The 54,551-nt window shown below is 63.8% G+C and carries 59 protein-coding genes (2 of these 59 cut by a window edge); 23 read left to right on the top strand and 36 right to left on the bottom strand.

What is annotated here, in order from left to right; translation table 11 throughout:
- From ACFVSJ_RS07050 to ACFVSJ_RS07030, 5 genes are all read right to left on the bottom strand, one after another.
- On the bottom strand, positions 1-721 hold the 5' portion of the coding sequence (locus tag ACFVSJ_RS07050) for an ABC transporter family substrate-binding protein (protein WP_387435434.1). Its footprint begins 1,010 nt before the window's first position; the window shows 721 of its 1,731 coding nt (coding positions 1-721); its start codon is at positions 719-721; its stop codon lies off the left edge, out of view.
- Between the two features lie 70 nt (positions 722-791).
- Positions 792-2,939, bottom strand: a complete 2,148-nt coding sequence (locus ACFVSJ_RS07045) for a dipeptide ABC transporter ATP-binding protein (RefSeq protein ID WP_387435432.1) — start codon at positions 2,937-2,939, stop codon at positions 792-794.
- Positions 2,936-3,907, bottom strand: coding sequence for an ABC transporter permease (locus ACFVSJ_RS07040; RefSeq protein WP_387435430.1), 972 nt, complete (start codon positions 3,905-3,907; stop codon positions 2,936-2,938). Before ACFVSJ_RS07040 ends, ACFVSJ_RS07045 begins: the two co-directional genes overlap by 4 nt.
- Positions 3,907-4,890 (bottom strand): ABC transporter permease, encoded by a 984-nt coding sequence (locus tag ACFVSJ_RS07035; RefSeq protein WP_387435429.1) that lies wholly within the window; start codon positions 4,888-4,890, stop codon positions 3,907-3,909. The genes ACFVSJ_RS07040 and ACFVSJ_RS07035 overlap by 1 nt, the downstream gene beginning before the upstream one ends.
- A 260-nt stretch (positions 4,891-5,150) precedes the next feature.
- On the bottom strand, positions 5,151-5,750 hold the full coding sequence (locus ACFVSJ_RS07030) for a TetR/AcrR family transcriptional regulator (protein ID WP_387435428.1): 600 nt from the start codon (positions 5,748-5,750) through the stop codon (positions 5,151-5,153).
- Positions 5,751-5,837: 87 nt separating this feature from the next.
- Here ACFVSJ_RS07030 and ACFVSJ_RS07025 point away from each other — a divergent pair, with 87 nt between their 5' ends.
- Together ACFVSJ_RS07025 and ACFVSJ_RS07020 are read left to right on the top strand one after the other, a co-directional pair.
- A complete protein-coding gene (locus ACFVSJ_RS07025; protein WP_387435426.1) occupies positions 5,838-6,404 on the top strand; it encodes an NAD(P)H-dependent oxidoreductase in 567 nt (188 codons plus the stop codon).
- Between the two features lie 176 nt (positions 6,405-6,580).
- Complete coding sequence (locus tag ACFVSJ_RS07020; RefSeq protein WP_387435425.1) at positions 6,581-7,432, top strand: hypothetical protein; 852 nt, start codon at positions 6,581-6,583, stop codon at positions 7,430-7,432.
- A gap of 21 nt (positions 7,433-7,453) precedes the next feature.
- On the opposite strand, the gene ACFVSJ_RS07015 is transcribed toward ACFVSJ_RS07020, so the two are convergent.
- The 3 genes from ACFVSJ_RS07015 to ACFVSJ_RS07005 form a co-directional block, all read right to left on the bottom strand.
- Positions 7,454-7,993 carry a hypothetical protein gene (locus ACFVSJ_RS07015; RefSeq protein ID WP_387435423.1) on the bottom strand — a complete coding sequence of 180 codons (540 nt, stop codon included), beginning with the start codon at positions 7,991-7,993 and terminating at the stop codon, positions 7,454-7,456.
- Entirely contained in the window at positions 7,974-9,020 is a 1,047-nt protein-coding gene (locus ACFVSJ_RS07010; RefSeq protein WP_387435421.1) for a hypothetical protein, read from the bottom strand. Before ACFVSJ_RS07010 ends, ACFVSJ_RS07015 begins: the two co-directional genes overlap by 20 nt.
- 101 nt (positions 9,021-9,121) lie before the next feature.
- Positions 9,122-9,970 carry an isocitrate lyase/phosphoenolpyruvate mutase family protein gene (locus tag ACFVSJ_RS07005; protein ID WP_387435420.1) on the bottom strand — a complete coding sequence of 283 codons (849 nt, stop codon included), beginning with the start codon at positions 9,968-9,970 and terminating at the stop codon, positions 9,122-9,124.
- Positions 9,971-10,080: 110 nt separating this feature from the next.
- Here ACFVSJ_RS07005 and ACFVSJ_RS07000 point away from each other — a divergent pair, with 110 nt between their 5' ends.
- From ACFVSJ_RS07000 to ACFVSJ_RS06990, 3 genes are all read left to right on the top strand, one after another.
- A complete protein-coding gene (locus tag ACFVSJ_RS07000; RefSeq protein ID WP_387435419.1) occupies positions 10,081-11,388 on the top strand; it encodes a PLP-dependent aminotransferase family protein in 1,308 nt (435 codons plus the stop codon).
- Entirely contained in the window at positions 11,385-11,813 is a 429-nt protein-coding gene (locus tag ACFVSJ_RS06995; RefSeq protein WP_387435417.1) for a universal stress protein, read from the top strand. The genes ACFVSJ_RS07000 and ACFVSJ_RS06995 overlap by 4 nt, the downstream gene beginning before the upstream one ends.
- Positions 11,814-11,957: 144 nt before the next feature.
- Complete coding sequence (locus ACFVSJ_RS06990) at positions 11,958-12,296, top strand: hypothetical protein (RefSeq protein WP_387435416.1); 339 nt, start codon at positions 11,958-11,960, stop codon at positions 12,294-12,296.
- Positions 12,297-12,368: 72 nt separating this feature from the next.
- Here ACFVSJ_RS06990 and ACFVSJ_RS06985 read toward each other — a convergent pair whose 3' ends face one another.
- From ACFVSJ_RS06985 to ACFVSJ_RS06965, 5 genes are all read right to left on the bottom strand, one after another.
- Positions 12,369-12,986: a phosphatase PAP2 family protein gene (locus ACFVSJ_RS06985; protein WP_387435686.1), complete on the bottom strand. Its 618-nt coding sequence runs from the start codon at positions 12,984-12,986 to the stop codon at positions 12,369-12,371.
- A gap of 22 nt (positions 12,987-13,008) precedes the next feature.
- Positions 13,009-14,625, bottom strand: coding sequence for a dihydrolipoamide acetyltransferase family protein (locus tag ACFVSJ_RS06980; RefSeq protein WP_387435415.1), 1,617 nt, complete (start codon positions 14,623-14,625; stop codon positions 13,009-13,011).
- 54 nt (positions 14,626-14,679) lie between these two features.
- A complete protein-coding gene (locus ACFVSJ_RS06975) occupies positions 14,680-15,660 on the bottom strand; it encodes an alpha-ketoacid dehydrogenase subunit beta (RefSeq protein WP_387435414.1) in 981 nt (326 codons plus the stop codon).
- Positions 15,660-16,844 carry a pyruvate dehydrogenase (acetyl-transferring) E1 component subunit alpha gene (gene pdhA, locus ACFVSJ_RS06970; RefSeq protein ID WP_387435413.1) on the bottom strand — a complete coding sequence of 395 codons (1,185 nt, stop codon included), beginning with the start codon at positions 16,842-16,844 and terminating at the stop codon, positions 15,660-15,662. The genes ACFVSJ_RS06975 and pdhA overlap by 1 nt, the downstream gene beginning before the upstream one ends.
- 151 nt (positions 16,845-16,995) lie before the next feature.
- Complete coding sequence (locus ACFVSJ_RS06965; RefSeq protein ID WP_387435411.1) at positions 16,996-18,114, bottom strand: histidinol-phosphate transaminase; 1,119 nt, start codon at positions 18,112-18,114, stop codon at positions 16,996-16,998.
- Between the two features lie 139 nt (positions 18,115-18,253).
- On the opposite strand from ACFVSJ_RS06965, the gene ACFVSJ_RS06960 reads away from it, so the two are divergent.
- Entirely contained in the window at positions 18,254-18,682 is a 429-nt protein-coding gene (locus tag ACFVSJ_RS06960; RefSeq protein WP_387435410.1) for a phage holin family protein, read from the top strand.
- Between the two features lie 64 nt (positions 18,683-18,746).
- On the opposite strand, the gene ACFVSJ_RS06955 is transcribed toward ACFVSJ_RS06960, so the two are convergent.
- The 3 genes from ACFVSJ_RS06955 to ACFVSJ_RS06945 are packed head-to-tail and all read right to left on the bottom strand — an operon-like array spanning position 18,747 to position 20,417.
- Positions 18,747-19,496 carry a hypothetical protein gene (locus tag ACFVSJ_RS06955; protein ID WP_387435409.1) on the bottom strand — a complete coding sequence of 250 codons (750 nt, stop codon included), beginning with the start codon at positions 19,494-19,496 and terminating at the stop codon, positions 18,747-18,749.
- Positions 19,450-20,106 (bottom strand): hypothetical protein, encoded by a 657-nt coding sequence (locus ACFVSJ_RS06950; RefSeq protein WP_387435407.1) that lies wholly within the window; start codon positions 20,104-20,106, stop codon positions 19,450-19,452. The genes ACFVSJ_RS06955 and ACFVSJ_RS06950 overlap by 47 nt, the downstream gene beginning before the upstream one ends.
- Positions 20,106-20,417: a hypothetical protein gene (locus ACFVSJ_RS06945; RefSeq protein ID WP_387435406.1), complete on the bottom strand. Its 312-nt coding sequence runs from the start codon at positions 20,415-20,417 to the stop codon at positions 20,106-20,108. The genes ACFVSJ_RS06950 and ACFVSJ_RS06945 overlap by 1 nt, the downstream gene beginning before the upstream one ends.
- 168 nt (positions 20,418-20,585) lie before the next feature.
- On the opposite strand from ACFVSJ_RS06945, the gene purB reads away from it, so the two are divergent.
- The 4 genes from purB (at position 20,586) to ACFVSJ_RS06925 (ending at position 24,075) form a co-directional block, all read left to right on the top strand.
- Positions 20,586-21,992 carry an adenylosuccinate lyase gene (gene purB / locus ACFVSJ_RS06940; protein ID WP_387435404.1) on the top strand — a complete coding sequence of 469 codons (1,407 nt, stop codon included), beginning with the start codon at positions 20,586-20,588 and terminating at the stop codon, positions 21,990-21,992.
- Between the two features lie 227 nt (positions 21,993-22,219).
- On the top strand, positions 22,220-22,876 hold the full coding sequence (locus ACFVSJ_RS06935; protein WP_387435403.1) for a histidine phosphatase family protein: 657 nt from the start codon (positions 22,220-22,222) through the stop codon (positions 22,874-22,876).
- 139 nt (positions 22,877-23,015) lie between these two features.
- Positions 23,016-23,519: a GNAT family N-acetyltransferase gene (locus ACFVSJ_RS06930; protein ID WP_387435402.1), complete on the top strand. Its 504-nt coding sequence runs from the start codon at positions 23,016-23,018 to the stop codon at positions 23,517-23,519.
- A 121-nt stretch (positions 23,520-23,640) separates the two neighbouring features.
- On the top strand, positions 23,641-24,075 hold the full coding sequence (locus ACFVSJ_RS06925) for an acyl-CoA thioesterase (protein WP_387435400.1): 435 nt from the start codon (positions 23,641-23,643) through the stop codon (positions 24,073-24,075).
- Between the two features lie 46 nt (positions 24,076-24,121).
- Here ACFVSJ_RS06925 and ACFVSJ_RS06920 read toward each other — a convergent pair whose 3' ends face one another.
- The 6 genes from ACFVSJ_RS06920 to ACFVSJ_RS06895 form a co-directional block, all read right to left on the bottom strand.
- Positions 24,122-24,355, bottom strand: a complete 234-nt coding sequence (locus tag ACFVSJ_RS06920) for a hypothetical protein (RefSeq protein WP_387435399.1) — start codon at positions 24,353-24,355, stop codon at positions 24,122-24,124.
- A gap of 126 nt (positions 24,356-24,481) precedes the next feature.
- On the bottom strand, positions 24,482-25,231 hold the full coding sequence (locus tag ACFVSJ_RS06915) for an SDR family oxidoreductase (protein ID WP_387435398.1): 750 nt from the start codon (positions 25,229-25,231) through the stop codon (positions 24,482-24,484).
- A gap of 70 nt (positions 25,232-25,301) precedes the next feature.
- On the bottom strand, positions 25,302-26,642 hold the full coding sequence (locus tag ACFVSJ_RS06910) for an MFS transporter (protein ID WP_387435396.1): 1,341 nt from the start codon (positions 26,640-26,642) through the stop codon (positions 25,302-25,304).
- Between the two features lie 58 nt (positions 26,643-26,700).
- Positions 26,701-27,714: a biotin-dependent carboxyltransferase family protein gene (locus tag ACFVSJ_RS06905; protein WP_387435394.1), complete on the bottom strand. Its 1,014-nt coding sequence runs from the start codon at positions 27,712-27,714 to the stop codon at positions 26,701-26,703.
- Entirely contained in the window at positions 27,711-28,439 is a 729-nt protein-coding gene (locus tag ACFVSJ_RS06900) for an allophanate hydrolase subunit 1 (RefSeq protein ID WP_387435393.1), read from the bottom strand. Before ACFVSJ_RS06900 ends, ACFVSJ_RS06905 begins: the two co-directional genes overlap by 4 nt.
- Position 28,440: 1 nt before the next feature.
- Entirely contained in the window at positions 28,441-29,229 is a 789-nt protein-coding gene (locus tag ACFVSJ_RS06895) for a LamB/YcsF family protein (RefSeq protein ID WP_387435392.1), read from the bottom strand.
- Positions 29,230-29,561: 332 nt separating this feature from the next.
- Here ACFVSJ_RS06895 and ACFVSJ_RS06890 point away from each other — a divergent pair, with 332 nt between their 5' ends.
- Together ACFVSJ_RS06890 and ACFVSJ_RS06885 are read left to right on the top strand one after the other, a co-directional pair.
- A complete protein-coding gene (locus tag ACFVSJ_RS06890; RefSeq protein ID WP_387435391.1) occupies positions 29,562-30,506 on the top strand; it encodes a LysR substrate-binding domain-containing protein in 945 nt (314 codons plus the stop codon).
- Positions 30,507-30,631: 125 nt separating this feature from the next.
- Positions 30,632-30,853, top strand: a complete 222-nt coding sequence (locus ACFVSJ_RS06885) for a hypothetical protein (RefSeq protein WP_364164037.1) — start codon at positions 30,632-30,634, stop codon at positions 30,851-30,853.
- Positions 30,854-31,047: 194 nt separating this feature from the next.
- Here the strand turns inward: ACFVSJ_RS06885 and ACFVSJ_RS06880 are convergent, their stop codons facing one another.
- Both ACFVSJ_RS06880 and ACFVSJ_RS06875 read right to left on the bottom strand, forming a co-directional pair.
- Positions 31,048-31,722, bottom strand: a complete 675-nt coding sequence (locus ACFVSJ_RS06880) for a 4-carboxy-4-hydroxy-2-oxoadipate aldolase/oxaloacetate decarboxylase (protein ID WP_387435389.1) — start codon at positions 31,720-31,722, stop codon at positions 31,048-31,050.
- A gap of 12 nt (positions 31,723-31,734) precedes the next feature.
- Positions 31,735-32,943, bottom strand: a complete 1,209-nt coding sequence (locus ACFVSJ_RS06875) for an aspartate transaminase (protein WP_387435388.1) — start codon at positions 32,941-32,943, stop codon at positions 31,735-31,737.
- A 291-nt stretch (positions 32,944-33,234) separates the two neighbouring features.
- Between ACFVSJ_RS06875 and ACFVSJ_RS06870 the strand changes: the two genes are divergently transcribed.
- Positions 33,235-33,774 carry a hypothetical protein gene (locus ACFVSJ_RS06870; protein WP_387435387.1) on the top strand — a complete coding sequence of 180 codons (540 nt, stop codon included), beginning with the start codon at positions 33,235-33,237 and terminating at the stop codon, positions 33,772-33,774.
- A gap of 41 nt (positions 33,775-33,815) precedes the next feature.
- The gene (locus ACFVSJ_RS06865; RefSeq protein WP_387435386.1) at positions 33,816-34,193 is read left to right on the top strand and encodes a nuclear transport factor 2 family protein; all 378 of its coding nucleotides are present in this window, start codon (positions 33,816-33,818) and stop codon (positions 34,191-34,193) included.
- Positions 34,194-34,241: 48 nt separating this feature from the next.
- Here the strand turns inward: ACFVSJ_RS06865 and ACFVSJ_RS06860 are convergent, their stop codons facing one another.
- On the bottom strand, positions 34,242-35,018 hold the full coding sequence (locus ACFVSJ_RS06860) for a DeoR/GlpR family DNA-binding transcription regulator (protein WP_387435384.1): 777 nt from the start codon (positions 35,016-35,018) through the stop codon (positions 34,242-34,244).
- 164 nt (positions 35,019-35,182) lie between these two features.
- Here ACFVSJ_RS06860 and ACFVSJ_RS06855 point away from each other — a divergent pair, with 164 nt between their 5' ends.
- The 4 genes from ACFVSJ_RS06855 to ACFVSJ_RS06840 all read left to right on the top strand — a co-directional run bounded on the left by ACFVSJ_RS06855 (position 35,183) and on the right by ACFVSJ_RS06840 (position 40,229).
- Entirely contained in the window at positions 35,183-36,217 is a 1,035-nt protein-coding gene (locus ACFVSJ_RS06855; RefSeq protein ID WP_387435383.1) for an SIS domain-containing protein, read from the top strand.
- Complete coding sequence (locus ACFVSJ_RS06850) at positions 36,217-37,140, top strand: ROK family protein (RefSeq protein WP_387435381.1); 924 nt, start codon at positions 36,217-36,219, stop codon at positions 37,138-37,140. The genes ACFVSJ_RS06855 and ACFVSJ_RS06850 overlap by 1 nt, the downstream gene beginning before the upstream one ends.
- A gap of 43 nt (positions 37,141-37,183) precedes the next feature.
- The gene (locus ACFVSJ_RS06845) at positions 37,184-38,632 is read left to right on the top strand and encodes an APC family permease (RefSeq protein ID WP_387435380.1); all 1,449 of its coding nucleotides are present in this window, start codon (positions 37,184-37,186) and stop codon (positions 38,630-38,632) included.
- Positions 38,633-38,711: 79 nt separating this feature from the next.
- Positions 38,712-40,229, top strand: a complete 1,518-nt coding sequence (locus ACFVSJ_RS06840) for a GMC family oxidoreductase (RefSeq protein ID WP_387435379.1) — start codon at positions 38,712-38,714, stop codon at positions 40,227-40,229.
- Between the two features lie 67 nt (positions 40,230-40,296).
- On the opposite strand, the gene ACFVSJ_RS06835 is transcribed toward ACFVSJ_RS06840, so the two are convergent.
- From ACFVSJ_RS06835 to ACFVSJ_RS06810, 6 genes are all read right to left on the bottom strand, one after another.
- Positions 40,297-41,100, bottom strand: a complete 804-nt coding sequence (locus tag ACFVSJ_RS06835; RefSeq protein ID WP_387435378.1) for an aldolase/citrate lyase family protein — start codon at positions 41,098-41,100, stop codon at positions 40,297-40,299.
- Positions 41,085-41,870 carry a 2-oxo-hept-4-ene-1,7-dioate hydratase gene (gene hpaH, locus ACFVSJ_RS06830; RefSeq protein WP_387435376.1) on the bottom strand — a complete coding sequence of 262 codons (786 nt, stop codon included), beginning with the start codon at positions 41,868-41,870 and terminating at the stop codon, positions 41,085-41,087. The genes ACFVSJ_RS06835 and hpaH overlap by 16 nt, the downstream gene beginning before the upstream one ends.
- Before the next feature lie 3 nt (positions 41,871-41,873).
- Entirely contained in the window at positions 41,874-42,965 is a 1,092-nt protein-coding gene (gene hpaD, locus ACFVSJ_RS06825; protein ID WP_387435375.1) for a 3,4-dihydroxyphenylacetate 2,3-dioxygenase, read from the bottom strand.
- A 103-nt stretch (positions 42,966-43,068) separates the two neighbouring features.
- Positions 43,069-44,580 carry a 5-carboxymethyl-2-hydroxymuconate semialdehyde dehydrogenase gene (gene hpaE, locus ACFVSJ_RS06820; protein ID WP_387435373.1) on the bottom strand — a complete coding sequence of 504 codons (1,512 nt, stop codon included), beginning with the start codon at positions 44,578-44,580 and terminating at the stop codon, positions 43,069-43,071.
- A 26-nt stretch (positions 44,581-44,606) separates the two neighbouring features.
- Positions 44,607-45,260, bottom strand: coding sequence for a GntR family transcriptional regulator (locus ACFVSJ_RS06815; RefSeq protein WP_387435371.1), 654 nt, complete (start codon positions 45,258-45,260; stop codon positions 44,607-44,609).
- Positions 45,253-46,758, bottom strand: coding sequence for a fumarylacetoacetate hydrolase family protein (locus ACFVSJ_RS06810; RefSeq protein ID WP_387435370.1), 1,506 nt, complete (start codon positions 46,756-46,758; stop codon positions 45,253-45,255). Before ACFVSJ_RS06810 ends, ACFVSJ_RS06815 begins: the two co-directional genes overlap by 8 nt.
- Positions 46,759-46,970: 212 nt before the next feature.
- On the opposite strand from ACFVSJ_RS06810, the gene ACFVSJ_RS06805 reads away from it, so the two are divergent.
- Positions 46,971-47,675 (top strand): alpha/beta fold hydrolase, encoded by a 705-nt coding sequence (locus ACFVSJ_RS06805; protein WP_387435369.1) that lies wholly within the window; start codon positions 46,971-46,973, stop codon positions 47,673-47,675.
- 116 nt (positions 47,676-47,791) lie between these two features.
- Here ACFVSJ_RS06805 and ACFVSJ_RS06800 read toward each other — a convergent pair whose 3' ends face one another.
- Positions 47,792-48,217 (bottom strand): hypothetical protein, encoded by a 426-nt coding sequence (locus tag ACFVSJ_RS06800; RefSeq protein ID WP_387435367.1) that lies wholly within the window; start codon positions 48,215-48,217, stop codon positions 47,792-47,794.
- A gap of 186 nt (positions 48,218-48,403) precedes the next feature.
- Here ACFVSJ_RS06800 and ACFVSJ_RS06795 point away from each other — a divergent pair, with 186 nt between their 5' ends.
- From ACFVSJ_RS06795 to ACFVSJ_RS06785, 3 genes are all read left to right on the top strand, one after another.
- On the top strand, positions 48,404-48,592 hold the full coding sequence (locus tag ACFVSJ_RS06795) for a CsbD family protein (RefSeq protein ID WP_387435366.1): 189 nt from the start codon (positions 48,404-48,406) through the stop codon (positions 48,590-48,592).
- A 304-nt stretch (positions 48,593-48,896) separates the two neighbouring features.
- Positions 48,897-49,166 carry a GlsB/YeaQ/YmgE family stress response membrane protein gene (locus tag ACFVSJ_RS06790; RefSeq protein WP_387435365.1) on the top strand — a complete coding sequence of 90 codons (270 nt, stop codon included), beginning with the start codon at positions 48,897-48,899 and terminating at the stop codon, positions 49,164-49,166.
- Positions 49,159-49,419, top strand: a complete 261-nt coding sequence (locus ACFVSJ_RS06785; protein WP_387435364.1) for a hypothetical protein — start codon at positions 49,159-49,161, stop codon at positions 49,417-49,419. The genes ACFVSJ_RS06790 and ACFVSJ_RS06785 overlap by 8 nt, the downstream gene beginning before the upstream one ends.
- Before the next feature lie 102 nt (positions 49,420-49,521).
- Here the strand turns inward: ACFVSJ_RS06785 and ACFVSJ_RS06780 are convergent, their stop codons facing one another.
- The 4 genes from ACFVSJ_RS06780 to ACFVSJ_RS06765 form a co-directional block, all read right to left on the bottom strand.
- Complete coding sequence (locus ACFVSJ_RS06780) at positions 49,522-50,088, bottom strand: cysteine hydrolase family protein (RefSeq protein ID WP_387435684.1); 567 nt, start codon at positions 50,086-50,088, stop codon at positions 49,522-49,524.
- 115 nt (positions 50,089-50,203) lie between these two features.
- The gene (locus tag ACFVSJ_RS06775; RefSeq protein WP_387435362.1) at positions 50,204-51,007 is read right to left on the bottom strand and encodes a DUF1206 domain-containing protein; all 804 of its coding nucleotides are present in this window, start codon (positions 51,005-51,007) and stop codon (positions 50,204-50,206) included.
- 89 nt (positions 51,008-51,096) lie between these two features.
- On the bottom strand, positions 51,097-51,297 hold the full coding sequence (locus ACFVSJ_RS06770; protein ID WP_387435361.1) for a hypothetical protein: 201 nt from the start codon (positions 51,295-51,297) through the stop codon (positions 51,097-51,099).
- Between the two features lie 113 nt (positions 51,298-51,410).
- Positions 51,411-53,297 carry a DUF2264 domain-containing protein gene (locus ACFVSJ_RS06765; protein WP_387435359.1) on the bottom strand — a complete coding sequence of 629 codons (1,887 nt, stop codon included), beginning with the start codon at positions 53,295-53,297 and terminating at the stop codon, positions 51,411-51,413.
- A 185-nt stretch (positions 53,298-53,482) separates the two neighbouring features.
- Between ACFVSJ_RS06765 and ACFVSJ_RS06760 the strand changes: the two genes are divergently transcribed.
- Positions 53,483-54,551, top strand: the 5' portion of a protein-coding gene (locus ACFVSJ_RS06760; protein WP_387435358.1) for a substrate-binding domain-containing protein. It continues 38 nt past the right edge of the window; the window shows 1,069 of its 1,107 coding nt (coding positions 1-1,069); it begins with the start codon at positions 53,483-53,485; its stop codon lies beyond the right edge, outside the window.

Raw genomic sequence — 54,551 nt, 5'->3', positions numbered from 1 at the left:
CCACTTTGAAGGGGCCAGCCATCCATTCGGGGTGCATTTCCCCGGCGAAACCCTTGTTGAAGATATCCGCTGTGTTGATAGCGGGGTGGATCAGGCCGAAGAACAGGCTTTCCAGCGGGTAGACCGGCTGGGTGGTGGTGACGATGACTTCCTTGTCGTTGGCACCTGCCTTGACCGAATCAACGAAGGCGTAGTTGCCTGCGGTGACGATGTCGATGGACTTGTCCTCGCCCTTGAGCATGTTCCATGTGTTTTGGAAGGTCTTGACGTCGATCGGCGTGCCGTCGTTCCACGTCGCCTTGTCGTTCACCTTGATGGTGATTGTCTGCTTGCCGTCCTTGACTTCGCTCTTGACGTCTTCGCAGAAATCTTTGTTCGGCTCGGCCTTGCCGTCGAAGTCGAGCTTCCAGCAGCCGCCGATGCCGCCGCTGCTGATGGCGGCCGGGTTGACCGGGGTCAACAGAGCGGAACTGTCGGCACTGTTACCCACGTTGGAGTTGTTGTTGAAGTCCGGGCCAATGCTGCCCACGGCCAGGGTGACAGTGCCGCCCTGGTCGAGGTCCTTGGTTTCCTTGGCGTTGACGCTGATCAGCTTGCTGATGTCACCGCCTGCTTCTTCGGCCTTCTGGGAGGCCGGACCCGACGGCGTTCCCCCGCCGCAGGCGGTCAGCATCAGCGCTGCTGCGAGTGCCACGCCGCCGATCGTCGTGTACTTCTTCATGGTTTGCCCTTCATGTTTTTTACGACTTGGATTGCGAGTTGAATACAGGGTTCAAATGAGTCATGTGTCGTCAGGCATGCACCACCAGCATGTCGGCATCAATCTCTCCGTCCGGGAAGAAGCATGCGAAGTCCTGCTTCCCTTCCGAAGCCAGTGGCGGCTCCAGATTAAGGCACTTCTCCTGTTTGGCAGGTGGCAGCGCGGCGAAGACGGGGCAACGAGTCGCGAAGTTACATCCCTTGGGGGCGTCCAGCGGGCTGGGAAGGTCTCCCTGCAGGATGATGCGTTCGCGGGTGCGCTCCACCTCGGGGTCCGGGACGGGGATCGCGGACAGCAGGGCCCGGGTGTAGGGGTGGCGCGGATTGTCGAATACATCGTCCACGTCCCCGGTCTCCACGATCTTGCCGAGGTACATCACAGCCACGCGGTTGGAGATGTGCCTGACCACGGAGAGATCATGCGCCACCATGAGGTAGCTCAGGCCCAGTTCGGCCCGAAGCTGGTCCAACAGGTTGATGACGCCGGCCTGCACGGAAACGTCCAGTGCGGACACGGGCTCGTCCAGCACCACGAGTTTCGGATTCACCGCGAGCGCGCGGGCAATGCCGATGCGCTGGCGCTGGCCGCCGGAGAACTGGTTGGGGAAGCGGTTCACATGGTCCGGCTGCAGGCCCACCAGCCGCATGAGCTCCATGATGCGTTTCCGGATGGCAGCTTTCGGCATGCCGAGGTTTTCCAGCGGTTCGGCCAGGACCTCGTACACGGTGAACCTGGGATCCAGGGCACCCGTGGGGTCCTGGAAGACCATCTGCATTTCCTTGCGCATGGCCATGGTGGTCTTGTGGTCCGTGGCCGCCTTGTTGCTGACGCCGCCGATTACCACCTCGCCCACCTGGTCCGGATGGAATTCCATGATCTCGAGCAGCGTAGTGGTCTTGCCGCAACCCGACTCACCAACAATCGAGAGGCACTCGCCCTCGCGAATGTCGAAGCTCAGCCCGTCCACGGCCTTGACCGTGCCGATCCGCCGCTTGATAAGGGCACCCTTGAGCAGCGGGAAGTGCTTCTTCACGTCCTTGAGTTCCAGGACCTTTTGACGCTCAAGGCGAGGGACGCCGTCGAACTTCGAGACCGGAACCGGGGGCGCGTGGAAGATCCGGTGCGCGTCCGCGTCGCCGGCGAGCTTTTCCGACTTGATGCAGGCTGCGCGGTGGCCGTCCGAGCCCGGTACCTTCCAGAGGTCCGGTTCGCCTTCGAGGCAGGCCTCGCTGGCGAGCGGACACCGTGGCGCGAACGAGCATCCGGTCACGGGCAAGGTCAGGTTGGGCGGCGTTCCCTCGATGGGCACCAGCGACTGCTTCTCGGCCGAATCCACGCGGGGAACCGCACCGAGCAGGCCAAGCGTGTAAGGCATGCGCGGGTTGTAGTAGATGTCTTCAACCGTGCCGGTCTCCACTGGCTTACCGGCGTACATCACCATGATGTCGTCGGCCATGCCTGCCACCACGCCAAGGTCGTGGGTAATCATGACGACGGCGGCACCGGTCTCCTCCTGCGCGGTGTGCAGGACCTCCAGCACCTGCGCCTGGATGGTGACGTCCAACGCCGTCGTGGGTTCATCGGCGACGAGCACCCGCGGATCGTTGGCGATCGCGATGGCGATCATGACGCGCTGGCGCATGCCGCCGGAAAATTCGTGCGGGAAGGCCTTGAGCCGGTCCTTCGGACTCGGGATTCCCACCATTTTCAAAAGTTCGACGGCGCGGGCTTCTTTGGCCTGTTTGCTCATGGCGGGGTTGTGCACCGTGAGCGCCTCGATGATCTGGTTTCCCACCGTGTACACCGGGGTCAGGGAGGAGAGCGGGTCCTGGAACACCATGGCGATGTCGTTGCCGCGGTGCTTGCACATGGCCTTGTCGCTCAGGCCCAGCAGTTCCTTGCCCTTGAAGCGCACCGAGCCGGTGATGTCCGCGGTTTCCGGAAGCAGGCCCATGATCGCCATGGACGTGACGGACTTCCCGGAGCCGGATTCGCCGACGATGCCAAGCGTCTTGCCCGGCATGAGGTCAAAGTCCACGCCCCGGACCGCGTGGACCACGCCGTTTTCGGAATTGAAGCGGACGTTGAGGTCCCGGACGCTGAGCACGGCATCGCCGGGAGCGTAGAGTCCGGCATCGCGCAGCCGTTCGGCAGGGGTGTGGGAAATGTTGGTGCTCATTTGCTGGCCACCTTCGCAGTCTGTGCCTTGTTCCGCTTTGCCTTGCCGATCGAGCTGGAGCTCGGATCGAAGGCGTCACGAAGGCCGTCGTTCATCATGGCCAGGGATCCCGTGAGCAGGAACATGACGATCAGCGGAACCCAGAACATCCACGGGAACGAGGACACTTGGCCGGTGGCCTGGCCGATCAGGATACCCAGGCTGACGTCGGGGAACTTGATGCCGATGCCGATGAAAGAGAAGGCAACCTCGGCCAGGACGGCACCTGTGATGCCACGGGTGAAGTCGAGGACCAGGAGTGAGCCGATGTTGGGGACGAGGTGCCGCCAGACGATGCGGCGGGACGGAACGCCCATGTATTTGGCGGCTTTGACGTAGTCGCGCTGCATGAGGGACATGGACAGCGAACGCACCAGGCGGGCAGTTCCCATCCAGCTGAAGAACAGCAACACGATGATCAGAAGGAGCCAGCTGGGCAGGTTCTTGAGGCCCCCGCCACCACTCGTTGCAACGGCAACCACCAGGATGGCGGGCATCATGATGAGCGCTTCGAGGATGAACAGCATGGTGGCGTCCACCTTGCCGCCGAAGAAGGCCATGGTGCAGCCATAGACCGCGGAAATCAGGACCGAAAGGCCACCGACGATCAGGCCGATGAAGATCGATGTCCTGGTGCCGTCCACGATGAGGGCCATGAGGTCGATGCCGGCCTGGGTGGTGCCGAAGAAGTGGTCCGGCGACGGTCCCATGCCGATGTTGAGGGGATCGATGGTTTCCTTGTCCCACGGAGTCAGGAATCCGCCCAGGAGGGAGAACAGGAACAAGGCCAGGAAGATCAGCAGGCCGGCGACGGCGGTCTTGTTCCGCATGAAGCGCCGGAAAATGATGCGGGACTTCCCGATCACGACATCCTGGTCGGCAACCCGGGATTCGTCGATTTCCGCGATGGGATCAATGATGTTGGTCATTACTGGACCCTCACTCGTGGATCGACCAGCGTGGTGGCGAAATCGGCAAGGATGGCACCGACCGCGAAGATCACCGAACCGTAGGCCAGCGTGGCCGTGGCGACGTTGACGTCCTGGAGGCCGATGGACTGGATGCTCCACAAGCCGATGCCGGGCCAGGCGAAGATCGCCTCGGCGAAGAAGCCTCCTGTGAAGATGGCGGGAATCGTGAACGCGATGCTCTGGGCCACGGGGATGAAGGAGACCCGCAAGGCATGTTTCCGGATGGCCTGGTTCCTTGTGAGCCCCTTGGCCCGGGCCGTGCGGACGAAGTCGGCGTTGACGTTGTCCAGCAGGTATTGGCGCTGGGCGATCTGGTAACCAGCCCAACCAAAGATGGTCATGGCAAAGGTGGGCACGGCGTAGTGGGCCACAAGGTCGACGAAAGCCGGCCAGCCGGGGTCGATTCCCGGCGTCGAAATTCCGGTGACGAAGAAGATGCGCTGCCCCACCGCCTCGTTGACGCTGATGGCTCCCAACTGGACCAGGAAGTAGGCAATGGGTGCCGGGAGGATGTGGACCAGGTAGCTGTAGGACGTGATGACCCGGTCCTGGTACTTGTACTGCCGGGCGGCGGAGTACACACCCAGGGCCACGCCGATGATCAGCGTCAGGATGATGGAGGCGATGAACAGCCGGGTGGAGACCAGAACGCGATCGGCGAATTCAGCGTTGACGTAGGCGCCGTTGGGGCTGCGGCCCCAGTCCCAGCGGGTGACGATGCCACCGAGCCATTCGAGGTAGCGCTGCCAGGGATTCGCATTGGGATCCAGGCCGAGCCCCTTGAAGGACGCGGCCACCTGCTCGGGGGTTGGCCGGGGAATTTTCTCCTGCTCGAGCAGGGCCGGTTTGAGCGTTGAGACAGCCAGGAAGTATCCCGCGCTCGTGGTCAGGAAGATCATGATCAGGTAGATCCCCGACCGCTTCAACAGGTATTTCAGCATGTCGGGCGGCTGCCCTTGATCGTGGCAAAGCTCAAAGCTCGTCCTTCCGCGGTTCCCGGCTGTGGCCGGTGTCAGCTACGAATTGGCGCAGGGGACGATTGATTCCCCCAAGCCCCTTCAGTGAACACCGGCCGTTGTATGGCATGGGTCACATTCAAGAGGAAACTACCACAATAACTGCTTCACATATTGCTTCACGGGGTCCAGTTTCACCCCTGCAGCCAGATTGTTATGTACAGACTGCGTCACGAAACGGCAGGTTACGCCACTAGCCGTCCCACCAGCTCACTCCAGGACTCGGTGAGCCGCTTGGGAGAGATGCCATGGACGCGGACGTCGTTGACGATGCGTTCGGGGTCCAGGGCCGAGATCAAGGTCATGGCCATCACCCAGGGATCCGGCACACCCGCCTCGTGCAGCAGGACCTCGATATGTCGGTGGGCCAGCACAGTGGCGGGTACATCGAAGCGGTTCCGGGTGGAAGCTCCGGCAGCTTTCCAGAGGTCCCCATATTCGAGGACAAAGTAGATCCGGCCCTCCCCGAATGCCACGAGCCGTTCCCTGGGCGGAGCCCCCGGACCAAGCGGCGGCGGGCCGAACATGAAGCCGCGCTGGAATTCCGACTCGGAGTCACTGAGGAGCGTCATCATGAGCCCGGCCCTGCTGCCAAACCGCCGGAAGACCGTACCCTTGCCCACCTTCGCCTTGCACGCGAGCGCGTCCATGGTGAGCGCTTCGGCGCCGAATTCATCCACCAGCTCGCGGGCAGCACAGAGGAGCCGCTCACGGTTCCGTGCGGCATCGCTGCGCTCATGGGGCGCCCCGAGGGGCACGTCGGGCCGCATTGGGATGAAGCTCACAAGAAACATTCTAGACCCGGGAATAGAAAGCGGACCGCGGTCCGTTTAGTATCGGTGAAGGCCCAAACACCACTAAGGAGACCCCAAATGTCCAAGAGCACCGTTCTTACCCTCGTCGGCAGCCTCCGCGCTGATTCCCACAACAAGAAGCTCGCCGAAGCCATCCAGCTGAACGCCCCGGAGGACGTCGACGTCCAGATCCACGGCTCCCTGGGCAGCATCCCGTTCTACAACGAAGACATCGACGTCGAAGGCCAGGTTCCCGCCGAAGCCGCCGCCCTGCGCGAAGCCGCATCCAAGGCCGACACCATCCTGCTGGTCACCCCCGAGCACAACGGCACCGTGCCCGCTTCGCTGAAGAACGCCATCGACTGGCTGTCCCGCCCCTTCGGTGCCGGCGCCCTCGCAGGCAAGCCGACCGCCGTCGTCGGAACCGCTTTTGGCCAGTACGGTGGCGTGTGGGCGCAGGACGAAGCCCGCAAGGCCGTGGGCATCGCCGGCGCCAAGGTCCTGGAAGACGTCAAACTGGCCGTTCCCGGCTCCATGATCCGCTTCGCCGAACTGCACCCGAAGGACGACGCTGAAGTTGTTGAGCAGATCAAGGGCATCTTCGAGCCCCTGACGGCCGTCCAGGAAGAAGAAGCCGCAGCCTAAGGCTTCCCATTTCCTTGCCCCCGTTCCGCCTGTTTGCCCCAGGCGGAACGGGGGCATCTCTTTTGTCCCCTGCGTGACCAACTCTTGTCCGAACCGACACCGAAGCGGCATGTTCCTCGCCGCCGCAGCGGCCTAACGTTGGAGGACAGGTAAACGGACAGGAGCGTGGGGCTGTCATGCGTGCCGGGCGGGGACTGCTAAGTACGACGGCGATCGCGGCCGCCTGCCTCATGTTCGGTTGCTGGGTGGTTGGCTGCACGCCTGATCCGGCGGCTTCTCCCGGTGCTGCGGCTCCTACCGCCACCGTCCAGACGGCTGCTGCTACGCCGCCTGCCGAGACACCGGCTCCCAGCGGTCCCTCCGCGTCAGATCCCCCTGTTTCGCCGGCGCCTGTATCTACCGCTGCTTCGTCCACGCCCGATGCTCCGTACCGGGCTGCGCCTGCTCCGGCGGCATCCTCTACAACACCTGCGCCAACCGACTCGCGTGCCGGACCTGCGTCCGGCACCCCGACCCAAGGTCAGGGCCCCACGCCGACGCCGGGTGCCGCCGTCGGGCCTTCAACCATCCCGTCCACGTCACCGAGCGCTCCTGCCGCGCAAGCGGCCGCAGCCCAGCCTCCTGCCGAACTCGGCCCTGCCGTCTACTATGTGGCGATCAACGACGGCGGCTCCCGTGGCGTGCGTTTCGGTTGCAATGACAGCCTGGTGGCCGTGCGTGGTGCCGCGAGTTCCGGCGATGCGTTGACCGTCGCCCTCGGTCGCCTGTTGGGCGCCGGCATGCCGTTGGACAACGAGGCTGCCCTCTACGATTCCCTCGCCGCGTCATCGCTGCATTTCGTGTCCGGTTACGTCAGCGGTTCCACGGTGGTGGTGAACCTGGGCGGTTCGCTCCGGCCGGGTGGAGTGTGCGACATTCCACGCATCGAGGCCCAGCTGACCCACACGGTGGTTTCGGCCAGCGGCGCTACGCGGGCGGAGATCTACATCAACGGAATGACGCTGGAGGTGGCGTTGAGCCTGCGTTGAGTTGCCTGGCCAGTTGCTGGCTCAGGCCGTGGCGATCGCCAGCACACGGCGGAGGGCCCACGCCACGCGCAGCAGGGCCAGCACGCATGCGAGAGCCAGCACGAAGACCACTGCCTCGGGGATCCATAGGCCGGTGGATGCGTCGCCTTCCAGGACCATGGTTGCCAGAGCGGCGACAAGGAGCAGCCCGAGGCCGGGGATGGCGAAAAGGAAGACTTCGCCGATCTGGCGGCGGTGAGTGGCAGTGAGCCTCTCCAGGGGCAACTCGCGCTGCCCGGGCGCGGCTTTCTTGCCCAGGACATTGATCAGCATGGAGACGCTGGTGAGTGTCAGGCCTGCCGTGGCACCAGCCAGCGTTGCCAGCGTCTGGAACAGGGTTCGGCGCGCGCCGGGGCCAACGCCTTCGACAATGAGCGGCTGCCGGAACAGCAAAGCGGCACCGAGCCACAACAGGACAGCCAGCGTTGCCCAGGCGTAATCGGCGCGGGGATGCAGCAGGAACCAACGCCAGAGCGTCCGGCGCCGGCCCGTACGTTCAACGTCAACCTCGTACAAGCTCATGGCCGGCACCGCCTTGCTGTTGCTGGGTTCCTGGCTCGCCCCGCGTAGCCACGGCGGCAGCCATCGCCGCCCGGACCGCGATCAGGCCGCCAGCGACGAGATCCGGCACTGAACCGTTGTCCGGCGCCCCCTTGGTATCGGGGAGGGTTCGGGCGAAGAAGGCCTCGTTGTCCCTTGCTTGTTTGTTCAGGATCGAAACGGCCTCGGCCACGGATTTTCCAGGATCATTGAAGACGTCGGCGTCAACGTCGATGTGCGAGATGAACCGTTCCTTCAGGAGATCCACCACCTCGCGGTCACCGGTCAGAGAGTCCTTGCCCTCGGCCACGACGTAGTCGAAATGCTCCACGGAGCCGGCCCTGCGGAAGAGGTCGATGAGCTGTTGAATCCGATCGCGGATACGCTGCTTGTCCTCAGCCTTGCCGGACCTGCCAACGCTTAGGGAAATGCGGAACGTGCCTTCGGTGATGAGCCGGGATGCACTGTCCAGGACATCGGCCCATTCGCCCTCCATGAGTTGCCCGGACAGCCGCTCGGCCGGCAGGGCGAACTCGAAGCGGCTCACCTCCAGCCGGGTGAGGATTTCCTCAATGTCCTCACGGACCACCGGCACCAGCCCCAACTCCAGGCCGAGCATCCCGCCCAGATACTCCCCCAAGCGGGAAGCCCGCGGCCCGTTGCCACTGGTCAGCACGGCGATGACATTCCGTTTCAGGAAGGCAAAGTATGTGGTTTCGAGAAGGTGGTCTCCGGGAGCCAAGGGCAAAGGCTTGCGACGTCCGAGGGCATCGCCGACGCTGGGCAGGTTGCTATCCCGGACCCGGTCCAGCAGCAACACGGGGTGCGGCGACATGGCGGCAGCCTGGGCGAGCAGCACGGTACCGTCCGTACACGTGAAGCGCCGGTCGGTCCCGTCTTCGCGGGCTCGCCTGAGGACCTCGGCCACCCGTCGCGCAGGGAATGGGCCACTCAGCGCATCGCCGTTCAGTTGATCAATGCGCCAAAATTGCACACTGCGTCTTGCCACCCGTCCCTCCTTTGCCTGCTTGCCTTACTCCACCCAAAGCTACGGGTGGGGTCCGACAATTAAGGTGCGTGCCGCCGTCGTGCGGTTTCCGGGCCGTGGCGTCACATGCTGTACTTGGGTCCCGGAGCGAAAAGCGAATCCATCTCATCGTGGCTCCGCGTACCGGCGAGGCCCGCCCAGTTGCCATCACCGATGATTTCCTTGGCCACCCGGGCAACCTTGGCATATGCCGCTTTTGCGGTGTTGCCGCCAATGCTGACGCGACGGACACCGGCGTCGTGCAGTTCCATGGGCGACGGCGCACCGACGCCGGCCAGCGCGTTGACGGGCGCCGCAATGTGGCTGGAGAGCTCGTGCAGCACATGAAGGTCCACGACGCCGGGGACGAAGATTCCGTCGGCCCCTGCGGTGAGGTAGGACTCAGCGCGCGTCACGGTCTCCTCGTAGGCGGTATCCGGAAAGAGGCCGGACAGATACGTATCGGTGCGTGCGTTGATGAACAACGGAATCCCGCGGTCGTCAGCCGTCGCGCGGATCACGGCGATCCGGCGCGATTGCTCCTTGATGTCCGTGAGCGGTTCGACGGCGGAATCCTCGATATTGATGCCCACGGCTCCGGCATCAAGCACCGCATGGACAGTGGCCCGAAGTTCGTCGTCGGTCCGGCCGTAGCCGGTCTCGATGTCCGCCGTGACGGGGAGGCTGGTTGCTCCCGCGACCCTTCCCAAGGCTGCCATCGCCAGGCCCCACGGCACATGGTCGCCATCGCGGAAGCCCAAGCTCCAGGAGACGGCCGAGCTTGAGGTGGCGATCGCCGTCGCACCGGCCTCCTGGACAACGCGGGCGGAAGCGGCGTCCCACACGTTGACCAGGACCAGGGGCGTCGGCCCGGCATCGTGGAGCTTGCGGAAGTGTTCGGCCTTGGTCACGGATCCCCGGTGCGATGTCATGAGTACATTCCAGCCGTTGCCAGTGGCTCCGTAAAGCGTCGCCACGCATTGGCATGACATTGAAAACATATGTTGCCTCATTAGCAACCTTCGGGAGTATCCTGAACACTGTGACCCACGAAACATTGGATGCCGGCACTTCATTGCCCGCTGAAGCCATCGACGCCATCGAGCGCGCAGCCACTGCCGCTCACCCGCACGAGGGATTGTTCTCCGCGCGGGCTGCCAACATCAAGCAATCCGCAGTACGGGACGTCTTCGACATCTCCATGCAGCCAGGGCTGGTTTCGCTTGCGGGCGGGAATCCGTACCTGCAATCGCTGCCCCTGGGGAAGCTCGGCGAGACCGCCGCACGGATCATCGCCGAACAGGGCATGACGGCGCTGCAATACGGCGGCGGGCAAGGTACGGAGGAGTTGCGCCGGCAAATCTGCGAGGTCATGGCGGCCGAAGGAATCACCGACGCCCTGCCGGAGAACGTGGTGATCACTGCCGGATCCCAGTCGGCCCAGGATGTCGCGACGAAGGTCTTCTGCAACCCGGGTGACGTGGTGCTGGTGGAGAACCCGACGTACGTGGGTGCGTTGAACACGTTCGAGGCGTACCAGGTGCAGGTGGAACCGGTGGAAATGGACGACGAAGGCCTGGTGCCTGAGCTTCTTGAGGCCAGGATCGCTGCGCTCCAGGCGGCGGGCAAGAACATCAAGTTCCTGTACACCATCCCCAACTTCAACAACCCCTCGGGTATCACCTTGGCGCAAGAGCGCCGGCAGCGGATCGTGGATATATGCCGTGCGGCGAATATTCTGGTGCTGGAAGACAACCCTTACGGGCTGCTGCGGTTCGACGGCCACCCGATCGCTCCGATGCGGGCCGCGAACCCTGATGACGTGATCTATCTGGGCTCGTTCTCGAAGATCTTTGCGCCCGGGCTGCGGATCGGTTGGGCCCTGGTCCCGACCCACCTGCAACGCCGGTTCTACCTGGCCTCGGAGTCCGTGACCTTGTGCCCGCCGCCGCTGAACCAGATGCTCATCTCCGCTTACCTCCGCGATTACGACTGGCGTGGACAGATCGAAACCTACCGCGCGCTGTACGCCGAACGATGCCAGGCGCTGCTCTCCGCCTTGGACGAGCACATGCCCGCCGGCCTGACATGGACACGGCCGGATGGGGGCTTCTTCGTGTGGGTGACGCTGCCTGAGGGCGTGGACACCTACCCCCTGCTGGGCAAAGCCATCGACGCCGGCGTGGTCTTCATCCCCGGCGCGGCCTTCGTCCCGGCGGACGGACCCTCCAACAAGCTGCGCCTCGCATTCAGCGCGGTCCCGCCGGATACGATTGCCGAAGGCGTACGCCGTCTGGCCCCTGTGCTTGCAGCGGCCATCCAAGCCAGCAATGAAGGAGCATCGCTATGACCGGAGTTGTCATTGTAGGAGTCGACGGCAGCGAGACGGCCCTCAGGGCAGCCAAAGCCGCACAGCAACTGGCCATCGGCCTCGGCGCCAGCCTTCGCGTGGTCAGCGCCTTCGACAGCAACCGCACCGAAGTGGTGGAAATTGGCACGGACCGCTGGATCGTGTCCGACGCAGCCGAAGCTGAAGCCGTTGCCCGCGCCGTGGCAGAAGGCCTGCAGGACGAGCGGCTGGAGGTCACCTTCTCCGCAGCCCGCGGCAAGCCCGGCGAAGCCTTGGTCAAGGAAGCCGAAATCCTCGATGCGAGGCTCATTGTCGTAGGGAACCGGCGCATGCAGGGACTCGGCCGGGTCCTTGGCAGCGTGGCGAACACCGTGGCGCACAACGCCCCCTGCGACGTCTACATCGCCAAGACCGACGAACCTTAAGCGATCCGAATCACGCCGCCGGGTGGGCAGCCTCACCCGGCTTTTGGCGTCTTTTGGGCAAGTTCGCAAAGGCAACCGTTATAAAATTGAGATGCCCCCAATGGCGTGAGCCACCTCCACTCTTCGATTTCAGGGGATCTTTCTTTGCTTACTTTGCAGCCTCGTCAGCGCGTCGGACACGACATCCTGCTTGCCCGCCACGGCAACAACATCAGCACCATGCACTTCGACCGCAGCAACGACCGCATCATTGCGCTGCTCGACGACGGTTCTTGGGACAGCGCCCCCAACCTGATCGCCCCGCAGCTGGAAATGCCCGAAACCATGGGCAGCATCTTCCGCAAGGACTGGCGATTCCTCTCCGTGGCGCTCGTGGCCATGCTGACCGTCGCCGCGGTGGCCATGGGAATCAGCGTGGAGATGGCCAACCACATGTCCACCTCCGAGCTGCAGGCACTGCTGGTTAACTACCCGGCTTTCTAGGGCGTTCTTCAGCGCAAAACAAAGGCCGCCGGTGAATCCGGCGGCCTTGCTGCGTTAAGTCAGGGGTTGCCTTCAGAGCATCACGCCGCGCAGCAGGAGCCACAGGCCGGCGATCACGCCACCACCAAAAACTGAGCCCGCAATGACTTGCGCCAGGGTGTGGGCACGCAACACCACCCGGGACCAGCCGACGGCGGGGATCAGCAGGAGCAGGGGCACGCACGCGGGGCCGAACATGAAAACCGAGATAACCGCTGCGGCCGAGATCGCCGAGGCGTGCCCGCTCATCTTCCAGAACGCGCTGACCACTGCCAGCACAGCGATTCCGCCGATCAGCGCAATGATCATGACCGCTATGCTGACGGGCCCGTTCAGCCACTGCAGCACCAGGAGCCCGGCTACCACTGAGGCCAGCGCCAACAGCAGCAGAGGAGTGCGCTGGCGCCGATCGCTGACGTGGTGGTCCGTGATCCTGCCCAGCTTCACCATCACCAGGACGTAGGCCAGGGGCAGGACGCAGACGAAGAAAGCGCCCAGCAAACCGAACCATATGGTCCCCGGGAAGCCGGGTTCAATGGCCGGGCTGATCAGCAAGAGGACGCTCACCACCACGGGAGGCTGGAACACCTCTGTCAACACCCGCGCAACGGTCCTCCACCGTCCCGTGAGGAGCTGCGGCGCGGTAACCATCGGAGCTGCAGTGGCCTTGCCGTCAGTCAAGCAACAGCGCCGGTTCTTCCAGGATCGCGGCGACATCCGCCATGAAGCGGGCGGACAGGTCACCGTCCACCACGCGGTGATCGAAGGAGCCTCCGAGAGTGGTGATCCAGCGCGGGATCACCTCGCCGTCCAGGACCCACGGTTTCTGCTTGATGGTGCCGAACGCGATGATCGCTACCTCGCCCGGGTTGATGATCGGTGTTCCCGTATCAATGCCCAATGCACCGATATTGGTAATGGTCAGGCTGCCGCCCTGCATTTCCGCGGGCTGCGTCTTTCCTGCACGCGCCTTGGTGGCCAATTCATTGAGCGCCAGGGCCAGCTCCTTGAGGGAGAGATCCTGGGCATCCTTGATATTGGGGACCATGAGGCCGCGCGGGGTAGCCGCAGCAATTCCGAGGTTCATGAAGTGCTTGATCTGGATTTCGGCGCCACCGTTGCCATCGGCGTTTTCCACCCAGGTGGCGTTGACGCTCGGGTTCCGTGCGGCCGCCCAAATCACCGCCTTGGCCAGGATGAGCAGCGGTGAAACCTTGATGCCCTCGAAGTCGCGCGAGGCCTTGAGCCGCTTCACGAATTCCATGGTCCGGCTCGCGTCGACATCCACGAAAATGCTGACGTGCGGCGCCGTGAATGCCGAATCCACCATGGCTTTGGCCGTCGCCTTGCGTACTCCCTTGACCGGCACACGTTCGATCCGCTGATCCTGCGGCTTCTTGGAAGCGCCCCAGAACGAGTCTGCCTGGTCCAGTTCCGCGTCCCGCTGCGCCTGGTAGCTGACCAGGTCCTCGCGGGTCACTTCTCCGCGCTGCCCGGTGGCTACTACATCGGCAAGGTCGATTCCGAGGTCGCGGGCGAACTTCCGCACCGGCGGCTTGGCCAGCACCTTGTTGACCAGCCCGCTGATGGTGCCGCTGATCGCCGCGCCGCGGGCCGCGGCCGTCTGGGCCAGTCCTGACTGCGTCTGCACCTGCTGCTGGGCCGGGGCCGCCTGGGTGGAGCCTGCTTGTGCCGGCGCTTCAGGACGCACGACGGCGGCAGCCGCGTGGGGCCTGTGCGGAACCGGAGCCACGGCTGCTTGGGCTTCAAGGACCGCTTGGTGGTCCTGGACCGTTCCTTCAGCGGTTTCGGCGACCCGGTCCGTGGCGACCGCCGCGGGTGCCGGACGTTTGCGCGGGCGGCGCTTGACGGCGTCGGCCTTTGGACCAGAGCCCACGAGCGGACCGCCCGCGAGGGCGTCGCCGGAATCTGCCGGCAACGTGCCGTAGGTGGGTGGCGTGGCCTCGTCCGTTGACAGCTTTCCGTGAATCGGAGTGAACTCCTCGTCGCCGGACGGTGCCGGAGGCTGGGGGGCACCGTCTCCTGGCTGGTTGTCCGAGACGGCCACGATAGGCGTGCCCACCTCAACCGTGACGCCTTCCTGGACCAAGAGCTCCGTGACCGTGCCGGCGAAGGGCGAAGGCAGCTCAACGAGCGATTTGGCAGTCTCAATCTCGCACAGGACGTCGTTGATCGCGACGGTGTCGCCCGGCTTGACCTTCCAAGCCACTACTTCGGCTTCGGTGAGGCCTTCGCCAACGTCCGGCAGGTTGAATTTCTTTACAGTCACAGTGGTCCTCGGATTTTCCGTGCGCCCTGCAGAAGCGGGCTGGATCAGGGCGGGTTAGTAGGCCAGGGAGCGGTCTAGTGCTTCAAGAATCTTGTCGATGTCCGGCAAGTAGTCTTCCTCAACCTTCGCCACCGGGTAGGGCATGTGGAAACCGCCAACGCGGATCACGGGGGCCTCAAGGTGAAGGAACGCCCGCTCAGTAATGCGTGCTGCGATTTCGCCACCGATTCCGCCAAAGGTCGGGGCTTCGTGGGCCACGATCAGGCGGCCCGTCTTCTTCACCGAATCCTCGATGGTGTCGAAGTCCAGCGGGGAAATGGAGCGCAGGTCCACCACCTCGATGCTTCGGCCGTCTTCCGCTGCCGCGTTGGCAGCCGCCAGAGCGACGGGCACCAACGGACCGTAAGCGACGATGGTGGCATCCGTGCCCTCCCGGAGCACGTGTGCCTTGAACGGATCCTCCGAAAGGCCGGCGTTCTCAACGTCCACCTCGCCCTTGAGCCAGTAACGGCGCTTGGGCTCGAAGAAAATCACGGGGTCCTTGCATTCGACGGCCTTCTGGATCATCCAGTAGGCGTCGTGTGGATTGGACGGGGAGATGATGCGCAGGCCGGCCGTGTGGGCGAACAATGCCTCGGGTGATTCGGAGTGGTGTTCCACGGAACCGATGCCACCGCCGTACGGAATCCGGATGACTACCGGCACGGTCAGCTGGCCATGGCTCCGGGCGTGGATCTTGGCCAACTGGGTGGTGATCTGGTTGAACGAGGGAAAGACGAACCCGTCGAACTGGATCTCGCAGACGGGAGTGTAGCCACGCAGGGCCAAGCCGATGGCCGTGCCGACGATGCCGGACTCGGCCAGCGGACTGTCCACCACGCGGTCTTCGCCGAATTCCTTGATGAGGCCGTCAGTGACGCGGTAGACGCCGCCCAGGTGGCCGATGTCCTCACCCATCAGGAGAGATTTCGGGTTGTTCTTCAGGGAGGCGCGCAGACCCTCGTTGATGGCCTTGGCAATGGTCATGGTTGCCATCAGTTAGCTGCCTCCTCGTCGCTTTCGAAGCCTGCCGAGTATTCCTCGAACCAAGCCAGTTCTTCCGCGATCAGCGGGTGTTGTTCGGCGTACACGTTGGCAAAGGCGTCCCTGATGTTCGGAACCTCAAGGCCGTGCGTTGTGTCCCGCACATAGGTGGCGAGTTCGTCACCGTCGGCCTTGACCTGCTCGAAGAACGCATCGTCCGCCAGTCCTTCGGACCGCAGGTACTTCTCCAGGCGATCCAGGGGATCCTTCTCACGCCAGGCGGCTTCCTCGGCCGACTCGCGGTACTTGGTGGGGTCGTCAGCGGTGGTGTGGGCGCCAAGGCGGTAGGTGTAAGCCTCGATGAGGACGGGACCCCGACCCTCGCGGGCGTGCTCGAGTGCCCACTCCGTGACGGCGTGAACGGCGATGACGTCGTTGCCGTCCACCCGGATGCCCGGGAAACCGTAGCCCTTGGCACGGTTGGCCAGAGGCACCTTCGTCTGGACTTCCGTGGGCACGGAGATGGCCCAGTGGTTGTTCTGGCAGAAGAACACCACAGGTGCGTCGTAGGAGGCCGCAAACACCATGGACTCATGGACATCGCCCTCGGAGCTGGCGCCGTCGCCGAAGTAGGCGATGACGGCGGCCTTGGGATCGGTGGAGTCCACGGCCATCTTCTGGTCGCGCTGGATCCCCATGGCGTAGCCAACGGCATGGAGCGTCTGCGCCGCGAGAACCAGGGTGTACAGGTGGAAGTTGTTCTGGCGCGGATCCCAACCACCGTTGGAGACTCCCCGGAACTGCCGCAGCAACTCCGCCAGATCCACGTTGCGGACCAGTGCGACGCCGTGCTCGCGGTACGTGGGGAAGATGTAGTCCTGTGCCTGACTCGCGTGTCCGGAGCCGATCTGCGCCGCTTCCTGACCGGTCAGCGGCACCCACAGGGCGAGTTCGCCTTGGCGCTGCAGGGCTGTGGCTTCCTGGTCGAAGCGGCGGATCCTGGCCATATCCGCGTAGAAGAGACGGAGCTTCTCCGGATCGATGCGCTTGGCGTAGTCCGAGAAGACTGGATCGGCGCCCAGCTTTCCGTCGGGACCGAGCAACTGGACCATCTCCACGGAATCGTTTGCGGCTACTGCCGCAGACGTTGCCGCCAGAGTTTCGTCGGCCCCAGGGGGCAGTTGTGTCGAGCCCATTCCGTCTCCTTGCTTGCTGCGGCCAAAAGCCGGGCAATGTCTGTCGCTGGGATATATGCCTATTCAGGAATGCATTCCTGAATAGGCATATATTTTGGCTTTCGGTCCTTACTTTATAGGCAGTAAGTAGCGTTGGCGCATTTGTTAACCACTAGGAACCCAGCGGTGCCTTTGTATAACCTGCACAGAGAGCGAGGAAACGGGTGTTGGCCTCAGCCTCTCCAATACTGACCCTGACGCCCTCGTTTCCGAAGGCCCTGACGGACAACGCCTGTTCCGCCGCCAACGCCGCAAACTCGGCGCTGTTCTCCCCCAAATTCAACCAAACAAAGTTGCCTTGGGCCTCAGGTACAAACCATCCAAGCTCCCGGAGGCCGCTGGTGACGCGGTCACGTTCATCCACCAGGCTTTGTACCCTTTCAACAACCTGGTCAAAGTTTTCCAAGGAAGTGACGGCCGCGCGTTCAGCAATTTGGGAGACCGCGAACGGCGTGGCTGTGACCCGCAGGTGTTGTGTGAGCAGTGGACCGGAAACACTGTAGCCAACGCGCAGACCAGCAAGTCCATGGGCCTTTGAGAACGTTCGAAGGACAACCACGTTGGGGTATTTCCGGTACACCTTGATGCCGTCAACGGCCTCGGGATCGCGCACGAATTCCTGGTAGGCCTCGTCGATGACGATGACCACGCTGGGCGGCACTGCCTGGATGAAGCGCTCTGTTTCCTCTGCCGTGAGAATCGGACCCGTGGGATTGTTGGGCGTGCAGAGCAGGATCACTTTGGTCCGCACAGTAACCGCGGCGGCCATCGTGTCGAGGTCGTGGCGCCCGTCCTTGAGGAGCGGGATCTGCACGCTGACCGCCCCGGCGAGGCCCACACAGATGGGGTATGCCTCGAAGGACCGCCAGGCGTAGATGACCTCGTCGGACTTACCATCATCGTTTTGACCGGCAAAGGTGGCCAGGATCTGGTTCAGCGCCCCGAGGCTTCCGGCTCCTGTGACGACGTCGTCAGCAGGGATGTCCAGGAAGTCAGCGAGCGCGTTCCGCAGCTTGCTTGCGAGGGGGTCGGGGTAGCGGTTGATGTCTGACTGGTCCGCGATGGCCTGCAACACTGCGGGAATCGGCGGAAGCGGGTTTTCATTGGACGACAATTTGTAGCTGGTGAGGCCCTCAATGGCAGCCGGGGGTTTGCCTGCGGCGTACTTGGGAAGCCTGTCCACGACCGGACGAGGGAGTACGCCCTCCGGTGCGTTCTCAGAAATAGTCATGGCTTCAAGCCTACTGGCAGCCCGGCCACATTTGCCGTCCGCCAACGGCCGCCCGCGGACAGCAGCGACGGCTGTCCCTGCCAGCTGCGACACAGCCGAGTCCAGCCCGGACACAGCTGGATATGGAAGCATTGGACGCATGGGTTCATTCATCGTTCGCGTCATCATCAATGGACTTGCCTTGTGGGTTGCCAGCTGGCTACTTACCGGGCTTGAAATCTCGACATCGGCCACGGAAAAAGCCGCCACCAATGCGGGCCTGACGGATAACGCAGACACGGTGGGGATCGTCCTGGCATACCTCTTCATCGGGTTGATCTTCGGAATAGTCAACGCGTTCGTCAGGCCCTTGGTGAAGATCCTTTCGCTCCCCGTGACCATCTTGACCCTTGGGCTGTTCACCATCGTGATCAATGCCGCCATGCTGTACCTGACGGCCTGGCTCAGCAGTTTCACTCCCGTGCACCTGACCGTCGACTCGTTCTTCTGGACAGCCATCCTCGCTTCCATCATCATCAGCATCGTCAGCATGGTGGCCGGACTGATTCCTGGCGCCGGCAAGCGGTAGGGCCGGCCGGGACGACTCCGGGCATCACCGACCGGGGGCGCCCAGGGCCATCCGCCCAAGACACTCACCTTGTACCGGCCCCGGACTTGCTCTCCCGGGCACTGGGTTTCGGATCCGCGTGAACCCTTTCAGGCATGGCTTCGCGGACCAACTTGAAGTGGGTAACCGTCGCGGCTCCGCCCGCACCAACAGCGCCCGCGAATGCCGAAGTGGATGCGATCAACGAAGGGTCGGTGCTGGCGGCCGCCAGCTCAGCGCCCCGGGCATAAGCCTCGACGGCGTGCCCAGGCCCCAATCCGGGATCCGTCCCGGCCGGCGCGGACACAGGGTCCATCAAAGTCACCGTTACACGGTCCTTCGTATCCGGATTCACGACCCCTTCGGCCGCCGGCACCCAGTCCTGCACGTGCTCGAAATGCAATGACTTAACGCCCGACGCCGGGCTGATTCCGCCGGTAGGCGACCCGGCTGTCAGAACGAACTTGAGGTTGAATTCTGCAAGGAAGGCCTTATTTTGGCTCAGGTTCATGGCATGCACACCACCTTGGCTGTGGCCAACTGCCACCACCGGATCTCCAGAGGCCGCGCCCGCTTCCCGAAGCGCTTCGGCTATGGCCGGAACCACGTACTGGGAGTCGTATCCAATGGCTTCTGCGACGCCTGCCTCATCCAGGGGATTGCTGCCGCCCAGGTTCTCCCCCTCGGGTTCAGTTCCGGGTATGAGCACCAGCCAGGAGGCCACGCCACCAGCTTCCAGCCGGACAACCTCAATTTCGCCGTTCCCTCTGCCATGGATCTCCTCGACACGCCGCATGCTCCCGGCCATCGACGGGTCCACCGATTGCACCTCTTGCCCTGTCTTTCTCAGCTCTGACTGGCCGTGGAAGCAGTCCCACCGGGGCGAAGGGTAAATCCGACACCGCACGAACGGCATCTTTCGCGGACTTCCCTTCAGGGATAAGTCTGTTGACAATCGCCTCTGATATGTCGCGCCCGAAGGGCAGGAACCAGGTACCCCCGGATAAGCGGAGCTGATCAAGACCCAAGACATGAGGCTGGGTGTTCTTCGCTTCAGCAGCCTCGTAATCCCTCTTGCTCGCCCTGATGTCACCGCTGATGTCCGTCAAGTCCTGGCGCACCACTCCTACCTTCAGCCGGCCCTCAGCGACGCTGTCCAGTGCCGCCCGCCCAGTGGCGAAGGAACCCGGAAGGAAGGGTTCCAACTCGTCCTTGACCCGCAGGGCCTCGTCTTCGACGTCGATGAGCTGCTTCACCAACTGGTCGAGTACGGCGGCGCCCCGCAAGAGTTCGTCGAGTTGGAACGACATTCCTCCAACACCGCCACGGATCCTGAGTTCACCATCAGGCGCTGGAGCAGTCGGCTGGGGCGCGGAGCCGGCATCAACCGGTGCTGCGTCCGCCATCAGCCAGCCATCCCGGTGCTGACATTCACGTTTTGCGAGTGGCGAAGAACTGCTGCCGCAGCGTCATCTAGCGCTTCCCTCGCACGCATCAGGGCCGACGCTTGCAGGGCAACCGTGGTCCTGTACTGGTTTCCGGCCGGGGATTGCCAATCTTCCAGTTGTGCCCGCCGCAGGCTGGAGAGCACTGAGTCGACGTCGTCCACGCATTTCTTGATGCGCCAGGCCAGCCTTTGGACCTCATGGCCTCGTGAGGCGCACTCCAAAGGATCAAAGATGGGCGGGTTGGCTGCGGGCATCAAGCCGACACTCATGGTCCGTGTACTCCAAAGGTTGTTGTGTTGATCGGTAATTCGAAGCTACGGAGGGTGCGGTCCATGCCGGAAGCGGTCAGCCAGGCTATGTGGATAACACCAAGCCGCGTCCACATAGCGTCGTCACCAACTCCCGGGCCTTCGCCGGGGCATGAAAGAATAGGAACCATGGCTGAATCCCCCCGCGTGTCCCTCGCTTCCGAACCCCTCGCCCTTGGTGCCCTCGACGGCCGCTACCGTGCCGCCGTCGCGCCCCTCGTTGACTACTTGTCCGAGGCTGCCCTCAACCGCGATCGTGTTCACGTCGAAGTCGAGTGGCTCATCCACCTGACCAGCCAGTCGGTGCTGCCCGGCGCCGGCCCGCTCTCCGATGACCAGGTCGCCCAGCTGCGCGCCATCGTGACCAGTTTCAACGCCGCCTCCGTCAACGAGCTCGCCGAGATCGAAGCCGTCACCGTGCACGATGTCAAGGCCGTTGAGTACTACATCGGCCGCAGGCTCCCGGCCATCGGCATCGAAAACCTCACCGCAATGGTTCACTTCGGCTGCACGTCCGAGGACATCAACAACTTGTCCTACGCCGTGGGCATCAAGGGTGCGGTGCAGGACGTTTGGCTCCCGAACGCCACTGCGCTGGTCCAGCAGATCCAGGCCATGGCGGAAGCCAACCGCACCGTTCCCATGTTGTCGCGGACCCACGGACAGCCCGCCACGCCCACCACCCTCGGCAAGGAACTGGCAGTGATCGCGCACCGCCTGAACCGCCAGCTCGCCCGCATCGCGAAGACCGAGTACCTCGGCAAGATCAACGGAGCCACCGGCACCTATGCGGCCCACGTTGCTTCCGTGCCCACCGCCGATTGGGAAGCCGTCGCCAAGTCGTTCGTGGAAGGCCTGGGCCTCACCTGGAACCCGCTGACCACACAGATCGAAAGCCACGACTGGCAGGCCGAGCTCTACGCAGACATCGCACGCTTCAACCGCATCCTGCACAACGTCTGCACGGACATCTGGAGCTACATCTCCATCGGTTACTTCCGACAGATTCCGGTTGCCGGTGCCACGGGCTCATCCACCATGCCGCACAAGGTGAACCCCATCCGCTTCGAAAACGCAGAAGCCAACCTGGAAATCTCCAACGGCCTCCTGGACACCCTGGGTGCCACGCTGGTGACCTCGCGCTGGCAGCGTGACCTGACCGACTCCTCCTCGCAGCGCAATATCGGTGTAGCGTTCGGCCACTCGCTCCTGGCAATCTCCAACGTCGCCAAGGGTTTGAAGGCCCTCGACGTCGCCGAGGATGTTCTTGCCGGCGATCTCGACACCAACTGGGAAGTCCTGGGCGAAGCCATCCAGATGGTCATGCGCGCAGAGGCGATCGCAGGCGTCGAAGGCATGGAAAACCCGTACGAGCGCCTCAAGGATCTCACCCGCGGCCAGCGCGTTGACGCCGCCCGCATGCAGGAATTCGTTCAGGGCCTGGGCCTTTCTGCCGAGGCCGAAGCCCGCCTGCTCGCCCTCACGCCTGGCAAGTACACGGGCATCGCCGGCAAACTGGTTGATCACCTCCAGTAAGAAGCGAAGAACGCACGACGACGGCGGGCGGGGCTGGGAGCCTCCGCCCGCCGTCGTTCTTTCCGCAGACGTGCGGCTAGGCTGGAAACCGTAACCTGCGCTCCTCCCCGGTTGGTGCACGCGCCACCTGCGGGCAGACCGGCTGCTGATGGTTGGTCGCCGGCAAACGGGCAGAAGCGCGGGCGGGAACGCACTAACCGAGCTACCACGTGAGGAGCGGAGCAACCATGAAGCTCCTGTTGATCAGGCACGGACAAACACCAGGCAACGTTGCGGGTGAGCTGGACACGGCGTTCCCGGGTCCCGGCCTGACTGAACTTGGCGAGCGGCAAGCAGCGGCGTTGCCGGAGGCGCTCAAGGACGAGTCAATCCAGGCCCTTTACACGTCCACACTGCTCCGAACGCAGCGCACAGTGATCCCCTTGGCCAAGGCGACGGGCCTGGAACCGGAGATCCTGGACGGCGTCCATGAGATCGAGGCGGGTTCCCTGGAGAAGAAGACCGACCATGAATCGCACATGCGTTACATGGGGACGGTGTTCGCTTGGAGCAGCGGAGACCTCGATGTGCGCATGCCGGGTGCGTTCACGGGACATGATTTCTTTGCGCGGTTCGACGCCTCGGTGGAAAAGGTAGCCGCAGCGGGACATGCAACGGCGGCGATCATCAGCCACGGCGCAGCCATTCGTTGCTGGGCGGGCCGAAGGGCGGAGGACATCGACACTCTGTTCGCGGAGACGCATCAGCTGCCGAACACGGGAATCGTGGCCTTGGAGGGTGATCCGGAAAATGGCTGGCGGGTGCTGCATTGGGACCAGATACCTGTTGGTGGCCTGGCGTTGGCGGACCAGACGGCGGACGATCCCACCGGCGAAGCGCTCTGACCCGGGCGTAAAGTGGGCCCCGCAACGCGTCCTCAGCAATTCTCCCGAAGCTTACGCACAGGAAACACGGCGGTAACCGCTGCTTCCTAGGATTAATTCGCATCAACACCTCAGCGGGACAAAGCGAAGTGAGGCACACATGCAAACGAATCCCCGGCTCAACATCCGGCAGGTCACCTGGGCGAACCCCGTCGGTGCAGACCTTCGCGCAGCGCAGCAGGCAGAGTTGGATTCACGATTCGGTACGACGGATCACGAACCAGGCCCACCACCGTCCGAAGCTGATACGGCAGTGTTTGTTGTGGCCTACGAAAAATGCTCGGGGCAACCCCTGGGATGTGGCGGCTTGCGGATGCTCGACGAGAACACGGCCGAAATCAAGCGACTGTATGTGGTTCCCTATGCAAGGGGTTCCAAAGTGGCCAGTTCCATCCTGGCGGCACTCGAAGCGCAGGCACACTCGCACGGATTCACTGTCATCGCGGCGGAGGCGGGGTCGGCGCAGTCGGACGGACGCAGCTTCTACGAGAGCGCCGGCTTTGCGGAGGTCCCCAATTTCGGACCATACATAGGGATCAACGACTCGCACTGCTATTCCAAGCAGATCGATTCCCACAGTGCATCGCACACGGCCATGGCGTAGGCCCCCATCTGGGTCGCATTTGTGCGCGTTTTGAGGTGTCTAAACGCGCACAAATGCGACCAAGTTGGGCGAGGAAACGCAACATCCGGCGCACGTCCCCACACTTCGATAATCTCGGCATATGGAAAAAGCAGACATTACCTTCCGCACCCGCAAATGGGTGCGGCCCGAGGACCTCAACGCCAACGGCACGCTCTTCGGTGGCAGCCTGCTGAAGTGGATCGACGAAGAGGCCGCGATCTACGCAATCCTCCAGTTGGGCAATGGCCGCGCCGTGACCAAGTACATCTCGGAGATCAACTTCGTCAGCTCCGCAGTCCAGGGCGACCTGATCGAAATGGGCCTGACTGCCAAGAAGTTCGGCCGGACCTCGCTGACCATGAGGGCCGAAGTGCGCAACATGATCACACGCCAAAGCATCCTGACCATCGAGGAGATCGTGTTCGTGAACCTGGGCGTTGACGGTCGCCCTGAGCCGCATGGCTACACCGAAATCACGTATGACCGCGACCGCATCCCCAACCACCACCTGACCAAGACCCTGGAGCAGGACTGAGCCGTCCGGCGTCGTACGCTTTTCCCGCAGCGGCGGGGTGAGGCAGCTATTGCAGGTAGCGGAACACCGTCCACGTCTGGGCATTGAGGCAGCAATCCGACAGGTGCCGGGCGCTGAAGGTGGCTTTGCGGGTGTTTCCCGCGGAACGGAAAATCGCCTTGCCTCCGCAGGCGAGGCATACGAACTGCGGCCGGCGGGGTTCCTGCCGGAAGTTGTCCAAATTGTCGAAGTCCTCTGCGTCCCAGTCTTTGCGGTCAGCGAGGCACAGTGCCCTTTTCATCGCGGTGGCTTTCGTTCAAAGAGGCTGTTAATACGGGTGCTGGCGGCCGCGGGAACGCGGCCGCCAGCTTGTGTTTTCCGGTGACGGGAGTGTGTGCCACCGGAACCTGTTCCGGCGCTGGGTGAATCAGCGCCGGTCGAACGTGAGCCCGCCGGGAACCTGGAAGGTGGGCATGAGTTCGAGCATGCCCACGTTCACGTGGCGCGGGGTTTCGATCGCGTAGTCCAGGGCGTTGACGATGTCATCCGTGGTCAGGGACTCGTAGCCCTCGTAATAGGTCTGCCAGGCCTCTTCCATGGCCTCCGGGGTGCCGCCCATGTTCCGGCCGAAGATCTCGGTCTCCACCCGGCCCGGGCAGATCTCGGTGACACGGATCCGCTTGCCCACAGTATCGTTCCGCAGCTGCCGGGAGATCTGGTGCACCGCGGCCTTGGTGGCGTGGTACACCGTGTGGCCGTAGAAGTTGTACACCCCGGCGATGGAGCTGATGTTGACCACATGGCCCAGGTCCCGTTCCACCATGCCCGGCAGGACCAGGCGGGTGAGCTGGAGCAGGCCGCGGAGGTTCACGTCCACCAGTTCGTCGATGTCCTGCTCGGAGGAATCCAGGATATTGCCCGGACGCGAGACGCCGGCGCAGTTGACCAGGACATCGACCTTGAGGTCACCCACGGCGGCGGCCAGGGCGGCGGTGTCGGTCAGGTCCACCACGTGCGGGGTGGCGCCGGTGCGCTCGGCCAGTTCAGCGAGGCGTTCCTCGTTACGGGCCACGGCGTGCACCGTCAGGCCACGCTTGGCCAGACGCTCGGCGATCGCTGCACCCATACCGGTGGAAGCACCGGTAACCAAGGCAGTGGTGTAGTCGGAAAAAGACATGGGATCCTCCAAAAGGCGGGGAAGGGGCGGGCGCCATCAGTAGGAGACGACGCCCGCCGGTGGTAAAAACTTAGGCGTCGCGCAGCGGTTCGTGTGCGCGGTCCTTGACGGTGCTGACCGCGATGAGCGTGCCCAGTGCGGTCACCACTGCGTAGAAGGCCGGCATGTAGATGTTGTTGGTGCTGCTGATCAGCCAGGTCATGAGCAGCGGCGCGGTACCGCCGAACAGAGCCGAGGAGATGTTGTAGCCCACTCCATAGGCGGAGTAGCGGACCCGGGTGGGGAACAGTTCCACGAGCAGGATGTGGATGACTGCGGTGTGGCCGGCGAAGACGACGGCCATGATGCAAGCGCCCAAAATGGCGAGGCCCATCTGGCCGGTGGCAATCAGGGCGTAGGACGGGATGCCCAGGACAGCCATGGCGATGGCGGAACCGGCAATGACCTTCTTGCGGCCCAGGCGGTCCGAGAGCGCGCCCATGAACGGAATCGCGATGCAGATGACCACGAGGCTGCAGGCGGTGACAAGCAAGGCCTCGCCGATGGTGAAGTTCAGCTGCTTGCCCTTGAGGAACGTAGGCATGTAGGAGAAGAGGACGTAGTAGCCGGAGCCGTTCATCAGCGGGATAAAGAGAGCCAGGAGCATGGCACGGCGGTGGACCGGGCTGGCCAAGGCCTCCTTGAGCGGGTTCTTGGAAAGACCGCCCTCTTCCTTGAGCTTTTCGAAGTTGGGCGTGTCGCTGATGGCCTTGCGGATGTACCAACCGATGATGCCCATGGGGATGGCGACCAGGAACGGGATGCGCCATGCGAACGAACCGAACCCGCCGCCGTCGATCGCTGCCTGGGTGAGCCATGGCGACATGGCGTAGGCAACCAAGGTACCGGTGAGGAGTGCTGCGAACGATGCGATCTGGGCGTAGGAGGTGATGATGCCGCGCTTGCCCTCGGGGGCGTGTTCAGCGAGGAAGGTCATGGCGCCGGCCGCTTCGCCGCCGACGGAGAAGCCCTGGACCAGGCGCAGGAGCACCAGGAGGATGGGTGCCGCGATGCCGATGGCCGCATAGGGCGGAAGCAGGCCGATTCCGGCGGTGGCGATGCTGATGAGCATGATCACGAAGACCAGTAGCTTCTGCCTGCCGATCCGGTCACCGAGGTAGCCGCAAACGATGGCGCCGAGCGGGCGGACGAAGAAGGAGACCGCGTAGCCGGCGAACACGAAGAGCAGTGCGTTGTCCGGGTTTCCGGGGGCCAGGAAGACGAGCGCCAGGGTTCCCGCCATGAAGGCGAAAATGCCGTTGTCGTACAGTTCCACGAAGATGCCAACACAACCTGCGGTGACAACCTTGCGGGTTTGACGGCCCGTTAGCCGCTCGTGCTGCCCTACGGCAGCGGTAGTGCTTGCGGTCATGAGTTTTCCTTACTGGGATGAGCGTAGCAACGCCTACGAGTTACGACGACAGGTTCGTTCAGCTGCATACCGCAACCGGAAGGTCCTGCCACTGGGGACGGCATCCAATGCCGAGGAGTCCGAAGACGGTGTTGACGGATTCGCGGAGGGCTTCGAGCTGGGCCCGCGAGCGTCGATGGGCGGCAGTTGCTTCTGCCACTGAGGTTTTCCGAAAACGGACTTTGTCCCCCGGCCGGGCTTGGGCCAGGACATCCAGTCCGGTGCTGGTGACCACTGCAAGGACGGGATACCCGGCGGTCACGCCGCGCCCACGGTGCAGCACCAGCAGTTCCTCCCTCGAAGGAACCTCGACGGCGCCCACTGGCACACCGCGGGAAAGCACCTCACCGCTTGAGGTTCTTTCCGGCAGTTCGCCACCGAGCCGCAAACCAATGTGGTTGCTGCGGCCGCTGACCGTGTACTCGGAGGAGAAGAGCAGTTCGCCGGATTCGCCGAATTCGGTGACGTCCGGTCCGTCGGTCACCTCGACCACCAGGTCTGAACCCATGCTGGGCCGTTCCAGCCCGAGCCGGAACAGCGGGAGGTCGAAGTACGGTTGCCGGACGGGACCCACGCTGCGCCGGGTGGCAAGGGTGGTTCCTTCCTTGAGTTGCAGGCCGAAGCCAACCACGGTGTCCGGGGCAACGCTGTCCAGCAACGTCTCAGCTTCCACCGAACCATGGATGGCCAGATAAGCGCGAAGACCGCGGTGGATGCCACGGATGGAAACCGATTCACCGGCGCGGACCGAGACCGGCTCCCACTGGCTGCACGGGCGTCCACCGACGGTGAGCGTCAGGGGCGCACCCGTGACCGCTATCAGGATGTCCACGGTGGTGGTCATCCGGAAGTCGAGGGCGGTGATTTCCACGACGGGTTCGTTGTCCAGGTTTCCGGCCAGGATGTTGGCTGCCCGCGCCGAGTACTGGTCCAGTGCGCCATTGACGGGAAGCCCGAAACGGGGTCCGCGGAAACGTCCCAGGTCCGTGACCACCGAGTTGCCGGGCTGCTGGATGCGGATTTCGCCGGTCATGGCTGCACCTGCGCTTTCAGTTCCTGCCCGGCCAGCGCGCTGAAGTCCCCAGCAGGGATCTGCCGGAAGCGGAGAATATCGCCCGGCTTGTACGGCACCAGCGGCTCGCGGCGGATATTGAGGACGGACAACGGCGTTTGGCCGATGACGCACCAGCCACCTGGAGCAACAGCCGGGGCGATGACCGCCTGGCGGCCAGCTACGGACACGGCGCCGGCAGGCACGCTGAGGCGCGGATCCTTCAAACGGGGCACGGGCTTGGGGAATGCCGGTCCGTCCATCATCGGGGAACCCGCCGGCGCGCCGAGGCAACGAATGGTGTAGGTCTTTTCCGTGTGGAGGCGGATGACGTCCTCCACGGAAATGCCCTGGTATTCGGCAACCCTCTCCAGGTCCGGGCCATACTCGCCGCCGTAAACCACGGGAACATCGAACTCGCGCGGCGCGGCGCTGTTCCCGGCGGTACGGCCGAGTTCACCCAGGCCGAGTTTTACGAAGGCCCGCATCTGTCCGGCCGAAACCATCACGGGATCGAACTCCACCAACACGGAATCGTAGGTGGGAACTGCGGCGTGGAGGCCTTCTGCACCGCACTCCTCCAGCCAGTCAGCCAAGCGGTGGACAGTCAGCCAGTTGTCTTCGCTGGCTTCCGAGATCGCTACCACGCGGAGTGCCGAATCACCCGATTCGTAGATCTCAGTGGGGGCCACTGTCAGGACGGACATGTCAGGCTGCCTTCTTCTTGGCATCCATGACCTGCGCGACCGGCGCAATGTGGACACCGGCGGAGATAAGCTCCGAGCGGATCAGGCGGGCCAGTTCAACGGCGCCGGGGTTGTCTCCGTGCAGGAGGACGGTGTCGACGTCGATGTCCATGTCCACGCCGTTGGCACAACGAAGCTTGCCGTCAACCACCATGCGCAGCGTCCGCTCCACGATCTCGGCAGGATCGTGCAGGACGGCGCCGGGCTGGCTGCGGGGAACCAGCGTGCCGTCTTCCTGGTAGGCGCGGTCCACGATGCCCACGATGGCCACATCCAGTCCGGCTTCGCGGGAGGCCTTGGCCAGTTCACCCTCCTGGGCTACGACAATGAGCTCGTTGTCCACACGGGCCGCAGTTTCTGCCACAGCCTTGGCGTAGTCGGCGCGAACAGCAACCAGGTTGCCCAAACGGCCGTGGGGTGCGAGGTGCGTGACCTTGGTGCCGTGGAAGGCGGCGAAACCGTTCAAAGCTCCCAGCTGGTACAGGACATCGTTCTGCACTTCGCCCGCGCTCAGGCCCATGTCCCGGCGACCGAAGCCCCGGAGGTCGGGAAAGCTGGGGTGTGCTCCGATGCCCACACCCCGACGGACGCATTCGGCGACGGTTGCAGCCATGATGTCCGGATCCCCCGCGTGGAACCCGCATGCGATATTCGCGCTTGTGACGATCTCCAGGAGTTCGGAATCGTCGCCAATCGTATAGGCGCCGAATCCTTCTCCGAGATCCGCAACAAGATCAATCATCGGGTTCACGTGGTTCTCTTTCCGTGGTTTGCCTTTAGAACCGGAAATGGCACAAAAAATCCCTGCGCGGATTGTTTGAATTCCCGGTAAATGGCAGACGCTCGTGGAATCCAAAGCGTCGCCTGAAGTTCTTTATAGAAGTCTCGCACCGGTCAACCACCCTGCACAAAGACCTAATAGCTATCCCGTGATAGCTCTCCGTTATGACACACACCACCGTGCAGTGTGGCGGGGGTCCCATGGGCCGCCAGGTGCCGGGTGCGTCTATATTTGATCATCGGGACTTGCCACCCGAGGGATTCCCCTACCCGGCGATCGTGGCTCCCAAGGAAGGTAGATCCATGGACACGCGGAAGCTCTCATACTTCGTCCAAATCGTCGACTCAGGGAGCATCACGAAGGCCGCCGCGGCACTCCACGTTGCCCAGCCCGCGCTCAGCCAGCAGGTCTCGGCGCTGGAAAACGACCTCAAGCAACGCCTGCTGATCCGCAGCAAGCAAGGAGTGGAACCCACAGCCGCCGGGCACACGCTGTACCGCCACGCGCAGTCGATCCTTCGCCTCGTGGAACAGGCCAGGCAAGACGTTGCGACGTCGGGAGCGGCGCCTTCCGGACGGGTCTCCATAGCGATCGCACCGTACAGCATGGCCTCCAGCCTGACCCCCCAGATCATCAGCGAGGTGGGCCGCCGCTACCCTGACATCGTGGTCCACCTGACGGAGATTTTTGGCGGTGTACTGAGCGAAGCGATCAAGAACGGCCGCCTGGACATGGCGCTCATCTACGAGCCCGGGAAGATCCGCGGGGTGCAATTCACCACCATGATCGTGGAGGACCTCCACCTTGTGGTTCACCCTGACGTGGACCTCAATCACGGCAAGAACACCATCACCCTGAAGGAAGCCAGCTCAGTGGGCCTGTTCCTGCCGGAAAAGAACCACACACTGCGGCAGATTATCGAGAAGGGCATGGCAGACCAGGACCTCGAGCTCCGGCTGGTGGGCGAAGTAGAGTCCGTCCCCTCGCTGACCCGCCTGATCAGGGCAAACCTGGGCGGAACGGTCGTCCCGAAATCAGCCGCCGACGCCCTGTTCCCGGACCAGGACTTCAAGGTGCTCCGGATCGTGGAACCCGGACTGCAGAGCAAGATCGCACTCTGCACGCCCGATCACGAGCCGCTCTCCGAGGCAGCCTCCGCCGTGCTCCTGGTGGTCAAGGAGATGCTCCACCAACAGCTCATCTCAAAGTACGGAACCGACCCCGTGAAGCTGCCCGCGCATCCATAACAAAGTCTTATCCGGACAGACAGCTTTGGTCTTATTCAAAACCGTGTGAGTTTCCTAATATCGAATTAACAAGAAATTCGAAATACAGCCTACGGAGACCGCGGGCCTGTTCAAAGGATAAAACGGTGAAAAAGATCAGCACGACCGGATGGGTTTCCAATCCAACCCGTGGAACGATCAGCGCACGTACCGGATTTCACTGCCCCCGGAATGGTTTCTGGCGTCCCATCGGCGGGATCGGCGAACCACTCTTCGTCTTCGAAGGCAGCCTGATGCCGGCACACGCCGGAAACAGCATCGAATGGCACCTCGTGGACACCCGCCCCGGACACTCGGGCCTGGACTGAAACCCCGCCAGTTGGGCGGCACCGCCCAACCCGGCCACCCGGCGTCGTACGTCCACCACAAGCTGCTGCACCCCTAAGGCGCCCTGTCTCCGACAAGGCGCCTTTTCCGTGCCCGCCACACGCCGCGGACCACGCCAAAAGGCCGGCCACCGCGCTCCCACAAGACGCGGTGACCGGCTCCTTGGTTTGGGAATCTAGTCCTCTACCAGGAGGCCCTTCTGCTTGAGCTTCTCCGTGAGGCCGCAGAGCTCGATGGTGTTGCCGCCGTCGTGGTAGAGCTTGATGAGTTCGCGCTCGTGGTCGTCGCGGGCCTGGGACAGTGCGATGACTTCCTCGGCCTCTTCCCGACGGACCACTACGACGCCGTCCGCGTCGCCGCGGAGGATGTCGCCCGGGTAGATGATTTCGTCGCCGAAAACGATCGGGTGGTTGATCGGGCCGAGCGTTTCCTTGACCGTGCCCTTGATGCTGACGCTGCCGGAGAACACCGGCAGGCCGAGTTCGATCAGGTCCTGGGTGTCGCGGACGCCCGAATCGGTGACCATGGCCGCAATTCCCTTGGCCTTCATGGCGTTGCCCAGGACATCGCCGAACGTGCCGGCCTCGGCCATTTCTTGCGCACCGACCAAGACGACGTCGCCGGCCTGTGCGTAGTGGATGGCAACCTGGAGCATGAGGTTGTCCTGCGGAGCGCAGGCCACGGTGACGGCCGGGCCACAGAAGGACATGGAACGGTCGATCGGCTTGATTTTGGAGCTCAGCGCGCCGCGGCGGCCTTGTGCTTCGTGGATCGTGGCCGAGGAGAACTTGGCGAGGCGGCCGACGACGTCAGCGTCCGGGCGCTCGAATTTGGTCTTGACGTGGATCATGGTGTGTTCCTTCTAGTTGAGTGCGTTGACGGCATCGCGGATGGAATCCACGCCCGCGTTGATGGTCTCCAGCGAGGTGGCGAAGGAGATCCGGAAGTACGGGCCCAGTCCGTAGGCCGAGCCCTGGATGACAGCCACACGGGCGGCGTCCAGCAGGTAAAGCGTGAAGTCCTGGTCGTTCTCGATGACGCGGCCGTCGGGAGCGGTCTTGCCGATCACGCCGGAGCAGTTCACATAGGCGTAGAACGCACCCTCCGCCGGCGCAACGGACAGGCCGTTGATGGCGTTCAAACCTTCGACGGCGGCGTCCCGGCGCTTGCGGTAGACCTCCACGCTGTCGCGGACGAAGGACTGGTCACCATTCAGTGCGGCGGCTGCGGCTGCCTGGCTGATCGACGACGGGCAGGACGAGGTCTGCGACTGCAGCTTGTTCATGGCCGCGATCAGCGGTGCCGGGCCGACTCCGTAGCCCAGGCGCCAGCCGGTCATGGCGTAGGCCTTGGAAACGCCGTTGACCAGGAGGATGCGGTCCTTCAACGCCGGGGCCGCGGTCACCAGGCTGGTGACGCGGCCTTCGCCGAAGTACACCTCGTCATAGATCTCATCGGTAAGGACGAAGACCTGCGGGTGTTCCTCAAGGACCGCGCCGAGCGCCTGCAGCTCCTCGCGGGAGTACACGGCGCCGGTCGGGTTGGACGGCGCGTTGAGGATCAGCCACTTGGTCTTGGGGGTGATGGCTTGCTTGAGGGCCTCGGGGGTGAGCTTGAAGCCGGTTTCCTCACCACAGGGGACGATCACCGGAGTGCCGTCGTTCGCCAGGACCATGTCCGGGTACGACACCCAGTACGGAGCCGGGACAATCACTTCGTCGCCTTCGTTGAGCGATGCCATAAGCGCCACATACAGGACCTGCTTGGCGCCGCCGCCGATGGTCAGTTGGTTGGCTCCATAAATGTGGCCGGTGTCGCGCTCGATCTTGTTGAGGATCGCGCTTTGCAGCTCGGGGGTACCGGTGACCGAGGTGTACTTGGTCTCGCCTTCTCCGATGGCGGCGACAGCTGCTTCTTTGATGTGGTCCGGGGTGTCGAAGTCCGGCTCGCCGACGGTCAGGTCGATGATCGGGATGCCTTCAGCTTTCAGTTCGCGGACGCGGGCGGCCGCGGCGACGCTGGCTGAGGCCTTGATGCGGGTGACCCTCGACGCCGGCAGGAACTCGGACATGTCTCCTCCAGGAATATGGAACTCAGGACGCGCGGATTCGCGGATCCCTTTGTTCGAGACTAGGTACTGGCGGAGGGCTCTGGATAAGACCTAATGTGCGTGGATTCATAAGGGGGCCTTATGACATGGGTCTCTCTTGAGGTTCAAGGCGCGAGTTTGCGCGCAAATGTGCCTGCTTCCATGCACTTTGCTTATGGGTTCACGCGGTATTGGTATTTCCATACGCAGGTGAACGCTGCCTAGATTCGAGGGGTTACAGGGGTCAGAGACGCCGTTTTCGAAAGGGAGACCATGCCAGCGCAAACCCGGCCAGCCCAGCCGTTGCAGGGCCGGTCAGCAACCGGCCGGTACACCTACCGCGCCGGCTCTGCTGCACGCCCTTCCTCGGCCGCCAGCCCGGAACACACCAAACTTGTCCATGCCCTGGGCGTACACCGGCAACTCCTTTCCCACGCCGCGAGTTCCATCAGGACCCTCACCGCGGCGAGGAACGACATGATCGCCCAGGCCGTGGAGGACGGACTTACCCTGGCCACGCTTGCCGCGGTGACCGGCGAGAACCTTCGCACCGTGCGAACCATTGCTTTGGCTTATGACGATCTCCACGTAAGCGGACTCCCCCGGCAGGCCCAGTTGGACGCGTTGAAGGCCAAGAGCCAAGAACTGAGGGCCGCCGAAAGCCACCGCGATGCGATCGCGGAGCGCAGGGAGGCGCTGATTGTCATTGCCTTGCGCACCCAGGTGTGCGATGACCTGGAGCTCGCCTCACTGACCGGCCTGACCCCGGACCACATCCGCCGCTCCACCCGGGGCGTGGCCCGTCCGGCTTAGCAGCCGTTGTTCCGCGGCGGGTTGACCGGTAGAACGGAGTGATGAGCGACGTAAATTCATGGATGGACCAGTACGTGCGCGCCTGGGCCTCTAATGACCCGAAAGACATCAAGGCCCTCTTCACCGAGGACGCCGTCTACAACACCCGGCCCCATGACCAGGAGGCCTGGCACGGGCAGGAGGCGATCGTTCAGGAATGGTCCGGGGACTCCTCGGACCAGCCCGAAGACTGGACCTTCGAGTGGACCCTCCTGGGCCGGGACGGGGACACCGCGTTCGTGCAGGGTCTCACCACGTACCTCAATGGCCAACCCACTTACGACAACCTTTGGGTCATCCGATTCGCAGAGGACGGCCGGGCCCGCGAGTTCACGGAGTGGTACATGACCCGTAAGGACACGCCCTCACCACCCAACTGAGTCGCAATTGTGCGCGTTTTGAGCGGTCAGAACGCGCACTAATGCGACCTACTTGGGTGCGCCGGCGACGATGACTTCCTGCGCCTGCCGTCGGAGGGGAACGAGGTCTTCGGCGCTAAGGGCAGCGTCGGTGACAATCGCCGTCGGCAGGTCGATGCCGCAGATCTTCACGAACCCCACGCGGTTCATTTTGCTGGAGTCGACGGCGGTAATCACCCTGTCCGCGACGCCCACCGCTGCCTTCTTCACGGCGGCGTCGTCGGGATTCCATTCCGTGAAGCCTTGTTCCAGCGAAATACCGCTCGCCGTCATGACGTACGCGTCGAAGTGGTGTCCCCGCAGGTAGTCGATGGTGTCCGCACCGCTGAGGCTGAGCTCCGCCGGGCGGACTGAACCTCCGGGCATGATGAGGTTCACCGACGTGGACCGTGCGAAAGCCCACGCGATCCGCAGCGACAACGGGCACACGGTCACTTCACGGTCGACGAGGGCTTCGGCCACAGCGAGGCCTGTTGAGCCGCCGTCGAGAATGATGGTGTCGCCGTCGTCGATCAAAGACGCAACCCGCTCGCCGATGAGTCGCTTCTGGTCCGCGTTGATCTTCTCGCGAACGGGAAAGGGCGGCTCGTAGCTGCTGCCAAACGCCAGCTTGGCGCCGCCGTGGAAACGCTGCAGCACGCCGTCGTTCTCGAGCATTTCAAGGTCGCGCCTGATGGTCATTTCCGTGACTCCCAGGCGAAGCCCCAACTCGCTCACGGTTGCCTTGCCCGTCTCCTGCAGGATCTCGAGCACACCCTGGTGCCGGCGTTGCTTAGCGCTGGTCATCTCTTGTTGCCCCTCTCAGGCCACGATCACTCAAGCCTCATTCAAACACTTTCGGGAGACCATTGACAATCGGATTAACACAAAATATTGTCGTTCGAACATCAATAATGTTTGAATCGGAACCGAGGCAAGCACCGCCCGGACCGCACAAAGGAAGTTGAACCATGACTGAAGTGACTCCGTTCGAGCTCGATATCGCGGAGCAGCCCGCAGCCCTCCGAAGGCTGGCAGAGGCCGGAATCCCACAGTTGGACGCCCTGACCACCAGGACATGGGACCGGATCATCCTGACCGGCATGGGTTCCTCCGACTACGTGGGCATCCCCACTTGGCGGACCCTGACAGCACTGGGACTCCCGGCGCAGCTGATCGACTCCGGCCAGCTCCTGGACAACCCGGGCGCAATCACCCCGAACACCCTCCTGATCGCCACGTCCCAGTCCGGGGCGAGCGGCGAAACCGTGGAGCTCCTGAACCGCCGTGCCGCCGGGGAGATCGCACAGGCCACCTTGGTGGGCATCGCCGATCCGGAAGACAGTCCGCTCGCCCAGGCCGCCGACGTCTTCCTTCCCCTGCACAGCGGCCCCGAAGCCACCGTTAGCACCAAGAGCTACCTCAATTCCATGGCAGTCCACCGGTTGGTGGCCGCCGCGTTCGCCGGGGAATCGCCCGCTGCCGTACTCACCGAGATCGCCGCCACGGCGGACACCGTGGAAAACCTCATTGCGGCTACGGACGTGAAGGACGTGGCCACGGCAACAGCCCTCCACCCGCAACGCCGACTGGTCTACATGGGCCGCGCCGACGAATCCGCCACGTCCCTCTTCTCCGCGCTCATCACCAAGGAATCGTCCAAGGTACCCGCCGAGGGCTTCATCGGTGGCCAGTTCCGCCATGGACCCTTCGAACTTGCGGGTGACGGCCTCACCGCGGTGCTCTACGGCATGCGCCAGGAGACCCCCGATGAAAGCCTGCGGAGGCTGGCCGCGGACCTCGTCGCCACCGGCTCGCAGGTTGTCCTGGTGGGCGACGACCGGATCGACGGCGCCCTCACCGTCCCGGCCAATGGCACCTCCCCGTTCGGCAACCTCGCCGCCAGCACGGTTGTGGCCGAACACCTCGCCGTGAATCTGGCCCGGGCCAACGGAGTGGTTCCCGGCGAATTCCGCTACGGCAGCAAGATCACGACGGCCATCTGATGAGCAACCCAGCAACCCTGGAGACCGTCCGGATCGGCGTCGACCTCGGCGGCACAGGCACCCGGTTCGTCGCCGTTGCCGCCAACGGCGACGTCCTGTCCCGACTGGCCGTCCCCACACCGGAAGGCTTCACGGACGAATCACCCAGCAGCTTCCTTTACCGCCGCATCCGGACCGTAGCCGGCGAGCGCACCATCAGCAGCATCGGCATCGGGGCCAGCGGACCGGTAGACCCGGAAGGCATTATCCGGAACCCGGACACCTTGCCCGCGTTTACCAATGCTCCGTTGGTGCCCGAACTCGCCGAAGCGTTCGGCGTACCGGTCGCCATAGATAACGACGCCGTCTGTGGAGCAATTGCCGAGCAGCGGGTGGGTGCCGCCCAAGGATCGCCAAGCCTCCTGCACATCACCTTGGGGACGGGCATCGGCTCGTGCTTGCTGTTGGAGGGCAAGCCGCTCCGCGGCGCCGACGGCATGCATCCGGAAGGCGGGCATATCGCCGTCGGGCGTGAAACCGAGCCCTGTTACTGCGGGCGCAAGGCCTGCTGGGAGCAGGCGGCATCGCGCCAAACGTTGCAGAAGACGGCGGCGAAGCTGCTCGCGCTGAAGCCGACCGACAGGACGGCGTTGACGGAGCTCGCGTCCCGTGCCCGGGCCGGGGACGAGCGGGCGTTGGCCGTGTTCGAGGACTACGGGACCGCCGTCGCCGATGGGCTTGGCACACTGCTCGCCGTTTACCGTCCGCACAGCGTGGTCCTGGGCGGCAGCGCCGCCGAGCACTACGAACTGTTCGCTGCCAGCCTCGAACAGTACTTGAAAACACTCGGCGTCTGGATCCACTTCGGTGAGCTGTCCAAGACAGGCATCGACGACTTCGGCGGGGCCATCGGTGCCGCCTACCTCGAAATACCCATCGCCTAAGCGGTAAACCCCCATCGCATCACGTAGTTCAAAGGAGAGCAGTATGTTGACCAGTCAAGAAGACGTGCTGCCGCCGTCGGAGAACAAAGCTTCCGACGCCGGCTTGCAGCGAGGTTCCATTGGCCTCGGTGGCACCTTGATGCAGTCGATCGCCCAGATTTCGCCGACCCTGGGCGTCTTCTACACCATCGCCTTCACCACCGGACAGGCCGGGGCGTCCGCTCCGCTGACGTACCTTTCGGCATTCCTGGTGTGCCTGGTGATCGCCGTCCCCATGCTGGGACTCGCCAGGCACCTCCCATCGGCAGGCGGGTTCTACACGTACGTTTCCGCGGGGATTGGCCCGAAGGCAGGGTTCATGACCGGTTGGTTGTACGCCATCATGGTCACGATCGTTCCCGCGGCGCTGGCTGCCTTCACCGGCGCGGTCCTCGCGGACGAACTCGGGCCGAAATACGGCATCGGGATTCCGTGGTGGGCCTACGCCGCAGCGATCCTGGTGATCTGCTTCGCCTGCGCGTACCGGGGCATCGTCATCTCCATCAAATTCCTGGTGGTCATGACGATCTTCGAAATGGCTGTTGGCCTTGGCCTCGCCGTCACGGGCATGTTCCAGCCCGGCCCCGGTGGTGTGAACTTTGACGGCTTCAACCCTGCCAACGTCCAGAACCCGTCGGGCTTCTTCCTCGCCGTGGTGCTCTCGATCTTCGCGTTCACCGGATTTGAGAGCGCCGCTGCCGTGGGCGATGAGTCCAAGGACCCCAAGCGGATTGTCCCGAAGGCCATCTTCGGCTCGCTCCTGCTGATCGGCGCGTTCTACGTTGTCACCGCCTGGGGCCTGCAGATCGGTTGGGGCACCTCGGACATCGAAGCACTCGCGGCGTCTCCCACGGCTCCCGCTTTCGTCCTCGCTGACCGGCTCTGGAACGGCGCCTCGATCCTGGTGCTCATCGCCCTGGTGAACTCCGGCCTTGGGGTGTGCGTCGCCTGCACCACCAGCGCCACCCGCACCATCTACGGCATCGCCCGGACCGGCGCACTTCCCGAGTTCCTGGCCCGCACGCAGCCCAAGCACCGTACGCCCATCACGGCTGTTTATGTCCAGTCGGCTGTTGCCTTGGGGATCTGCCTGGCTGTCGGCATTCCGATCGGCCCGTACAACCTGTTCAACGTTTTGGGGACCACGGGAACGTTCGTCTACATTCCGATCTTCATCCTCATGAACATCGCGGCTTTCATGTTCTTCCGCCGCAAGCACCCTGCGGAGTTCAACATCCTGGCCCACGTGGTGGCACCGATCATCTCCACGGCTGCACTGCTGACCATCGCCTACTTCAGCCTCGTCCCGCTCCCGGCCTTCCCGGTCCTCTTCGCACCCTTCCTGGCGCTGACCTACATGGCGCTCGGCGCGCTGGTCCTCGTGGTCCGCAACCTCCGCCCGGGTAAGCGCGACTGGATGGCCCGGGCCGGTGAGCTTCCCGACGTCGACTGACGAACCGGCGTCGTACGCCAACCCTTCTGAACCACAACGCAAGTAAACGCACTCAACAATTCAGGACAAGATGAACACCATGGAACACCTTCCATCCTTTGCCGATACGGTCGTAATCGGCGCGGGTACCGGCGGTGCCGCATTCGCCGGCACCCTGGCCGCGCACAGCGATGAAACGGTCCTGCTGGTTGAAGCCGGCCCGGACTACGGCCCCCATTCACAGGGCCAGTGGCCCGCCGACATGCTGGACGCCCGGTCCATCCCGCTCTCCCACGACTACGACCTCCACTCCCGTCGGTCCTCCGGGGAGGGAACGCTGGACCTGCCCCGCGCCCGGATCCTGGGCGGCTGTTCGGCCCACAACGGCTGCACCGCTTCCGTTGGTGCGCGGTTCGAGTACGACGAATGGGCCGACGCCGGGAATCCCGGCTGGGCAGCGTCCGACGTCGAGCCCCTCCTTGACTGGGTCCGTGACCGCTTCCGGGTCCGCACCTACACAATGGAGGAACTGACGCCGCCGCAGCGCGCCTTCGTCAACGCCGGCGTGGCCTCGGGCCTGCCGTTCGCGGACGACCTGGACGATATCGAAGCGGCCGAGGGCATCGGCCCCATGCCGGTCAACGTCGTGGACGGCACGCGCTGGAACAGTGCTTTCGCGTTCCTCGATCCCGTCCGCGAGCGCCCCAACCTGACGATTGCCGGCGGCGTGGAGGTCCAGCGGCTGGACATCGTGGATGGCGTGGCGCGAGGGCTGTTCGTTCTCCATGGCGGCGAGGAGCGGTACATCAAGGCCGGGCGCGTGGTGGTGTCCGCGGGCGCTTACCACTCCCCCGCGTTGTTGCTGCGTTCCGGTGTTGGTCCCGCTGACGAACTGACTGCGCTGGGCATCCCGGTCCAGGCTGATGTGCCCGGTGTCGGCAAGCACCTCCTGGACCATGCGTGCGTTCAACTCGACTTCGCCGGCCAGCCCGGGCTTGTGGAGGAATTGTCGAAGCTGCCGTGGAACCCCGACGAGCAGACCGTGGGCCGTGCCAAGTCCAGTGTCTGCGACGGCGGTCCGTACGACATCCACGTCTTCATGGTGGCCGGCGCCAACAGTGGCCACCCCGGGTTGCCGCCGATCACGCTTTACGGTGGCGCCATGCGGGCCCGCTCCGAAGGTTCCGTGACGCTCAACGCCGATCTCGACGTCGTCAATCCCGTGATCGACCACCGCTACGGCACCGACCCCGAGGGCTACGACCGGACGGTCCTTTCCGAAGCCCTCGAGCTCATGGAATCCATGGTCAGCCAACCGGACCTCGCGGCAGTCCTGGGCTCACGCGTGCCGGGGGCCAAGGCTCCGCTGGAGGACATCGTGAACTACTGCCACCCGGCAGGCAGCTGCAAGATGGGGCCCGCGTCTGACGCGCTGGCTGTGGTGGGCGCTGACGGCGGCGTCCACGGGGTGTCCGGGCTGTACGTCGCGGACGCTTCGATCATGCCGAGCATTACCCGCGGCAACATCAACCTGCCCACGGCCATGATCGGCGCGCGGATTGCTGCCGGGCTGCTTGGCGTGGAACCCGGTGCGGTGACAGCAGCTTCAGCGGTGTGACCCGAACTGAGTCGCAGTAGTGCGCGTTATGAGCGGTCATAACGCGCACTACTGCGACTTACTTGGGTCAGTAGCTGTCGCGTTCGGCTTTCTCCGACACCGGGATGAACGTCTTCGCGAAGCCCTCCGAGGCGCGGGCGAGTACCGCGACGTCGGCGCCGACCAGGACGAAGGAGGCTCCGGCGTCGAGATAGGCGTGGGCGGTGTCCGGGTTGAACGCGTTGACGCCGGCCGGCTTACCGGCCGCTTTCGCGGCTTCGAGGCAATGTTCGACGACGGCCCTCACCAATGGATTCTCCTGCTGTCCCAGCAGGCCCATGGAAGCGGCAAGGTCCGAGGGGCCGAGGAAAATGCCGTCCACTCCATCCACAGCCAGGATTTCCTCCACAGCCGAGGCTGCGGCTTCGGATTCGATCTGGACCGTGAGGCTGATCGACTCCGAAGCCGTGGCCAGGTAGTCCGGGACCCGGTTCCAGCGCGAGGCGCGGGCCAGCGCCGAACCGACGCCCCGCACCCCGTGCGGCGGGTAGCGCACCGCGGCCACGGCGGAGGCTGCTTCGAAGGCCGAGTTGACCATGGGGATGAGCAGGTTCTGCACGCCAAGGTCCAGGTATTGCTTGATCACCACGGTGTCGTTGACCGGGGGCCGGACCATGACCTGCAGCGGGTAGCCGCTCACGGCGTGGAGTTGGGACAGGATCGATTCGAGGCCGTTGGGGCTGTGCTCGGCATCGATCAGGAGCCAGTCCAGGCCGGACCCGGCGCAGATCTCCGCCACGAGCGGGCTGCCGGAGCACACCCACATTCCGGCCAGCGGCCGGTCAGCCTCCCTGAGGGTCGTGTAGAAGGTTGGGCTCAGCTGAAGTGGCATGTCACAACTCCCAACGGTCCGTAATCGGCGTGCACGGTATCCCCTTTGTACACCCATAGTGGCCGGGTAAACGAGCCCGCCAGGATGATATCCCCGGCCTTCATCGAGTCCCCGTGCGCGGCGATCTTGTTGGCCAGCCAGTGGACACCGTTGGCGGGGTGGTCCAGTACGCCGGCGGCGACTCCGGTTTCCTCGACGGTCTGGTTCTTGTACAGGATCGCCGAGACCCAGCGCAGGTCCACGGCATCCGGTTTCACCGGGCGCCCGCCGATCACCATGGCACCCATCGCGGCGTTGTCCGAGATGGTGTCCACGATGGTCCGGCCCTCCATTTCGATCCTGGAGTCCAGGATCTCGAGGGCCGGAACAACGTAGTCGGTGGCGTTGAGGACATCGAAAATGGTGCAGCCAGGGCCCTTCAGCCCCTGCTTCAGCACGAAGGCCAGCTCCACCTCCACCCGCGGGTGGGTGTACTTGTCCCAATCGACGGAGCAGCCGGTTTCGAAGACCATGTCATCGAAGATCGCTCCGTAGTCCGGTTCGGTGATACCTGTAGCGGCCTGCATGGCCTTGGACGTGAGTCCGATCTTCCGCCCCACCAACGTGCGTCCGGCTTCCTCGTTCCGTTGCCGCCACAACTGCTGCACGGCGTAGGAGTCCTCCACCGTCATCTCCGGGTAGCGGGCAGTCAGGCGCGGCACCGGCTTGCGGTTCCGGCCCGCCTCAACGAGCTCGTCGGCAATGGCTTCGATCGTCTTCGCGTCCAACATGGCTTAGACCTGCGCTCCCAGCTTGAAGCCTTCAGCGGCCGTTCCTTCGGTGGGCTTGGTGTAGGAGAAGCCGTCGGCGCCGATAGTGACGGCCATTTCGGACTTGTCTTCGCGTTCGATCACCGGCTGTGGGTTCCCGTCCAGGTCCAGGACGAGGGAGGCCTCGGTGTACCAGGACGGGACCACGGGGTTGCCCCACCAGTCGCGGCGCTGGTTGTCGTGGACGTCCCAGGTGATGGTGGGGTTGTCCGGATCACCGGTGTAGTAGTCCTGGGTGTAGATCTCGATGCGGTGTCCGTCCGGGTCCAGGATGTAGAGGTAGAAGGCGTTGGACACACCGTGGCGTCCGGGACCGCGTTCGATCCGGTCGCTGATGCGCAGGGCGCCCATCTTGTCGCAGATCTGGATGATGTTGTGCTTCTCGTGCGTGGCAAACGCGACGTGGTGCATGCGGGGGCCGTTGCCGCCGGTCAGGGCGGTATCGTGCACGGTCTGCTTGCGGTGCATCCACGCGGCGTAAGTGACGCCGTCGGAATCCTTAATGTCTTCGGAGACGCGGAAGCCGAGGTCTTCCAGGTACTTCCGTCCGCGCGGGACGTCCGGGGTGACCTGGTTGAAGTGGTCCAGGCGGACCAGCTCACCGGCGGAGTACAGGTCATAGCGCTGGGTGAGGCGCTCGACGTGTTCCACGTCGTAGAAGAACTCGTAAGGGAAGCCCAGCGGATCCTCCACACGGACGGAATCGCCCACGCCCTTGGTGAAGCCTTCCTTGCGGCGCTCGACCCGGCAGCCGAGTTCGCGGTAGTAGGCCTCGGCGGCGTCCACCTCGGCCGGGGACTTCACCCGGTACGCGAAGGCGGCGACGGCGGCCACGGGGCCCTTGCGGAGGACCAGGTTGTGGTGGATGAACTCCTCCAGGGAGCGCAGGTAGATCGCGTTTTCGTCTTCCTCGGTGACGTGCAGGCCGAGGACGTCGACGTAGAACTCGCGGGACTTGGCCAGGTCCGTGACCACGATGTCCATGTACGCGCAGCGGACGATGTCCGGGGCCGGGACCGTCGGGGTCGGGATGGGGCCGGTGAAGGGGTTGCTCATGATGGTCTCTCTTCGTTGAAAGGTTGGTGTGGGAACCCAACTGGGTCGCATTTGTGCGCGTTTTGGGGGTTCAAAACGCGCACTATTGCGACCTAGTTGGGTGCTAGGCGCCGAATTTGGGCGTGTGGACTGAGCCGAGGGTGATGTGCACGGCTTGCTGGTCGGTGTAGAAATCGATGGAACGGTAGCCGCCCTCATGGCCCAGCCCGGAAGCCTTGACGCCGCCGAACGGGGTACGGAGATCGCGGACGTTGTGGCTGTTGAGCCACACCATGCCGGCCTCGACGTTCTGGGAGAAGTTGTGGGCCCGGGTCAGGTTCTGGGTCCAGATGTAGGCCGCCAGGCCGTACTTGGTGTTGTTCGCCAAGGCGAGGGCTTCGTCGTCGTTCTCGAACGGGGTGATGGCTACGACGGGGCCGAAGATTTCCTCCTGGAAGATCCGCGCGTCAGGTGCGACGTCGGCAAACACCGTGGGTGCGATGTAGTTGCCTTCGGGGAGGTGGTCGGGTCGGCCGCCGCCGGCGAGGAGGCGGCCTTCGGACTTGCCGATCTCCACGTACGAAGCAACTTTGGCGTAGTGCTCGGGGTGGACCAAGGCACCAACCTGCGTCTTGGGATCGTGGGGATCACCCACCACGATGTTCTTGGCCCGGGCCGCGTACTTTTCGCAGAACTCGTCGTAGATTGCGCGTTCCACCAGGATCCGGGAACCGGCGGTGCAGCGTTCGCCGTTGAGGGAGAACACCCCGAACAGGGCCGAATCCACGGCGGCGTCCAAGTCGGCGTCGGCGAAGACGACGCACGGGGACTTGCCTCCGAGCTCCATGGACAGGCCCTTGAGGTTGGCCGCGGCGTTGCGGAAGATCGTCTGGCCCGTGGTGGTCTCGCCCGTGAAGGAAATCAGCGGCACGTCCGGGTGCTTCACCAGTGCATCGCCGGCTTCTTCGCCCAGGCCGTTCACCAGGTTGAACACACCGTCGGGCAGGCCCGCGTCCTTGAAGATCGTGGCCCACAGTGACGCGGAGAGCGGCGTGAACTCGGCCGGCTTGAGGACCACGGTGTTGCCGGTGGCCAGGGCCGGGGCGAGCTTCCAGGACTCGAGCATGAAGGGGGTGTTCCACGGCGTGATCAAACCCGCGACGCCGATCGGCTTGCGGTTCACGTAGTTGATCTGCGAGCCCGGGACCTTCATGGCGTCGTCGAACTGCGCCACGATCAGGTCCGCGAAGAACCGGAAGTTCTCGGCTGCGCGCAATGCCTGGCCCTTGGCCTGCGTGATCGGCAGGCCCGTGTCGAACGTCTCGAGTTCGGCCAGTCGCGCTTCCTGCGCCTCAACAGCGTCCGCGATCTTGTTCAGCACGCGGGCACGTTCGCGCGGCTTCATCTTAGGCCACGGGCCGTTGACAAACGCTTCTCGCGCGGCAGCAACGGCGAGGTCGATGTCTTCCTTCTGGCCGGCAGCAGCGGTGGCGTAGTTCTGGTTGGAGACCGGGTCCAGGACGTCGAAGGTCTTGCCGGACACGGAGTCAACGAACTGGCCGTTGATGTAGTGCTGGATGTGCGTGGGCAGATCCTCGGGGACGTAATGCTTGGTGGTTTCCACGGAGGTCGTCATCGTTGAGTTCCTTTTCTTCCGAAGCTTTAGTTGGTGGTTGCGAGGTAGGCGTCGAGGGTGGCGGCGCGGTGTTGGCGGGCTGCTTTTTCGATGGTGTCGGCGTCTGCTCCGGACTCGATGAGCTGAAGCAGGGCCTCGTGTTCGCGCACGGATTCCTGGGCGCGGCCGGGCACGAAGCGGAACGTGGACGAGCGCAGGGACGCCAGCCGGTTCCAGCCGCGGTGGACGAGGTCCAGGATGTGCGGGTTGGGGCAGTGTTCGAACAGGACGCTGTGGAAGTCCTGGTTCAAGGCGGTGAAGCGGACGGGATCGAAGTGTTCCAGGCACTCGAGCATCTCTGCGTTGACCGCACGCGCACGTTCTATGGCAACGGCGTCGATCAGCGGAGCGGACAAGGCGGTGGCGGCGCCCTCCACGATGCTCAGGGTCTGCATGGTGTAGAGGTACTCGGTGGGGTCGATCCCGGAAACCGTCGCTCCGACGTTCCGCTCAAACTTCACCAAGCCTTCGGCCTCGAGGCGGCGGATCGCTTCCCGGACGGGGACCACGCTGAAGCCAAGGTCCTCGGCGATCTTCGCGAGCACCAGCCGGTACCCCGGCGTGTAGGTGCCCTCGACGATCCTCGCCTTGACGGCCTCGTAGGCCTGTTGGGACTTACTCCCGACGGCGGTTTCAGTCACCTTGGGCTCCTTCCGTGACTTGTTCGGCGGTCCATTTCTTGTACCGGGCCTGCCATTCGGCGTTCATCGGGTACAGACCGTCAACGCTGTTGCCTTCCTGGACCATCCGGAAGATGAAGACTTCTTCCTTTTCCTGCGCGATGCACTCGTCCGCGAGTTCCTCGGCGATGGCCGGCGGGATCACCAGGATGCCGTCGGAATCGGCCACGATGATGTCCCCGGGTTGCACGGTCGCTCCCCCGCAGGCGATGGTGATGTCCGTGTCCCACGGGATGTGCCGGCGTCCCAGCACTGCCGGGTGCGGGTTCGCGAAGTACGTGGGCATCTCCAGCTCCGCCACGGCCGAGTAGTCCCGGACGCCGCCGTCGGTAATGATCGCCGCGGCGCCACGGACCTGGGCGCGCAGGGCCAGGATGTCCCCGACTGTGCCGGTGCCCTTTTCGCCGCGGGCTTCCATCACCAGGATTTCGCCCTCGTTGACCGAATCGATGGCACGCTTTTGGGCATTGAACCCGCCGCCGTGGGTCTTGAAGAGATCTTCGCGGTTGGGTACGTAGCGCAGGGTCCGGGCCAGGCCCACCACTTTCCGGTCCGGGCGGGTGGCCTGCAAACCGTCGATACTCACGTTGTTCAGCCCGCGCTTGCGGAGCTGGGAAGACAAGGTGGCCGTCGCGACAGATTCGAGCTTGGCTTTCAATTCCGGGGACAGCCCCACGGAAACCGGCGTCAGTCCGGCGGCTTCGGGCGAACCGTACGCCTCCTCCCGCTGCGTGTCATCGGTCTTGGGCCGGGCACCAAAGTCAGCGAACGGCGTCGTACCTTCCGTGACGCTGGTGGTCAGGCGGCCGGTGCTGAAATCGCCGCCGGTGACCTCGATTTCGACGACGTCACCCGGCTTCGCGACCGACGCACCGGCCGGGGTGCCGGTCAGGATGATGTCGCCCTCTTCGAGGGTGAGCAGCTGGGAGAGGTCCGCGACGAGTTGCGCGAAGGGGAAAAGCAGGTCCTCGGTGGTGTCGTCCTGGACCAGGTCACCGTTGTGCCAGGTCCGGATCCGCAAGGCGGCAGGATCCACGGCATCGGCCGGGATCAGCGCCGGGCCCACGGGGGTGAAGCCGTCCCCGCCCTTGGACCGGACATTCGAGCCCTTGTCCGCATAACGGAGATCGTACACACCAAGATCGTTCGAAGCGGTGACCCACTCGACGTGGCTCCACGCGTCTTCGATGCCAACCCGGCGGGCGGCCTTGCCGATGACCAAGGCAATCTCGCCCTCATAACCGAGGAGCTCGCAACCGGCCGGACGCTCCACGACGCCCGGGGCCTGGGACGAACCCAGCGCCAGCGACGACGACGGCTTCAGGAAGTACGACGGCTGGGCGGGAGTCCGCCCACGCTGCGCGGCACGGCTCGGATAATTGATATGGACCGCAATCACCTTGCGCGTCCGGTCCAGTACATCCTGGCCCAGCTCCTGCGTCCGGAACTCCAGCGTCACGGCGCCTCCTCTTGCTTGGTAGCTCTCGATATCTGATCGTCCCAGCTATCGAGTACGAAATCGTATACGAAAACTATGACGCGTTCGGCTGAGCCCGTCAACCCTTTTCCCAACTGACTGTCAGTAGCGGTTGTTATCAGCGCCCAGAACAACCACTAGTGCCTGTCAGTTGGGCCTTACATCTTGTCAGAGGCCTCCCGTAGGGTCGGGGCATGGACATCATCCTGGTACCCGGTTTCTGGTTGGACGCTTCGTCATGGGAGGAGGTAACGCCCGCCCTTGTGGAGGCGGGCCATGCGGTTCACCCGCTGACCCTGCCCGGTTTGGAATCGGCGGGCGCTTCGCGTGCCGGAATCGGCCTGCGGACGCACATTGACGCAGTGGTGGAGAAGGTTGATTCGCTGGAGGGCAAGGTCATCCTGGTAGGGCACTCGGGCGGCGGCGCGATCATTCACGCAGTGGCAGATGCCCGGCCGGATCGCGTGGCACGGGCGATCTACGTGGACAGTGGTCCACTTGGTGAGGGCGGGGTCATCAACGACGAACTGCCCGACGACGGCGACAGCATTCCCCTGCCGCCCTGGGAAGGATTCGAGGACGCCGATCTGGTGGACCTGACGGACGAGCTGCGGGAGAAGTTCCGCGCCCGCGCGATCCCCGAGCCCAAAGGCGTTGCCTACGATCAGCAACATCTCCACGACGTGAGGCGCTACGAAATTCCGGCCACCATCATCGCCTGCGAATTCCCGTCATCCATGCTCAACGAAATGATGGACGCCGGCCACCCGTTCACCGAGGAGCTCGCCCGCATCCGCGACGTCGAACTTATCGACCTCCCCACGGGGCACTGGCCACAGTTCACCAAGCCGGCCGAGCTGGGCGAGGCGATCCTCAAGGCAGTCGAGCGCACAGCTTAAGGCCGGAGCCGGCGTCGGACGTTAGAGCCCGACGCCGGTCCGCGCCCTTGGGTGCCGCCTCCGAGCTTTGGTGCCGCCCCCGCGCTTTGGGTGCCGCCGCAAGGCGCAGCGGTTGATCAGGCTTTGGGCGGGGTGTTGGTCGCTGGCCCCTCCGGCGCGGCGCCGCCTTCGTCCGTCCAATCACTGCCTGTTGTGTCGTCCAGCGCGGGATCAGAGACAACATCACCCTTGGCCGCGGGAACCGTGGTGGGCCGTTCAGCAGAGTGCTGGCTGCTTTGGCCGTTTTTGTTGTCCAAAATGCCCGGGAACATGGTCTCGGCCTTCTCAAAGAACTTTCTGCCGGCCGCGTAGAGATTATCCAGGATGTCCGGCACCGATTCCTGCACGGTCTCGGCAGCGTGATGGACATTCTCCTGCACGTCCGGGTTCTTCCACACCTTCTCCGAGCCTCCCCGGATCCGCCGGTACACCTCCGGCCAGGACTTGGATCCCCACACGTAGCCAACAGCAACGCCCGCGGCGAACAAAATCTTCCCTTTCACAGGGATCACTCCTTTCGAGGGTGCTATTTCCTTATTGACACTAGTACCCATGAAGACGCACTGTCACGCAGGATTCGCGTGTTCAAATCATGGGCGCATTTGCTGAACCGACAATGTGGACTAAACTTTTATGCCAACCAGCGGAAAACCGCCGGCAAGACAATCGCAACCCGAGGAGTGAAAACCGTGGGACTGGATGACAAGATCAAGAATGCCGCCGAAGATCTCAGCGGAAAGGCCAAGGAGAAAACCGGCGAAGCAACCGGTGACCGGGAGCTTCAGGCCGAGGGTCAGGGCGAGCAGGCCTCGGCCAACTTGAAGCAGGCCGGCGAGAAGGTCAAGGACGCAGCGAAGGACCTGTTCGACAAGAAGTAGCGCGTCAATCAGCCAATCCTCCGCCTCCGTAAGAAGGTTCGGGCAAATGATCAGGTTACTTGCTGTTGCCCCGGTGACCCGCTAGCGTTACAGGTGTAGTACTAGCGTCGAACCAGTCGGCAGGAGTGCTCTTGGCTGTACATACAAAAATGAATCGCATTTGATGATGCCACTTCATCCCCCCATTCTTCGGGTCGCGACGAAGTCTTTTCTCCGCGCCCGAATGCCTATATTTGGTACCCGATGAACCGAACTGTTTCACCGAGTTCATGAAATTTTCATCAACAAGAAAGTAGGAGCAAAAATGGGTTTCTTTGGTTTTCTTTTGCTCGGCCTCTTGGCTGGCGCCATTGCCAAACTAATTCTTCCCGGACGGCAGGGTGGCGGCTGGCTCGTGACCCTTCTGCTCGGCGTTGTCGGCGCCCTCCTGGGCGGCTGGATCGGCGGCCTGATCTTCGGCGAAGGGCTGACGGAATTCTTCGCCATTCGAACCTGGCTCCTCGCAATCGGCGGCTCCATCATCGTGCTGCTGATCTGGGGCCTCGCAACCGGACGCCGGGCGCACCATGGCTGACGAAAACACGCCTGGCACCGATCAGGAAGATTTGGAAGGTCAATACCCGGAAGGCGACTACGGCGACGCCGGCGCCTCTCCCGAGGCGCTGAAGGACGACGCGGGCGGCGACTATACCGCTGGAGACTATGCCGAAAAAACGGTGCCATCAGCCGACGCGGAACTCGACGAGCAGAACACCGAAGACGTCCCGAAGGACCGGCCTTTCTCCTCCGAACCGGATGATGAAGCGTCAGGTACGGGCCACCCATAGCGCCCAAGAACTGAATCACTCCAAGAAGAGCCCGGATGCAGCCGTTCCTGCGTCCGGGCTCTTGCCTGCGCCCGCCAGGCCGGCGCGGTGTGCCGGCAGGAGCTAGGTCCCGAGCTCCGATGCCTGGAAGAGCGCCAGCACTTCATCCAAAGGCAGCACCCGCTGCCGGTACTCACGGACCAGGACCCGGAGGATCGCTTCGGCGGACTCCGGGTTCTCCGTCGCGATGGCGTCGGCCGCGTAGATGACGCGGATGTTGTGCGCGAAGGCGTCGGCGGCCGTTTGGGCAACGCAGTTGTGGGCGGAGACCCCCGCCAGGATCACAGTGTCCACGTTCCAGTTCCGCAGCCGGAGGGCAAGGTCCGTGCCCATGAAAGCGCTGTCCCGTGTCTTGGCCATCCGGGGCAGCTCCGCCGTCAAGAGTCCAGGGACGAAGTCGGCTTGCTCGCTGCCCCTGAAGATAAAGCCTTGGTCATCGTCCAGCATGTTGAGGCTCCACGTGGACTTGTCCCGCTCATGCTCCGTACCTACCAGAAGCACGTGGGCTTCGGCCTGGCGTGCCGCGCTGGTCAATGAGTTGCAGGCAGCGACCACCTCGTCCAAGCGTCTCTGCAGGGCAGGTTCCTCGAAGAAGGCGTTCTGCATGTCGATAACCAGTACGGCGATCATCCGCTCCATGTCCCCTTTCTTGGATTCCGCAACAGCATCAGGGCCCCTTGCCGCACGTCACCAGAAGCACGGCACCGGAAATACGTCACCGGAAATGCAGGAACCGGCCAACCCATCAGGCCCGCAGCGTTTTGGCTTTGACCATGAGGAACAGTCCATACGCGATCAGGCCGATGGCCACGGCCACCAACAGGTATGGCCCGTAGGGCTGCTCCTTCAGGGCTTTGAGGCTGCCGTCGAGGCCGGTTGATTGCTCGGGCCGGGCGGAGACGGCGGCGATGACCACCAGCAAACCCACCAGCAGCAGGGCGATCCCTTTCGCAATGTAACCGACCGTGCCTACGCCGACCTGGAATTTGCGGATTCCGCTTCGTGGCGAAAGGACCAGGTCCTTCTTGAACGACCTCGTGAAACCGCGGACTGCGAAGACAACGCCGGCGATCATGATTCCCGCACCGACGGCTACCAGCAATGCCACCCCGAACGGGGCCTGCAGGAGCGTGGCGGTGCCGTCACTGGTGGATTCACGGCTGTTCTTGGCCTTGCCGAGGGCAAAAGACATGATGGTCAACGCCAAGCCAGCGAAGACGATTGCCTGCCCCGCTTCGGAAAGGCGCTTGGTCAGCTTGGGATGCTGTTCCCTGCGGTGGCCAAAGATCGCATTGGTCAATTGCCAAAGGGCCAGCGCGGCGCAGGCCGCGAAGCAGATCCACAGGAGCAGGGGCCCGAATGGCTGGGAGGCCAGCTGCGCGATCGCGCCGGAGACATCCGCTTCACCGCCGTTGCCAAAGGCCAACTGCAAGGCAATCACGCCGATCAGCACATGCAGGATGCCGCTCACCGCAAAACCGGATCTCGCAGCAATTTCAAAGGGGCGGGAGTTCGATGCTTCCTCAGCCGCGTCTGCGGCCTTTCTCATCTCTTCCTTGATGGCAAGCCTCCTGATTATTCGTGGCCTGCACACCATCGTGCCACTGGAAGCACTTCAAGGCCACGGAGCGGAGGCTCCTAGAACCCGCAGACCGACTGCGGCCAGATGCTCCGAAGGCCCACTCCCATGGGGTTGAACGTTTCGCGGACCGAGGTCACTGCGCGATTCTGGCCGTCACCACCGGAGTGGAATCCCTCCGCTGCTCCGCCAGGACGGGAATCGGCCGCTGCGTGGGCCGTGCCTGTGTTCGAGGACGGGAGGATGATCTGGTCAGGCATGTCGGCAGTCCTTCCGGGAGGTTCGCATCAGCCTGATTGGCTGACAGTTCAACCATCGGATGGGGCCCTCAAGAACGACGCCGGGTCATCTCAAGATTCGCTCAAGATTCGACTCAGGACTCGAGCGACACCTGCAACCGGTGCCCGCCAGGCAGTTCCACGCGCGCCTGGACCAGCGCGCCGTCGTCGTAAAGCTCGACGGCGGCGCTAACCTCGGCGGGCGGCTCGCCGCCCAGGTACACCAGGGATGCGAAACAGGTCCGCGGGCCCGTCAGCCGGCCTTCCAGATAGCCGCAGCTTGCGTAGGTGCCCAGGGGTGAAAGGCCCGCGGTGTTGAGGACTCCAGTTGTGGAGTAGCCATGGAGCGGCCAAATGCGGGCGTGCAGGTTCCCCGCTGAGAGGACACCCCCGACTGCTTGGACCGGCGCCTCTGATGCAAGCGCATACCCGCCTTCCCGGACGCCCAGCCGGGGTGTTCCCGGCCCCTCCACCACATGGACGCGCAGTTCGAAACCGTAGGCGGCTGCAGTGCCGGTGGCCACACGCCACAGGGAATCGGCGGGATCCTCGGTGTCGCTCCACACCGGGGCGTGCCAGCTGGCTGCCTGGCCTGGATCGGTCTTCAGCCGATTGATCCGTGCCCGGCGGCTCGGCGTGCCGGTGGAGTCCAGTAGTGCGAAGTGGTTATCCACCGGGTGTTCCGTGAACAGGGGCGCCGTGTGGCTTGAATAGGCGAGCCGCCGGTACTGCGGATCATCCGGCCCTGGCGCGTAATACTTGTCGCTGCCGTGGTTGAGCAGGCGGGCAACACCATCGCCGGCCGTGGAGTGGAGAACGTAGTTGGGAGCTTCCACGTGCCGAACGATGTCCGAGTTCTCCACAGGCGACGGCTCTTCCACAGCCGACCAGACGGGATGCTCGGCGGGCAGGAGCAGGCCCACAAAGGCCTTGGAAGTCCAATACGGAGACGCAGGGCCAGAGTATTCCTGGGTCATCGGTTCAAAAGCGCCGAACCACCCGAGGGACGGCAGGCCGCCGTCGTAAGCGCCGTTGTCCAGGAAGTACTTCGCGGCGCCGCTGGCGATGCGCCGGGTCTGCCCGGGATTGAGGGGCGTGGCACAGATCGCTTCGCCAAGGAACAAGGGAGCAACCGCGGCGTAGCGGTAGATCAGGGAGCGGCCATGGAAGACCGGAGCTCCGCCGGCACCAAAGAATGCCGCGTGGTCTTCCAGGAAGGCAGCCAGTCGGGTCCGGTACACCTCGGCTTTGGCGTCGGCCCCGGGGTGGCGGCCGGACGCGAACTCGGACCACAGAACGGGGTACAAATGGAGGGCCCACCCGCAGTAGTAGTCGAAGAAGTCGCCCGTGCCGTCGTTGTCCCCGTCGCGGTACCAGCCCCCACCTGCGTACCAGTCCTCCAGCCGCTGGAGGCCATGGTCTATCTGGCCCTCGTTGTGCTCAAATCCGGCGCCTGCGAGGAACTCGGCAATCAGGACCTGGAACAGGACCCAGTTGTTATCAACGCACGTACTCCGGGAGGAGCCTTGGAGCCAAGCGGCCACTTGCCCTTGTTCAGCTGCGGACAAGGTGTCCCACAGCCACGGTTTGGTCAATTGGAGGCCGAGGACCATCGAGGCTGCCTCCACTATGGGCTGTGAACGGTCCCGGATGGGCAACCACTCCTCGGGGCTGCCCGGACGCGTACCTTCAAGCAGCCCTGCCCGGTAGAGGGACAGGTGGCCGTGGGGGTCATCGCCCCTCTCCCCTGCTACCCGGAAGGCAGCCAGCATGAACGTTCGCGCGAAACCCTCCATGCCGTCGGACAGGACGCCCGACGACGACGGGCGGCCGGCCAGCCTGACCAGCACCTTGCGCTCGGAAAAGCAGGGGCGCACGGCGAGGAGCTGCTGGTCGGCGAAGGAAATCCAATGTTCACGGGTCCATCCGGTGATGGGGCTGAGTTCATAATCCGGGCGGGGCAAGGTGAAGCCGGTGGCCATGGGTCTCCTGCGTTGCGGTACGTTGGCTGCCCACGCTAGGCCACCTCGCGGCTACCGTGAACGAGGTGAACACAATTGAACGCATGGATTTTGCGAAATGCGGTCGCACGGCTAGACCTGACATGGATTTGGTAGTTCATAATGAACAAACTGAACACAAGTGAACTTTGATAGGCGGGAACAGCATGCTGTCCGAGGATCGTCAACAGCTCATCCTGAGGGAACTGGCCCTGCACGGCTCGGTCAATGCTGCGGAATTCGCGGCCAAGCTGGGTACCTCCGGGATGACCGTTCGGAGGGACCTGGCAATCCTGGCCGGACAAGGGCTCATTGAAAGGGTCCACGGAGGAGCGGTCCTCGCCGGTGGCCGCGCTGCCGCCACCAGCCAGACACAACAGCCTTCCACGTCGTGGCGGCCGGGCGGGAGGCGCCCGTTGGCGACGATCGGGATGATCGTCCCGTCGGCGTCGTACTACTTCCCCGGGGTGATCCGCGGCGCCGAGGCCGCCGCCCGGGAAATGGGCGTCCGGCTTGTCCTGGGCGTGTCCAACTACTCCGGGGTTGAAGAGCGGCGCCAACTGCGCAGGCTCTACGATCATGGGGTCGATGGAATCCTCGTGACACCAAGCGAGCCGTCCTTGGCCGGAACGGAGACCCTCGAATTGCTGGCCGAGGCGAAGGTGCCGGTGGTGGTTGTGGAGCGGTCCATCGATAACGCCATGGACCACGGCCGGCTTGAATCGGTCAGGAGCGACCATGTCCGGGGCGCGGAGATCGCCGTGAACCACCTGCTCGGTCTGGGGCACCGGAAAATTGCCATGTGCCTGCGTGAAAACAGCCCCACCGCTCCGCAATTGATCGACGGTTACCATCTGGCGATGCGGCGTTCGGGCCAGGAGTACAGCGACTCGATGGTCCGTTCCATGTCCCGCGCGCAGAATGATCCGCAGGCCCACCGGGTAGTGGTGGACGGAATCCTGGACTGGTGTTCGGCGAACCAGGTAACGGCAGCGATCGTCCACACGGACGAGGACGCGCTCCAGTTCGCCAACGCATGCCAGGAACGGCAGATCCGCATTCCGGAGGACCTGGCGATCATCGCGTACGACGACGAAATCGCGGCCTTGGGCGCGGTGCCGCTGACTGCCGTGGCGCCCCCAAAGTACGACGTCGGCCACCAGGCTTTGGTGATGTGCCTCAACCGGGTCGGGGCCCGGGTTGGGAGCACGACGGCGCTGCAGCGGGTCAATCTGT

The organism is Paenarthrobacter sp. NPDC058040, assembly GCF_042885775.1.
Classification (GTDB): Bacteria; Actinomycetota; Actinomycetes; order Actinomycetales; family Micrococcaceae; genus Arthrobacter.
Note: the sequence above shows the minus strand (reverse complement) of the source record. Positions and strands in the feature narration are given on the sequence as shown.

Coding starts and splice junctions, on each gene's coding strand:
- ACFVSJ_RS07045 (WP_387435432.1), bottom strand. CDS start 2,939: ATGAGCACCAACATTTCCCACACCCCTGCCGAACGGCTGCGCGATGCC.
- ACFVSJ_RS07040 (WP_387435430.1), bottom strand. CDS start 3,907: ATGACCAACATCATTGATCCCATCGCGGAAATCGACGAATCCCGGGTT.
- ACFVSJ_RS07035 (WP_387435429.1), bottom strand. CDS start 4,890: ATGCTGAAATACCTGTTGAAGCGGTCGGGGATCTACCTGATCATGATC.
- ACFVSJ_RS07025 (WP_387435426.1), top strand. CDS start 5,838: ATGTCCAAGAGCACCGTTCTTACCCTCGTCGGCAGCCTCCGCGCTGAT.
- ACFVSJ_RS07020 (WP_387435425.1), top strand. CDS start 6,581: ATGCGTGCCGGGCGGGGACTGCTAAGTACGACGGCGATCGCGGCCGCC.
- ACFVSJ_RS07015 (WP_387435423.1), bottom strand. CDS start 7,993: ATGAGCTTGTACGAGGTTGACGTTGAACGTACGGGCCGGCGCCGGACG.
- ACFVSJ_RS07005 (WP_387435420.1), bottom strand. CDS start 9,970: ATGACATCGCACCGGGGATCCGTGACCAAGGCCGAACACTTCCGCAAG.
- ACFVSJ_RS06995 (WP_387435417.1), top strand. CDS start 11,385: ATGACCGGAGTTGTCATTGTAGGAGTCGACGGCAGCGAGACGGCCCTC.
- ACFVSJ_RS06985 (WP_387435686.1), bottom strand. CDS start 12,986: ATGGTTACCGCGCCGCAGCTCCTCACGGGACGGTGGAGGACCGTTGCG.
- ACFVSJ_RS06975 (WP_387435414.1), bottom strand. CDS start 15,660: ATGGCAACCATGACCATTGCCAAGGCCATCAACGAGGGTCTGCGCGCC.
- pdhA (WP_387435413.1), bottom strand. CDS start 16,844: ATGGGCTCGACACAACTGCCCCCTGGGGCCGACGAAACTCTGGCGGCA.
- ACFVSJ_RS06965 (WP_387435411.1), bottom strand. CDS start 18,114: ATGACTATTTCTGAGAACGCACCGGAGGGCGTACTCCCTCGTCCGGTC.
- ACFVSJ_RS06960 (WP_387435410.1), top strand. CDS start 18,254: ATGGGTTCATTCATCGTTCGCGTCATCATCAATGGACTTGCCTTGTGG.
- ACFVSJ_RS06955 (WP_387435409.1), bottom strand. CDS start 19,496: ATGCGGCGTGTCGAGGAGATCCATGGCAGAGGGAACGGCGAAATTGAG.
- ACFVSJ_RS06950 (WP_387435407.1), bottom strand. CDS start 20,106: ATGGCGGACGCAGCACCGGTTGATGCCGGCTCCGCGCCCCAGCCGACT.
- ACFVSJ_RS06945 (WP_387435406.1), bottom strand. CDS start 20,417: ATGAGTGTCGGCTTGATGCCCGCAGCCAACCCGCCCATCTTTGATCCT.
- purB (WP_387435404.1), top strand. CDS start 20,586: ATGGCTGAATCCCCCCGCGTGTCCCTCGCTTCCGAACCCCTCGCCCTT.
- ACFVSJ_RS06935 (WP_387435403.1), top strand. CDS start 22,220: ATGAAGCTCCTGTTGATCAGGCACGGACAAACACCAGGCAACGTTGCG.
- ACFVSJ_RS06930 (WP_387435402.1), top strand. CDS start 23,016: ATGCAAACGAATCCCCGGCTCAACATCCGGCAGGTCACCTGGGCGAAC.
- ACFVSJ_RS06925 (WP_387435400.1), top strand. CDS start 23,641: ATGGAAAAAGCAGACATTACCTTCCGCACCCGCAAATGGGTGCGGCCC.
- ACFVSJ_RS06920 (WP_387435399.1), bottom strand. CDS start 24,355: ATGAAAAGGGCACTGTGCCTCGCTGACCGCAAAGACTGGGACGCAGAG.
- ACFVSJ_RS06915 (WP_387435398.1), bottom strand. CDS start 25,231: ATGTCTTTTTCCGACTACACCACTGCCTTGGTTACCGGTGCTTCCACC.
- ACFVSJ_RS06910 (WP_387435396.1), bottom strand. CDS start 26,642: ATGACCGCAAGCACTACCGCTGCCGTAGGGCAGCACGAGCGGCTAACG.
- ACFVSJ_RS06905 (WP_387435394.1), bottom strand. CDS start 27,714: ATGACCGGCGAAATCCGCATCCAGCAGCCCGGCAACTCGGTGGTCACG.
- ACFVSJ_RS06900 (WP_387435393.1), bottom strand. CDS start 28,439: ATGTCCGTCCTGACAGTGGCCCCCACTGAGATCTACGAATCGGGTGAT.
- ACFVSJ_RS06890 (WP_387435391.1), top strand. CDS start 29,562: ATGGACACGCGGAAGCTCTCATACTTCGTCCAAATCGTCGACTCAGGG.
- ACFVSJ_RS06880 (WP_387435389.1), bottom strand. CDS start 31,722: ATGATCCACGTCAAGACCAAATTCGAGCGCCCGGACGCTGACGTCGTC.
- ACFVSJ_RS06875 (WP_387435388.1), bottom strand. CDS start 32,943: ATGTCCGAGTTCCTGCCGGCGTCGAGGGTCACCCGCATCAAGGCCTCA.
- ACFVSJ_RS06870 (WP_387435387.1), top strand. CDS start 33,235: ATGCCAGCGCAAACCCGGCCAGCCCAGCCGTTGCAGGGCCGGTCAGCA.
- ACFVSJ_RS06865 (WP_387435386.1), top strand. CDS start 33,816: ATGAGCGACGTAAATTCATGGATGGACCAGTACGTGCGCGCCTGGGCC.
- ACFVSJ_RS06860 (WP_387435384.1), bottom strand. CDS start 35,018: ATGACCAGCGCTAAGCAACGCCGGCACCAGGGTGTGCTCGAGATCCTG.
- ACFVSJ_RS06855 (WP_387435383.1), top strand. CDS start 35,183: ATGACTGAAGTGACTCCGTTCGAGCTCGATATCGCGGAGCAGCCCGCA.
- ACFVSJ_RS06850 (WP_387435381.1), top strand. CDS start 36,217: ATGAGCAACCCAGCAACCCTGGAGACCGTCCGGATCGGCGTCGACCTC.
- ACFVSJ_RS06845 (WP_387435380.1), top strand. CDS start 37,184: ATGTTGACCAGTCAAGAAGACGTGCTGCCGCCGTCGGAGAACAAAGCT.
- ACFVSJ_RS06840 (WP_387435379.1), top strand. CDS start 38,712: ATGGAACACCTTCCATCCTTTGCCGATACGGTCGTAATCGGCGCGGGT.
- ACFVSJ_RS06835 (WP_387435378.1), bottom strand. CDS start 41,100: ATGCCACTTCAGCTGAGCCCAACCTTCTACACGACCCTCAGGGAGGCT.
- hpaH (WP_387435376.1), bottom strand. CDS start 41,870: ATGTTGGACGCGAAGACGATCGAAGCCATTGCCGACGAGCTCGTTGAG.
- hpaD (WP_387435375.1), bottom strand. CDS start 42,965: ATGAGCAACCCCTTCACCGGCCCCATCCCGACCCCGACGGTCCCGGCC.
- hpaE (WP_387435373.1), bottom strand. CDS start 44,580: ATGACGACCTCCGTGGAAACCACCAAGCATTACGTCCCCGAGGATCTG.
- ACFVSJ_RS06805 (WP_387435369.1), top strand. CDS start 46,971: ATGGACATCATCCTGGTACCCGGTTTCTGGTTGGACGCTTCGTCATGG.
- ACFVSJ_RS06790 (WP_387435365.1), top strand. CDS start 48,897: ATGGGTTTCTTTGGTTTTCTTTTGCTCGGCCTCTTGGCTGGCGCCATT.
- ACFVSJ_RS06785 (WP_387435364.1), top strand. CDS start 49,159: ATGGCTGACGAAAACACGCCTGGCACCGATCAGGAAGATTTGGAAGGT.
- ACFVSJ_RS06780 (WP_387435684.1), bottom strand. CDS start 50,088: ATGATCGCCGTACTGGTTATCGACATGCAGAACGCCTTCTTCGAGGAA.
- ACFVSJ_RS06775 (WP_387435362.1), bottom strand. CDS start 51,007: ATGAGAAAGGCCGCAGACGCGGCTGAGGAAGCATCGAACTCCCGCCCC.
- ACFVSJ_RS06770 (WP_387435361.1), bottom strand. CDS start 51,297: ATGCCTGACCAGATCATCCTCCCGTCCTCGAACACAGGCACGGCCCAC.
- ACFVSJ_RS06765 (WP_387435359.1), bottom strand. CDS start 53,297: ATGGCCACCGGCTTCACCTTGCCCCGCCCGGATTATGAACTCAGCCCC.